Origin of the sequence: uncultured Thiohalocapsa sp. (assembly GCF_913063425.1) — a bacterium.
In the GTDB taxonomy this organism is placed as follows: domain Bacteria; phylum Pseudomonadota; class Gammaproteobacteria; order Chromatiales; family Chromatiaceae; genus Thiohalocapsa.
The window spans coordinates 55,938-113,608 of the sequence record NZ_CAJXYK010000008.1; the positions used below are offsets into that span (position 1 = coordinate 55,938).

General features: G+C 66.9%; 52 protein-coding genes and 1 pseudogene (1 of these 53 only partly in view). 35 read left to right on the plus strand and 18 right to left on the minus strand.

Annotation, left to right across the window (positions count from 1 at the left end; genetic code table 11):
- Window positions 1-22: 22 nt before the first annotated feature.
- The 4 genes from QZ607_RS06110 to QZ607_RS06125 form a co-directional block, all read right to left on the minus strand.
- The gene (locus tag QZ607_RS06110) at window positions 23-1,114 is read right to left on the minus strand and encodes a Re/Si-specific NAD(P)(+) transhydrogenase subunit alpha (protein WP_295880822.1); all 1,092 of its coding nucleotides are present in this window, start codon (window positions 1,112-1,114) and stop codon (window positions 23-25) included.
- A 134-nt stretch (window positions 1,115-1,248) separates the two neighbouring features.
- Window positions 1,249-1,824 (minus strand): alpha/beta fold hydrolase, encoded by a 576-nt coding sequence (locus QZ607_RS06115; protein ID WP_295880823.1) that lies wholly within the window; start codon window positions 1,822-1,824, stop codon window positions 1,249-1,251.
- Between the two features lie 237 nt (window positions 1,825-2,061).
- Window positions 2,062-2,928 carry an arsenite methyltransferase gene (locus tag QZ607_RS06120; RefSeq protein WP_295880827.1) on the minus strand — a complete coding sequence of 289 codons (867 nt, stop codon included), beginning with the start codon at window positions 2,926-2,928 and terminating at the stop codon, window positions 2,062-2,064.
- Between the two features lie 187 nt (window positions 2,929-3,115).
- Window positions 3,116-3,937, minus strand: a complete 822-nt coding sequence (locus QZ607_RS06125) for a pyruvate, water dikinase regulatory protein (RefSeq protein WP_295880829.1) — start codon at window positions 3,935-3,937, stop codon at window positions 3,116-3,118.
- A gap of 358 nt (window positions 3,938-4,295) precedes the next feature.
- On the opposite strand from QZ607_RS06125, the gene QZ607_RS06130 reads away from it, so the two are divergent.
- A complete protein-coding gene (locus QZ607_RS06130) occupies window positions 4,296-4,760 on the plus strand; it encodes a hypothetical protein (RefSeq protein WP_295880832.1) in 465 nt (154 codons plus the stop codon).
- Window positions 4,761-4,974: 214 nt separating this feature from the next.
- Here QZ607_RS06130 and QZ607_RS06135 read toward each other — a convergent pair whose 3' ends face one another.
- The gene (locus tag QZ607_RS06135; RefSeq protein WP_295880835.1) at window positions 4,975-5,226 is read right to left on the minus strand and encodes a HypC/HybG/HupF family hydrogenase formation chaperone; all 252 of its coding nucleotides are present in this window, start codon (window positions 5,224-5,226) and stop codon (window positions 4,975-4,977) included.
- A 389-nt stretch (window positions 5,227-5,615) separates the two neighbouring features.
- On the opposite strand from QZ607_RS06135, the gene QZ607_RS06140 reads away from it, so the two are divergent.
- The 11 genes from QZ607_RS06140 (at window position 5,616) to hflD (ending at window position 18,557) form a co-directional block, all read left to right on the plus strand.
- The gene (locus QZ607_RS06140; protein WP_295880837.1) at window positions 5,616-6,137 is read left to right on the plus strand and encodes a hydrogenase maturation protease; all 522 of its coding nucleotides are present in this window, start codon (window positions 5,616-5,618) and stop codon (window positions 6,135-6,137) included.
- Between the two features lie 353 nt (window positions 6,138-6,490).
- Entirely contained in the window at window positions 6,491-6,919 is a 429-nt protein-coding gene (locus QZ607_RS06145) for a hydrogenase expression/formation C-terminal domain-containing protein (RefSeq protein ID WP_295880838.1), read from the plus strand.
- Between the two features lie 198 nt (window positions 6,920-7,117).
- The gene (locus QZ607_RS06150; RefSeq protein ID WP_295880840.1) at window positions 7,118-8,218 is read left to right on the plus strand and encodes a hydrogenase small subunit; all 1,101 of its coding nucleotides are present in this window, start codon (window positions 7,118-7,120) and stop codon (window positions 8,216-8,218) included.
- The gene (locus QZ607_RS06155; RefSeq protein WP_295880842.1) at window positions 8,215-8,874 is read left to right on the plus strand and encodes a hypothetical protein; all 660 of its coding nucleotides are present in this window, start codon (window positions 8,215-8,217) and stop codon (window positions 8,872-8,874) included. The genes QZ607_RS06150 and QZ607_RS06155 overlap by 4 nt, the downstream gene beginning before the upstream one ends.
- A gap of 104 nt (window positions 8,875-8,978) precedes the next feature.
- Window positions 8,979-10,238 carry a (Fe-S)-binding protein gene (locus QZ607_RS06160; protein ID WP_295881016.1) on the plus strand — a complete coding sequence of 420 codons (1,260 nt, stop codon included), beginning with the start codon at window positions 8,979-8,981 and terminating at the stop codon, window positions 10,236-10,238.
- 184 nt (window positions 10,239-10,422) lie between these two features.
- The gene (locus QZ607_RS06165) at window positions 10,423-12,171 is read left to right on the plus strand and encodes a nickel-dependent hydrogenase large subunit (RefSeq protein ID WP_295880845.1); all 1,749 of its coding nucleotides are present in this window, start codon (window positions 10,423-10,425) and stop codon (window positions 12,169-12,171) included.
- 263 nt (window positions 12,172-12,434) lie between these two features.
- A complete protein-coding gene (locus QZ607_RS06170; RefSeq protein ID WP_295880848.1) occupies window positions 12,435-13,511 on the plus strand; it encodes a spermidine/putrescine ABC transporter substrate-binding protein in 1,077 nt (358 codons plus the stop codon).
- 3 nt (window positions 13,512-13,514) lie between these two features.
- A complete protein-coding gene (locus tag QZ607_RS06175; RefSeq protein WP_295880850.1) occupies window positions 13,515-16,031 on the plus strand; it encodes an EAL domain-containing protein in 2,517 nt (838 codons plus the stop codon).
- Between the two features lie 104 nt (window positions 16,032-16,135).
- Window positions 16,136-16,636, plus strand: a complete 501-nt coding sequence (locus QZ607_RS06180; protein ID WP_295880854.1) for a hypothetical protein — start codon at window positions 16,136-16,138, stop codon at window positions 16,634-16,636.
- Window positions 16,637-16,680: 44 nt separating this feature from the next.
- Window positions 16,681-17,787 (plus strand): tRNA 2-thiouridine(34) synthase MnmA, encoded by a 1,107-nt coding sequence (gene mnmA / locus QZ607_RS06185; RefSeq protein WP_295880856.1) that lies wholly within the window; start codon window positions 16,681-16,683, stop codon window positions 17,785-17,787.
- 140 nt (window positions 17,788-17,927) lie between these two features.
- Window positions 17,928-18,557: a high frequency lysogenization protein HflD gene (hflD, locus tag QZ607_RS06190; protein WP_295880859.1), complete on the plus strand. Its 630-nt coding sequence runs from the start codon at window positions 17,928-17,930 to the stop codon at window positions 18,555-18,557.
- 127 nt (window positions 18,558-18,684) lie between these two features.
- On the opposite strand, the gene QZ607_RS06195 is transcribed toward hflD, so the two are convergent.
- Window positions 18,685-19,119: a type II toxin-antitoxin system VapC family toxin gene (locus tag QZ607_RS06195; protein ID WP_295880862.1), complete on the minus strand. Its 435-nt coding sequence runs from the start codon at window positions 19,117-19,119 to the stop codon at window positions 18,685-18,687.
- A complete protein-coding gene (locus QZ607_RS06200; RefSeq protein WP_295880865.1) occupies window positions 19,116-19,349 on the minus strand; it encodes a hypothetical protein in 234 nt (77 codons plus the stop codon). Before QZ607_RS06200 ends, QZ607_RS06195 begins: the two co-directional genes overlap by 4 nt.
- A 262-nt stretch (window positions 19,350-19,611) precedes the next feature.
- Here QZ607_RS06200 and QZ607_RS06205 point away from each other — a divergent pair, with 262 nt between their 5' ends.
- The 12 genes and pseudogenes from QZ607_RS06205 to QZ607_RS25820 form a co-directional block, all read left to right on the plus strand.
- The gene (locus QZ607_RS06205) at window positions 19,612-20,781 is read left to right on the plus strand and encodes a cysteine desulfurase family protein (RefSeq protein WP_295880867.1); all 1,170 of its coding nucleotides are present in this window, start codon (window positions 19,612-19,614) and stop codon (window positions 20,779-20,781) included.
- Window positions 20,782-21,702 (plus strand): DUF4007 family protein, encoded by a 921-nt coding sequence (locus QZ607_RS06210; protein ID WP_295880869.1) that lies wholly within the window; start codon window positions 20,782-20,784, stop codon window positions 21,700-21,702.
- Window positions 21,699-24,932: a hypothetical protein gene (locus QZ607_RS06215; protein ID WP_295880871.1), complete on the plus strand. Its 3,234-nt coding sequence runs from the start codon at window positions 21,699-21,701 to the stop codon at window positions 24,930-24,932. The genes QZ607_RS06210 and QZ607_RS06215 overlap by 4 nt, the downstream gene beginning before the upstream one ends.
- A gap of 172 nt (window positions 24,933-25,104) precedes the next feature.
- Window positions 25,105-25,368, plus strand: coding sequence for a hypothetical protein (locus QZ607_RS06220; RefSeq protein WP_295880874.1), 264 nt, complete (start codon window positions 25,105-25,107; stop codon window positions 25,366-25,368).
- A 30-nt stretch (window positions 25,369-25,398) separates the two neighbouring features.
- The gene (locus QZ607_RS06225) at window positions 25,399-25,818 is read left to right on the plus strand and encodes a hypothetical protein (protein WP_295880875.1); all 420 of its coding nucleotides are present in this window, start codon (window positions 25,399-25,401) and stop codon (window positions 25,816-25,818) included.
- A gap of 51 nt (window positions 25,819-25,869) precedes the next feature.
- Window positions 25,870-26,715, plus strand: a complete 846-nt coding sequence (locus QZ607_RS06230; RefSeq protein ID WP_295880877.1) for a DUF1837 domain-containing protein — start codon at window positions 25,870-25,872, stop codon at window positions 26,713-26,715.
- Entirely contained in the window at window positions 26,712-28,829 is a 2,118-nt protein-coding gene (locus QZ607_RS06235; RefSeq protein WP_295880880.1) for a DEAD/DEAH box helicase, read from the plus strand. Before QZ607_RS06230 ends, QZ607_RS06235 begins: the two co-directional genes overlap by 4 nt.
- Window positions 28,830-29,213: 384 nt before the next feature.
- Window positions 29,214-29,807, plus strand: coding sequence for a bifunctional 2-polyprenyl-6-hydroxyphenol methylase/3-demethylubiquinol 3-O-methyltransferase UbiG (locus tag QZ607_RS06240; RefSeq protein ID WP_295880882.1), 594 nt, complete (start codon window positions 29,214-29,216; stop codon window positions 29,805-29,807).
- Window positions 29,804-32,728: a DEAD/DEAH box helicase family protein gene (locus QZ607_RS06245; protein WP_295880884.1), complete on the plus strand. Its 2,925-nt coding sequence runs from the start codon at window positions 29,804-29,806 to the stop codon at window positions 32,726-32,728. Before QZ607_RS06240 ends, QZ607_RS06245 begins: the two co-directional genes overlap by 4 nt.
- Window positions 32,729-32,733: 5 nt before the next feature.
- Window positions 32,734-33,648, plus strand: a complete 915-nt coding sequence (locus QZ607_RS06250) for a helix-hairpin-helix domain-containing protein (protein ID WP_295880887.1) — start codon at window positions 32,734-32,736, stop codon at window positions 33,646-33,648.
- 249 nt (window positions 33,649-33,897) lie between these two features.
- On the plus strand, window positions 33,898-34,332 hold the full coding sequence (locus QZ607_RS06255) for a hypothetical protein (protein ID WP_295880891.1): 435 nt from the start codon (window positions 33,898-33,900) through the stop codon (window positions 34,330-34,332).
- A gap of 15 nt (window positions 34,333-34,347) precedes the next feature.
- Window positions 34,348-34,707 (plus strand): annotated as a pseudogene (locus QZ607_RS25820) (Druantia anti-phage system protein DruA); the annotation flags it as partial.
- 716 nt (window positions 34,708-35,423) lie between these two features.
- Here QZ607_RS25820 and QZ607_RS06260 read toward each other — a convergent pair.
- Together QZ607_RS06260 and QZ607_RS06265 are read right to left on the minus strand one after the other, a co-directional pair.
- Window positions 35,424-35,813, minus strand: a complete 390-nt coding sequence (locus QZ607_RS06260) for a DUF5615 family PIN-like protein (protein WP_295880893.1) — start codon at window positions 35,811-35,813, stop codon at window positions 35,424-35,426.
- The gene (locus tag QZ607_RS06265; RefSeq protein WP_295880895.1) at window positions 35,813-36,040 is read right to left on the minus strand and encodes a DUF433 domain-containing protein; all 228 of its coding nucleotides are present in this window, start codon (window positions 36,038-36,040) and stop codon (window positions 35,813-35,815) included. The genes QZ607_RS06260 and QZ607_RS06265 overlap by 1 nt, the downstream gene beginning before the upstream one ends.
- Before the next feature lie 224 nt (window positions 36,041-36,264).
- Between QZ607_RS06265 and QZ607_RS06270 the strand changes: the two genes are divergently transcribed.
- A complete protein-coding gene (locus tag QZ607_RS06270) occupies window positions 36,265-38,973 on the plus strand; it encodes a DNA phosphorothioation-associated putative methyltransferase (RefSeq protein ID WP_295880899.1) in 2,709 nt (902 codons plus the stop codon).
- A gap of 282 nt (window positions 38,974-39,255) precedes the next feature.
- On the opposite strand, the gene QZ607_RS06275 is transcribed toward QZ607_RS06270, so the two are convergent.
- The 5 genes from QZ607_RS06275 to QZ607_RS06295 all read right to left on the minus strand — a co-directional run bounded on the left by QZ607_RS06275 (window position 39,256) and on the right by QZ607_RS06295 (window position 41,992).
- Window positions 39,256-39,600, minus strand: coding sequence for a MarR family transcriptional regulator (locus QZ607_RS06275; protein ID WP_295880901.1), 345 nt, complete (start codon window positions 39,598-39,600; stop codon window positions 39,256-39,258).
- 64 nt (window positions 39,601-39,664) lie between these two features.
- Window positions 39,665-39,928: a DUF2442 domain-containing protein gene (locus QZ607_RS06280; protein WP_295880903.1), complete on the minus strand. Its 264-nt coding sequence runs from the start codon at window positions 39,926-39,928 to the stop codon at window positions 39,665-39,667.
- Between the two features lie 100 nt (window positions 39,929-40,028).
- Window positions 40,029-40,319: a type II toxin-antitoxin system RelE/ParE family toxin gene (locus tag QZ607_RS06285; RefSeq protein WP_295880904.1), complete on the minus strand. Its 291-nt coding sequence runs from the start codon at window positions 40,317-40,319 to the stop codon at window positions 40,029-40,031.
- Complete coding sequence (locus QZ607_RS06290) at window positions 40,312-40,563, minus strand: type II toxin-antitoxin system ParD family antitoxin (protein ID WP_295880906.1); 252 nt, start codon at window positions 40,561-40,563, stop codon at window positions 40,312-40,314. Before QZ607_RS06290 ends, QZ607_RS06285 begins: the two co-directional genes overlap by 8 nt.
- A gap of 55 nt (window positions 40,564-40,618) precedes the next feature.
- Entirely contained in the window at window positions 40,619-41,992 is a 1,374-nt protein-coding gene (locus QZ607_RS06295; RefSeq protein ID WP_295880907.1) for a DEAD/DEAH box helicase, read from the minus strand.
- Window positions 41,993-42,575: 583 nt separating this feature from the next.
- On the opposite strand from QZ607_RS06295, the gene QZ607_RS06300 reads away from it, so the two are divergent.
- The 7 genes from QZ607_RS06300 to QZ607_RS06325 all read left to right on the plus strand — a co-directional run bounded on the left by QZ607_RS06300 (window position 42,576) and on the right by QZ607_RS06325 (window position 50,348).
- Window positions 42,576-42,764: a hypothetical protein gene (locus tag QZ607_RS06300; RefSeq protein WP_295880909.1), complete on the plus strand. Its 189-nt coding sequence runs from the start codon at window positions 42,576-42,578 to the stop codon at window positions 42,762-42,764.
- A gap of 691 nt (window positions 42,765-43,455) precedes the next feature.
- Entirely contained in the window at window positions 43,456-44,889 is a 1,434-nt protein-coding gene (locus QZ607_RS06305) for a dynamin family protein (RefSeq protein WP_295881019.1), read from the plus strand.
- 199 nt (window positions 44,890-45,088) lie between these two features.
- Window positions 45,089-47,752 carry an aconitate hydratase AcnA gene (gene acnA, locus QZ607_RS06310; protein ID WP_295880911.1) on the plus strand — a complete coding sequence of 888 codons (2,664 nt, stop codon included), beginning with the start codon at window positions 45,089-45,091 and terminating at the stop codon, window positions 47,750-47,752.
- Window positions 47,753-47,916: 164 nt separating this feature from the next.
- Window positions 47,917-48,159 carry a hypothetical protein gene (locus tag QZ607_RS06315; RefSeq protein ID WP_295880913.1) on the plus strand — a complete coding sequence of 81 codons (243 nt, stop codon included), beginning with the start codon at window positions 47,917-47,919 and terminating at the stop codon, window positions 48,157-48,159.
- An 11-nt stretch (window positions 48,160-48,170) separates the two neighbouring features.
- Window positions 48,171-49,538 (plus strand): adenylosuccinate lyase, encoded by a 1,368-nt coding sequence (gene purB, locus QZ607_RS06320; protein ID WP_295880915.1) that lies wholly within the window; start codon window positions 48,171-48,173, stop codon window positions 49,536-49,538.
- A gap of 113 nt (window positions 49,539-49,651) precedes the next feature.
- Window positions 49,652-49,942 (plus strand): AAA family ATPase, encoded by a 291-nt coding sequence (locus QZ607_RS25825; RefSeq protein WP_367268161.1) that lies wholly within the window; start codon window positions 49,652-49,654, stop codon window positions 49,940-49,942.
- The gene (locus QZ607_RS06325) at window positions 49,866-50,348 is read left to right on the plus strand and encodes an ATP-binding protein (protein ID WP_367268162.1); all 483 of its coding nucleotides are present in this window, start codon (window positions 49,866-49,868) and stop codon (window positions 50,346-50,348) included. Before QZ607_RS25825 ends, QZ607_RS06325 begins: the two co-directional genes overlap by 77 nt.
- A 230-nt stretch (window positions 50,349-50,578) precedes the next feature.
- On the opposite strand, the gene QZ607_RS06330 is transcribed toward QZ607_RS06325, so the two are convergent.
- Entirely contained in the window at window positions 50,579-51,178 is a 600-nt protein-coding gene (locus tag QZ607_RS06330) for an OmpA family protein (protein ID WP_295880917.1), read from the minus strand.
- 315 nt (window positions 51,179-51,493) lie between these two features.
- Here QZ607_RS06330 and QZ607_RS06335 point away from each other — a divergent pair, with 315 nt between their 5' ends.
- The 3 genes from QZ607_RS06335 (at window position 51,494) to QZ607_RS06345 (ending at window position 54,721) form a co-directional block, all read left to right on the plus strand.
- Window positions 51,494-52,432, plus strand: coding sequence for a DMT family transporter (locus tag QZ607_RS06335; RefSeq protein ID WP_295880918.1), 939 nt, complete (start codon window positions 51,494-51,496; stop codon window positions 52,430-52,432).
- On the plus strand, window positions 52,429-53,640 hold the full coding sequence (locus QZ607_RS06340) for a cupin domain-containing protein (protein WP_295880919.1): 1,212 nt from the start codon (window positions 52,429-52,431) through the stop codon (window positions 53,638-53,640). The genes QZ607_RS06335 and QZ607_RS06340 overlap by 4 nt, the downstream gene beginning before the upstream one ends.
- 112 nt (window positions 53,641-53,752) lie before the next feature.
- Entirely contained in the window at window positions 53,753-54,721 is a 969-nt protein-coding gene (locus tag QZ607_RS06345; protein ID WP_295880921.1) for a GNAT family N-acetyltransferase, read from the plus strand.
- A gap of 60 nt (window positions 54,722-54,781) precedes the next feature.
- On the opposite strand, the gene QZ607_RS06350 is transcribed toward QZ607_RS06345, so the two are convergent.
- The 3 genes from QZ607_RS06350 to QZ607_RS06360 all read right to left on the minus strand — a co-directional run.
- Window positions 54,782-55,654: a hypothetical protein gene (locus tag QZ607_RS06350; RefSeq protein ID WP_295880924.1), complete on the minus strand. Its 873-nt coding sequence runs from the start codon at window positions 55,652-55,654 to the stop codon at window positions 54,782-54,784.
- A gap of 53 nt (window positions 55,655-55,707) precedes the next feature.
- Entirely contained in the window at window positions 55,708-57,333 is a 1,626-nt protein-coding gene (gene hisF, locus QZ607_RS06355; RefSeq protein WP_295880925.1) for an imidazole glycerol phosphate synthase subunit HisF, read from the minus strand.
- A gap of 192 nt (window positions 57,334-57,525) precedes the next feature.
- Window positions 57,526-57,671: the final stretch of a MerR family transcriptional regulator gene (locus QZ607_RS06360; RefSeq protein ID WP_295880927.1), read on the minus strand. Its footprint extends 838 nt past the window's final position; only the last 146 of its 984 coding nucleotides appear in the window; its start codon lies off the right edge, out of view; it ends in the stop codon at window positions 57,526-57,528.

The window sequence follows — 57,671 nt, forward strand, 5'->3', positions numbered from 1 at the left end:
GATGCGCTCCTGCCGCATGCGCTCAAGCCCCCACCTGCATGGCCTTGGTGATCTCGTCTTCGCTCAAATCCTTGAGCGCCAGGCCCGAGTCGGTCTTGTCCACCATGATCTCCAGCAGGTTGGCGAGGTTCTTCGCGTAGAAGGCGCTCGCGTCCGCCGGCACCATGGCCGGGTAGTTGGTGTGGCCGATGAGGTTCACGCCGTGGCGCTGGACGATTTCATCGGCCTCGGTGAGCTTGCAGTTGCCGCCGTTGGCCGCGGCGAGGTCGACGATGACCGAGCCCTCCCGCATGCGCCGGACCACGTCCTCGGTGATCAGCTCCGGCGCCGGCCGGCAGGGGATCAGCGCCGTGGTGACGATCACATGCGCCTTGGCCAGCTCGTCCGCCAGCAGTTGCTGCTGCTTGGCCTTGGCCTCCTCCGACAGCTCTTTGGCATAGCCGCCCTCCCCCGCGCCGCTTTCGCCCAAGTCCAGCTCGATGGCCTTGGCGCCGAGGGACTCGATCTGCTCCTTGGTTTCGGGACGGACGTCATAGGCATGGACATCGGCACCAAGCCGCCGCGCCGTGGCGATGGCCTGGAGCCCGGCCACACCGGCGCCGAGAACCACCAGCCGCGCCGGCTTTGCGGAGCCCGCCGAGGTCATCATCATCGGGAAGAAGCGCCCGTAGCGGGCGGCGGCCTCGATGACAGCGCGGTAGCCCGCGATGTTGCTCTGTGACGAGAGCGCGTCCATCGACTGCGCCCGGGAGATGCGCGGCATCCGCTCCATGCCGAGCACCGTCACGCCGTTCTCCACCATGCGGGCGACGGTCGGGTCCTCGCCGCAGCTCTCCAGCAGGCTGATGTAGACGGCGCCCGAGCGCACCGCGGCGGCCTCGTCGTCGGTGGGCCGGCGCACCTTGAGGACGATGTCGGCGCCGAAACAGGCGTCACGCTGGACCACCTGAGCACCGGCGGCCTCGTAAGCGGCATCGGTGTAGTGCGCGGCGGCACCGGCGCCGGCCTCCAGCAGCACCTCGAAGCCCTGCTTGATGAGCTTCTGGGCGACCTCCGGCGTGGTGGCGACGCGGGTCTCGCCGGCGAGCGATTCTTTGGGGATTCCGAGCTTCATGGGCAGGTGGGCTCGTGCTGATTGTTGTCACTGCGGCCGTTTGGCATGGCCGATGCGCGGGCGGCGCATTATCGACCCTGCCCCGGGCGATCTCAAGGAAGGCCCGCCGCGGTCAGCGCCCCGCCTGCGCCCGGTCAATCCGCAGCGAGCTGCTCGGCGAGGTCCGCCATCAGGTCCGGGTGCCAGAGCATACAGGGGTGGCACAGGGCCGGGATGCGCCTGCTGTCCGCCAGCTGCCAGTCGGCGCTGTCCTGCGGGATGATCACCGCATCGAAGGGCGTCCAGTAGGCGAAGAGCTCCATGCGGTCCAGCTTGTGCGCGCTCCCACCGAGCCGCGCCAGAAAGTCGCTGTGCGGCCGCATCTGCCTGGCGCCCTCGCCTGGATAGCCATAGGCCCAGATGGTGCCCTGCATGGGCGAGGCGATGGCGGCGAACCGGTCCACCCGCGCGTGCCCGCCCAGCTCCTGAAGGTACCAGCGCGACACCAGCCCGCCCATGCTGAAGCCCACCAGCGCGAAGGGCGCCTGCGGCCCGAAGGCCGCGCGGATCTCGCCCTTCAGCTGCTGCGCCAGCGCCGGCAGCCCATCGCGGCCGTCGTTCGGCGTCAGCGACGGCGCCAGGCAGACATGCCCGCGCGCTTCAAGGTACGGCTTGAGCGTCTTGAACTTGCTGCCGGTGTCGAAAATGCCGTGGACCAGGACGACGCGCATGCTTCACCTCCAGGGCGGCGCCTCACGCAGCGGCGCAACGGGAAACCGGCGCAACGGAGCAAGCGCCCCTGGGGGCGCCGAGTTTCACTCGGCCGCACCCGGCCCGCGCCCGATGCCCGCGCCGGCTGCTCGAAGGAAGCCAATGGCGGAGCCAATGGCGGGCCAGGCTGACGCCAAGCCGCACAGACACGCCGAACGGACCGTCGAGCCAGCTGCGCTGCCGCTCAGCCCAACCCGTCACCGCGCCGGTTTCCGCCCCTCGATGGTGGCCGACACCACATAGTCCTCCACGCCACGCCCCGGCACCCAGTCCCGGATAAACTCGCGCGACGCATCCTTCGGCGCGATCACCACGTCCACGAACCCCGCCGCCGCCAGCATCGCCTCCAGCACATCCACCCGCGACGCGCCCGCGACACAGGCCGCATGCAGATAGGGATCATCGCGCATCGCCGCCGGCAGCTCCGCCGTGGCCACCACGTCAGAGATGGCAAGCCGCCCACCCGGCTTCAGCACCCGGAACGCCTCGCGAAACACCTGCGGCTTGTCAGGCGACAGATTGATGACGCAGTTGGAGATGATCGCGTCAACCGTCCCGTCCGCCACCGGCAGGTGCTCGATCTCGCCGAGCCGAAACTCGACATTGCCGAAGCCGCCCCGCACCGCATTGCCCCGCGCCTTGCTCAGCATGTCCGGCGTCATGTCCACGCCGATGACCCGGCCCTGCGCGCCCACCTCGGCAGCCGCCAGAAAGCAGTCGAAGCCGCCGCCGGCCCCCAGGTCCAGCACGGTCTCGCCCGGCTGCAACGACGCAATGGCCCGCGGATTGCCGCAGCCGAGACCCATGTCGGCCCCCGCGGGCACCGCGGCCAGATCCGCATCCGAGTAGCCGAGGCGCAGCGACAGCAGCCGGTTGATCTGCTCGTCCTCCGACACGCCGCAGCAGCTCGACGCCTCGCCACAGCAGTCGCCCGCGTCGCTGGCCTGGGCCACCTGGGCATAGGCGCTGCGGACTCGATTGCGGGTGGCGTCGTCGCCCTGCCCATCGGACTCGGCGCTTGTCGTGCTCCCGGCGGCTACGGGCAGTTCGGGGAAGTTTGCCATGCTTCGGCTCCAACTCGGCTCAGGAAGAGCGCCGATGCTAAGCCGTCCGCGCGGCGCTGCAAAGCCGTTGACCGGCGCCGAGACGCCTTGGGCATCGGCTGCGCGTCCGACGGTCGGTCCGCGCAGCGGAGGCGCGAACGATGCCGGGCACGCCGTGCTGTCGGCACAAGCCGGCTCCCCCGGCCGCTCAGGCCGTCGTCCCGTTCGGCGACTTCACCGCCCGCAGGATCTGCGAGGCGATCTCCTCGATGGACTGGCTGGTGGTGTTGAGCACCGGGATGGCGTGGCGCTTGAACATGGTCTGCGCCTCGCGGATGTCACGGCGGCAGCGCTCCGGGGAGGCATACTCGCTGCCGCGGCGGCGCTCTTCGCGGATCGCCTGAAGGCGCTGGGCGTCGATGGTGAGGCCGAAGGCGTGCTGCTTGGCCCCGATGAGCTCGGGCGGCAGGTCGCCGCGCTCGAAGTCCTCTTCGGTGATGGGGTGATTGGCGGCGCGCAGGCCGTAGTGCATGGCGAGATACAGGCAGGTGGGGGTCTTGCCGCTGCGCGAGACGCCCACCAGCACCACGTCGGCGTAGCGGAAGTTGTCCGGGCGCATGCCGTCATCGTTGGCCATGGCGAAATTGATGGCCTCGATGCGCTTGGTGTACATGCTGGGCTTGGTGATGGCGTGGCTGCGGCCGGACTTGCGGCTGGGCGCCACGCCGAGCTCCATGCTGAGCGGCTCCACGAACTGCTCGAAGAGCTCCAGGTAAAAGCAGTTGCCGCGCCGCAGGATGTCGCCGATCTCCTGGTCCAGCATGGTGGCGAAAACGATGGGCCGCACGCCGTCGCGACCGTACGCCTCGTCCATGCGCTGACACAGCGCCCGCGCCCGGGCTTCGGTGTTGATGTAGGGCATGTAGACCTGCTCGAAATCCACGGTGTCGAACTGCGACAGCAGGCTGTGGCCCATGGTCTCGGCGGTGATGCCGGTGCTCTCGGAGACGAAGTAGACGGTGCGTTTCATGGGCTTGAGGGCTGCGTCGTGGTGGTCTGCCTGGGGCCGGTGGGTCGGTCCTCGCGCCTCGCGGCCAGGATCGCAGGCGCCGCCGTGGGACGGGCTGGCCGCGGTGCCGGGGACACTCGGCGCAGCGCGCCCCGGCCTGTGACTCATATCAATGCGACCCGGATGCCCTTAGGAGCATATTAGCGAATGGTGACAGAGGGTCGCAGTCCGTACTCCGCACCTGCGTTATCGGCGCAGTCGCGTGGTACCGGCAGCTGTCCGACCCCTGTGGCCCTCGCCGCCTGCGGCCATTGCCCAAAGACAATAACCGCAAGCCGGCGACAGTCAAACAAAGCACTCCGCGACCGAGGCCCGAGCCATGCCCACCATCAGCAACGACCAAGACCTGCGCAGCCTGCTGCACAAGCTCCCGGCGGCACAGCAGCGCGTCATCGGCGTGCGCTTCGCCAAGAGCGTACAGCACCTGAGCCGGGACGAGCGCGTGAACCGCGCCATCGACACTGGTCTGCGCGCGGATGCCGCCCCGGACGAGCTGGAAGACGCCTACCGCGCCGCCAAGGCGTATGCCACCAAGACCTACACCGACTGCGGCAAGGACACGGACTGGCTGGCCCAGGCGGATCACTTCGTGGCCGCGGCGGTGGCCGCCGCGCTGACGCCGGACAATCTGCTGCCGGAGAAGACCAACCGCGCCTGGAAGGCCGCCATGCAGGCGCGTATGGCGAACAACTGCGAGCTGGTGGAGAGCGACGACGACACCCACGGCGACGAGGTGCAGCGCCAGTACGCCATTGCGGACGAGTTTCTGGACGCTGCGGGCTGAGCTGGGCGCAGGCCGGGCGCCGGCTGGGCGCAGGCCGGGCGCTGGCTGGGTCAGGCGCCCGCTCGGCAGCTGCCCAGGCGGGCGCCGCTGAAGTCGATGAGGCGGCGTGACGCCCCATGCTGCTCGCCTCTCGAGGCGACCATCCACAGCCGAGGTGGCGGATGCGCTCCGCTTATCCGCCCTACGCTGCTCGCAGCCTCTGTGATCTGAACCCCTATTGGGGCTGCGGAACGCTCTCCGCCGCCGGCACCGCCAGCATCTCGTCGTAGATGGCCCAGGCCTCGGCGGCGCGCTCGGCGTCGATGCGTTCGATGACGTGGCCTAAGTGCACGACCACATAGTCGCCGATGCTGACCTCGTCCGGGCCCACCATCAGCAATGTCGCCTCGCGCACGGCCCCCTTGGCCTCACAGCGGGCGACAAGCCCGTCGATGGCGGTGATCTGCATCGGAATGCCCAAGCACATGGTCGCGACCCGTTCAACTGGAAACTCCGGGCAGGCTAAGGCGCGCCGGCCGCCGTCGGCAAGCCGCAAGCGGCCTCTTCCTGTGCCGGATCAATCCGCCACGGACGGATCTGCGCGATCATCGCAGCGCTGTCCACCGCGTACCCGCCAGCGCGCACTTGGTCGCAGGCTGCGGAACGCCTGGGGCGGGGCCAGCACGTTGCTCCCGCGCCGGCTGGTGCGCTGTCCCCGGGCGGCCTCCCGACCTCGGCGGTGACGGCCCGGCGCGACCTGTCCGGCCCACCCGGCCACCGGCCGCCGCCCACGACTCCAGCACCGCCGGCAGCGCACGGCGCCATCGCCTTCCAACACCACCCGAGTCACATCGAGCCAAGCCCGACTGCAGACCCATGACCGACCAAACCGATCAGGTATCCACCCCAGCCGCACCGACCACACTGATCCTCGGCCTCGGCAATGTGCTGCTGACGGACGAGGCCCTGGGCGCCGCCGTGCTTCAGGCGCTCGCGCCCCTGGCCCAGGCCGACCCGGACATGCTGCTGTTGGACGGCGGCACGCTCAGCTTCACCCTCGCCGGGCCCATCGGCGAGGCGGCGCAGCTCGTCGTCGTGGACGCCGCGCGCATGGGCCAGACGCCCGGCACGGTGCGGGTGCTGGAGGGGGATGCCATGGACGCGCAGCTCTCCAAGCACGCCAACAATGTGCACGAGGTGAGCCTCGCGGACCTCTTCGACATCGCCCGACTCACCGACAGCCTGCCGGCGCGCCGCGCCCTGGTGGGTGTGGAGCCCGCGGTGGTGGACTGGGGGCGGGAGCTGAGCCCGCCGGTGGCGGCGGCGGTGCCCGAGGCGGTGGCAGCCATCGAGGCCCTGCTCGCGCGCTGGCGCAGCGAGGGCGCACCGGCATCCTGACCGGTTGCCGCATGCCCCATGCCGGCAGCAGCATCGACGGCGCAGGGACACCCCAGGGTGGATGACGCCAGTCCAGGCGCGTAAGCAGAAGCTGGCGGGGTGGGTGACGCGGCGGGCAACCGAAGGCCGGGCCAGCGACAGCCTGACCCGACCATCAAGGGCTTATTCACAGCGTTGGGCCATGCTGGGCTGGCCCGGCCTTCGCGCGCTTGCCACCGGATTCCCAGCCGGCGGCTCGACCTGACCATGGGGTCATTGCGCAAACGCAAGAGTCCACACAAGACGTGCCTCACGTCAAACCACTGTCCATAAGACCCAGCTAACATTATCAACAAGCGATACGGGAGCGAGCGATGGCGTCGATCGGTGACATTCCGGTCAAGGTGGAAGGCGAGCCGGCGGCACCGGCGGAGTACGGCAACGCCCTGCCGGTGCTGAGCCAGGTCCGCCACGCATTGGCACAGCTGACCCAGGGGGGCGAGCCGACGCAGATCGACCTCGGCGCCATGCCCTTCGGCCCCGGCGACGAGGACCGGCTCATGGCCCTGCTCGGCCAGGGCGAGGTGACGGCGAGCGTCGATGCCCTCGGGCGCACACGCATCCAGGAGACCGCCTACAGCGGTGTCTGGGTGGTGGAGTACCTGAACACCGACGACCAGCGCGTCGCCCTGCATCTGGAGATCGACACGGTGCCGCGCCTGCTGCGCAGCCAGCCGGAGGACCTGAGCGACGCCCTCGCCGCCCTGAATACGCTGCTTGCGGCGTCGCTGGACCAGGCCTGACGGGCCCGCCCGGCGGCGCCGGCGCGCTGCTCAGGCGCGGCGGCCGCCGCGGATACGTCTCAGGTCTCAGGCGCGCAGATTGCCATGCGCCGCAACGCACAGGCACAGCTTTCGACATCCGGCAACGGACTGTCCGTCACTCAAGCAGTAGGAGGAACGATGGCCACAGCAACTCCGCAACGGCCCCAAGGGCAGTCCATGCCGACGCCGCAACCGACGCTCGGCGAGAGTCTGCGCCGCAACGGCGTGTCACGCCGCGGTTTTCTGAAACTCTGCGCCGCCACGGCGAGCCTGATGGCGCTGCCGCCGAGCATGGCGCCGGCCATTGCGGCGGCGCTGGAGAGCGCCCGGCGGCCATCGGTGATCTGGCTGTCGTTCCAGGAGTGCACCGGCTGCACCGAGTCCCTGACGCGCAGCTTCTCGCCAACGGTGGAGAACCTGATCCTGGACACCATCAGCCTGGACTATCACCACACCCTCCAGGCGGCCGCCGGCGATGCCGCGGAGCATGCGCGTGAAGAGGCCATGCACGCCAACGCCGGCCAATACCTGGTGGTGGTGGACGGCTCCCTGCCCGGCCCCAGGGCCAACCCCGGCTACAGCACCATCGCCGGCATCAGCAACTACGACATGCTGATGGAGACCGTCGCCGACGCCGCCGCGGTCATTGCGGTGGGCAGCTGCGCGGCCTTCGGCGGCCTGCCCAAGGCGGACCCGAACCCCTCCGGCGCCGTCGCCGTGCAGGACCTGGTGAAGGACAAGCCCGTCATCAACGTCTCCGGCTGCCCGCCCCTGCCCATGGTCATCACCGGCGTGCTGGCACAGTACCTCACCTTCGGCAAGCTGCCGGAGCTGGATGAGTACAACCGCCCGCTGGCCTTCTTCGGCCAGTCCATCCACGACCGCTGCTATCGCCGGCCGTTCTACGACAAGGGCCTGTTCGCCGAGACCTTCGACGACGAGGGCGCCAAGAAGGGCTGGTGCCTGTACCGCCTCGGCTGCAAGGGCCCCATGACCTACAACGCCTGCGCCACCATGAAGTGGAACGGCGGCGTGAGCTGGCCGGTGGAGGCCGGCGCGCCCTGCCTGGGCTGCTCCGAGCCCGACTTCTGGGATGCCGGCGGCTTCTACGACGCCCTGTCGGTGCCACCCGGCAACTCCGGCGACATGCTGCTCGCGGCCGGTGCGGCGGGCGTCGCCGTTGGTGCCGGCGCCGGCCTGCTGGCCCGCAGCAAGACCAAGTCCGCCGCGAAGCAACACCAGACCGTCACCGCCGCAGAACTGGAGCAGAAGCTATGACCGCCATGGAATTCCTGATGCTGACCAAGGGTCCGCTGTTCCAGGCGGCCCTGGCCGTGTTCGCGCTGGGTCTGCTGGCGCGGCTGGTGGAGATCTTCGCCCTCGGCCGTGCGCACAATTACGCGGCGCCGCGCGGCAACGCCGCGCTCGGCGGCCTGCGCACCATGTACAAGCGCTTCGAGCCGGACCCCGGCACCTTCAAGGCCGCCCCCTTCGACGTGGTGGTGGGCATGATCTGGCACGTCGGCTTCATCGTCGCGCTGCTGCTCTTCATCCCGCACGTGGAGCTGATCAAGTCCACCTTCGGGATCGCCTGGCCGGCGCTGCCCAACCCGGTGGTGGACGCGGTGACCGCCATCACCCTGCTCGGCCTGCTGGCGGCGCTGGTGCATCGGCTGGCGCATCCGGTGAAGCGCTTCCTGTCCACCACCGAGGACTATCTCATCTGGAGCGTCACCTTCCTGGTGATGCTGACGGGCTGGCTCGCCTACCACCGGATGATCAACCCGTATCCGCTGGCGCTCGGCCTGCACATCCTGGCGGCGGAGATCTTCCTGGTGGTCCTGCCCTTCACCAAGCTCACACACATCTTCACGGCCTTTGTCGCGCGCTATTACAACGGCGCCATCTACGGCCGTAAGGGGGTCCAGTCATGACCGAAGCCGTGCTCACACCCGGGGCCGACCTGCCCGAGAGCGGCGCCGATGAATCCGCCGGCAGCTTCTCGCTGGCACGCGGTCTGAACGCACTGCGCGAGGAAATGGACGCCCCGGTCGCGTCGTTTTTCTCCAGCTGCATCCATTGCGGGCTCTGCGCCACCGCCTGCCCGTTCTACGTGGAAACCGGGGACCCGAAATACACCCCCATCCACAAGCTGGAGCCCATGCGCATCCTCTGGGAGCAGGAATTCACCTTCTGGGGCAAGCTCAAGGGCACACTCCGGGAGAAGCTGCCGCTGGAAAAGTGGGGCCTGGATAAGCTTCTTGCCGGCAAGCAGGTCACCGACGCGATGCTCGCCGAATGGGAGCCGCTGCTGTACGACTCCTGCACCATGTGCGGGCGCTGCTCCATGGTGTGCCCCGTGGGCAATGACATCCAGTACATGATCCGCAAGGCCCGCGAGGGTCAGGTGGCGAGCGGGCATTCGCCGGAGGGGCTCATCGCCGCCTCCGTGCGCGCCGTCAACACCGGCAGCCCCATGGGCCTCAAGTGGAAGACGCTGGAGGTGCAGATCAAGCACGTGGAGCAGTCCACGGGGCTTCCGGTGCCCATCGACACGCAGGGCGCCGACTATCTGGTGCTGCTCTCCTCTATGGAGATCATCAACTTCCCGGAATACCTGGAAGCGCTCACCAAGATCTTCGATCACGCCGGCGTGAGCTGGACGCTGAGTACCCAGTGCTTTGAAGCCACCAACGCCGGCATTCAGATCGGCTCCAAGGACATCGCCGCGACCCTGGTGCAGCGGGTGGTGGATGCCGCGGAGCAGCTCGGCGTGAAGAACGTCATCAGCCCGGAATGCGGCCACGCCTACACGGCCATCCGCTGGGAGGGGCCGAACGCCATCAAGCGGGCCTATCCCTTCAAGGTGTTCCACATCATCGAGGTGCTGGACCAGCTGCGCGCCGAGGGCCGCATCAAGACCGAGGGCAAGGAGGACGACCGGCTGTCCATGCACGACCCCTGCAATCTCGCCCGCAAGAGCGGCGTGATCCAGCAGCAGCGCAACCTGATGGACCTGGTCGCTGAGGAATTCGTGGACCTGAAGGAGCACGGCAAGATGCAGTGGTGCTGCGGTGCCGGCGGCGGCGTGTCCTCCAACGAGCGCGCCGAGGACCTGAAGCTCGCGGCCTTCAAGAAGAAGAAGGCGCAGATCGAAGAGGTGGAGCCGGACCGCATGGTAACCATGTGCGCCACCTGCCGCACCCAGCTGGAAGAAGGGCTGGAGGAGCACACCATGGACATCCCGGTGGTGGGGCTGACCGAGCTCATCGCGGATCACTTGGTTGATAAGGAGTGAGTGACGAGTAACGAGCCGCGAGTAACGAGTGGCGAGGATCGGGGACCGCGCCGCAGGCGCCTGTTGGAGGCCGCACTGTGGATTTGCTGGACCCCCGACAAGCGGCACTCGAAGCTCGCTCCCCAAACCTCGAACCCCGAAACTCGAAACTCGAACCTCTCCCCCAGCACCTCGGTATTGAACAATGAACGAACGTGTCGTCGTCGACCCTATCACCCGCATCGAGGGCCATCTGCGCATCGAGGCGGAAATGGATGGGCCGAACATCGCCCAAGCCTATTCCTCCGGCACCATGGTGCGCGGCATCGAGACCATCCTGCGCGGCCGCGACCCGCGGGATGCCTGGGCCTACGCCCAGCGCATCTGCGGCGTCTGCACGCTGGTGCACGGTATGGCCTCGGTGCGCTCCGTGGAAGACGCCCTCAACGTGGATGTGCCGCCCAACGCGCAGCTGGTGCGCAACATGATGATCGGCGCCCAGTACATCCACGACCACGTGATGCACTTCTATCACCTGCATGCGCTGGACTGGGTGGACGTGGTCTCCGCACTGAGCGCGGACCCGGCGGCCACCTCGCAGCTGGCGCAGAGCATCAGCGGCTGGCCCAAGTCCTCGCCCGGCTATTTCGCCGACGTGCAAAAGCGCATCAAGGGCTTCGTGGAGTCCGGCCAGCTCGGCATCTTCGCCAACGGCTACTGGGGCCACCCGGCCTACAAGCTGCCGGCGGAGGCCAACCTGATGGCCGTGGCGCATTACCTGGAGGCGCTCGGCTGGCAGCGCGAAGTGGCCAAGCTGCACGCCATCTTCGGCGGCAAGAACCCGCATCCGAACTTCGTCGTCGGCGGGCTCACCTCCCCCATCGACCTCAATTCGGACTCCGCCATCAACTCCAAGAAGCTGGCCCAGGTGCAGGACCTGATCAAGCTGATGCAGCAGTTCGTGGCCCAGGTCTATGTGCCGGACACCATTGCCATCGCCGGCTTCTACAAGGACTGGGCCGAGCGCGGCGAGGGCCTCGGCAATTTCCTCTGCTACGGCGACCTGCCCATGTCCGGCGGGCCCCTGAGCGACACGGCTGACTTCCTGTTCCCGCGCGGGGCCATCCTGAACCGGGATCTCAGCAACATCCAGCCGGTGGACCTGCACGCCGACGGCGAGATCCAGGAGTTCATCGCCCACTCGTGGTACGAGTACGACGCGGGCAAGGAGGCCGGCCTGCACCCTTATGCCGGCGAAACCAACCTGGAGTACGACAAGCGCGGCGGCGTGAAGCCGCCCTACAAGCAGCTCGACGTGGCGGACGGCTACTCCTGGCTCAAATCGCCGCGCTGGAACAGCGCATCCGTCGAGGTCGGCCCGCTCGCACGCATGCTGCTGCTCTACGCCGACACCAGCGCCCAGGCCCATCCACAGGCCAAGGAGCTGGTGGACTCCACCCTGGCGCAGCTCGGCCTGCCGGTGGATGCCCTGTTCTCCACGCTCGGGCGTACCGCCGCACGGACGCTGGAGTCGCAGATCGTCGCCGACGCCATGCAGGGCTGGTACGACCAGCTCATCGCCAACGTCAAGGGCGGCGACACCAAGACCTTCGCCGAGGCCCTGTGGCAGCCGTCCAGCTGGCCGAAACAGGCCCAGGGCGCCGGCTTCATGGAGGCCCCGCGCGGCGCGCTGGGGCATTGGATCGTCATCGAGGACGAGAAGATCGCCAACTACCAGGCCGTGGTGCCCTCCACCTGGAACGCCGGCCCCCGCGACCCACAGGGCATCCCCGGCGCCTACGAGGCCGCGCTCCAGGACAACACCCAGCTGCATGACGCCAAGCAGCCCATCGAGATCCTGCGCACCATCCACTCCTTCGACCCCTGCATCGCCTGCGCCGTGCACCTGGCCGACCCGGAGACGGGTGAGTCCATCGAGATCAAGGTGAGCTGAGGCCGCCACCCGACAGGGCCGCCGCGCGGCGGCCCTGCCTCTGAGTGCTGCCTGGAGCGGGCCGTCGCGCGAGCCGTGTCGTCGGCATGGCGGCGGACTGCGCGGTCGCTCCAGAGACCGTCGGATCAGTGCCCGGTGTCCTGTCCGCCGGTGCTCGCCGTGTTTGCGCCGCCCGCCGCACAGGCGACGCGCCAGGCGAGACGCAAGCCGCCGGCTTTGCGATCATTCGGGGCGTTCACTGACAACGGCCTCGGGTGGTCACCTTGTTCCGGCATATCCATCCCCTGCTGCTGCTCTGCGCTGCCCTGATCGCGCTCGCTCCACCCGCCTTTGCCGGGGAAGACGCGGCCGCCGCGCGCCCGCAGGAGCTCGTCTTTCTGACGTGGGCAGACTATATCGATCCCGCGGTGGTCGCCGGCTTCGAGCGCGAGTACGGCGTGCGCGTGCGCGAGGTGCACTTCGAGAACGACGAGGTGCGCGACGAGGTCATGGCCCAGACCGGCGGCGCGGGCTTCGATGTGCTGCTGGTGGACGGCACGGGCATCGATGCCTACCTGAGCCGCGGCTGGATCAGCGCCCTGGAGCCGGGCGCGGTCCCCAACAGCGTCCACCTGGACCCGCGCTGGCTGCCGCGCGGCGCAGCGGCCGGGCGCGCCGCGGTGCCCTATGTCTGGGGCACGCTCGGCATCGCCTATCGGCGCGACCTGATTGATCGGGACCTGCGCGCCTGGATGGACCTGCTGCGCCCGCACCCGGACCTGGACGGGCGCATGCTCATGGCCGCCGACAGCCTGGATCTGCTCGGCATCGCGCTCAAGGCCCTCGGCCACTCCATGAACAGCGAGGACCCGGCGGCGCTGAAGGCCGCGGGCGAGCTGCTGCTGGCCCAGGCGCCGGCGGTGCGCCGTTACGGCGCGCTCGGCCTGGGCAAGGAGTCGGAGCTGCTCACCGGCACAGTGGCCGCGGCCATGACCTACAACGGCGACGCCGCCGCGCTCATGGAGCACAACCCCGCGGTGGCCTATGTCGTGCCGCAGGAGGGCAGTGCCCTGTGGGTGGACTATCTGGCCGTCGCCGCCGCCAGCCAGCGCAAGTCCCTGGCCAGCGCCTTCATCGACTACCTGCACCGCCCGGAGGTCGCCGCCCGCAATGCCCGGGCCATCCATTACGCGACGCCCAACCGGGCCGCGGAGGCGCTGCTGCCGGCGTCCTTCCGCGCCGATCCGCTGGTGTACCCCGACGCGAAGACCCTGGAGCGCTGCGAGCCCTATCGGCCGCTCTCGCCCGCGTCCCTGCGCTCGCGGGTGCAGATCTACTCCCAGGTGGTCCACGGGGGCTGAGCCGTGCGCCTTCAGGCCAAGCTGGCCCTGGCGCTGGTGCCGCTGGTGGCGGGGCCGGTGCTGCTGCTCGGCTGGCTCGCCTACAGCACCCTGGGTGCGGATATCGAGCGCGACGCCGCTGCCGACCTGCATGGCGTGGTGCACGTCGCCGCCGGCGCGGTGGAGCGGCTGGTGTCGCGCTCCCGGGCCAACCTGGAGGTGTTCGCCCGGCTGCCGGAAGTGGAGCAGTACGCCCGCTCCGCTGACGACCCGGACCGGTACTACCTGCTGCAGCCCGGGCTGCTGCGCCTGCTGCATGGCTTCCGTGAGGCCTATCCCGAGTACCTGGACATCCGCTTCCTGCTGCCGGACGGCACCGTGGATGCGCGCGCCACGGCCCGCGGCTGGGACGCAGGCCCCGCCGTCGGGAGCCGCGATGCCGAGGCAGCGGCGCGCACCGGCGCAGGCGAGCCGCTCAGCATGGTGCTGCATGCGCACGACGGCGAGCCGGTCATCGACCTGCTGCGCCGCATCGAGCTGCCGGACGACTACCGCATGGCGCCGGCGGGCGATGCCCGCACCCGGGGATTCCTTGGAATGACGGTCTCCCTGGAGCCGGTGTACCGGGAGCTGCTGAGCCTCCCCTTCTGCACACGCGGCCATCTGCTGCTGGCTCTGCCCGACGGCACGGTGCTCTTCGACACCCGCGCGGGACAGCCCGCGGCGAGGCTCGCAGACGTTCCGAGGCAGCTCCCCGCGGCGCCCGCCGCCGCTGGCCGGCACCGGCTGATGGAGGGCCCGGAGCGCCTCGTCGCGAGCCACACCCTGAGCCCCGGCCTGGATCTCTTCGCAGTGCTGCCCCGCAGCGAGCTGCAGGCCCCGCTGTGGACGCTGAAGCTGCAGACGCTCGGGCTCACGCTGGCGGCGGTGATGCTGCTGGGGGCGGTGCTGCTGGCCTGGCTGCGCGGCCTGGTGCTGGCGCCGCTTGCGGCCCTGCGCGGTGCCGCCGAGCGCATCGGCGCCGGCGAGCTGCGCCCCAGCATCCGCGTGCGCTCGGACGACGAGCTGGGGCAGCTCGCAGGTGCGGTGCGCGACATGGGCGAGCGCCTGGCCGCAGCGCACAGCCAGATGGAGCACCAGGCCTTTCACGACCACCTCACCGATTTGCCGAACCGGCGGCTGATCCGTGAGCTGTTGTCGGAGGAGCTGGAGCGCGCCGAGCGCGCCGGGGGCGCCGGGGGCGCCGGGGGCGCCGTGGCGATTTTGTTCATCGACATCGACGACTTCAAGCGCATCAACGATGCCCTCGGCCACGCTGCCGGGGATGCGCTGCTGCGGGCGGTGGCGGAGCGACTGGGCGCACTCTCGCGCACACTGGAGCGACCACAGCGCACCCATCTGGCGCGCCTGGGCGGCGATGAGCTGCTGCTGGTGCTGGCAGATGCCGTCGAGCCCGATGTGGCAGCGGACATCGGGGCGCGGGCGCTTGCGGCGGTGGCCAGGCCGGTCACGCTCGGCGAGCTGCGGCAGGTGGTCACCGCGAGCATCGGCGTCGCGCTCTTCCCACGCGACGCAACGGACGCGGACGGTCTGATCCGCGCCGCTGACCTCGCCATGTACGCCGCCAAATCCCAGGGCCGCAACACCATCTGCTTCTACTCCGCGGAGCTCAACGCCCGGGTGGCGGCCCGCCTGCGCCTGGAGAACGGTCTGCGCCAGGCCCTCGCCCGCCAGGCGCTGCGCCTGCACTACCAGCCCATTGTGGACCTCGCCAGCGGGCGGGTGGTGGCCTTCGAGGCCCTGCTGCGGTGGCGGGACCCGGACCTGGGTGACGTGTCCCCGGCCGAGCTCATCCCCATTGCCGAGGACACGGGCCTGATCCTGCCCATCGGCCGCTGGGTGCTCGGCGAGGTGTGTCGGCAAATCGTCGCCTGGCGCGCCCGGGGCTGCGCCACGGTGCCCGTGGCGGTCAACGTGTCCGCCGCACAGCTCAACCGCGAGGACCTGGCCCCGATCATCCGTCAGGTGTTGGCGGACTACGATCTGACACCGGCCGACCTGGTGCTGGAAGTCACGGAGTCCGTGCTCATGACGCTCGACACCCAGAGCGAAGCGCGCTTCGCCGCCCTCCGGCAGCTCGGCGTGCCGATCCATATCGACGACTTCGGCACCGGCTGTTCGTCCCTGTCCTACCTGCACCGGTTCCAGTTCGACTGCATCAAGATCGATGCGGGCTTCATCGGCGGCGTGACAGAGCCGGGCGATGCGCGCATCCTCGTGACCGCCATCATCGCCCTGGCGCATGCGCTGGACACGAAGGTCATCGCCGAGGGCGTGGAGACCCCGGCTCAGGCAGCCGCGCTGACGGCGCTCGGCTGCAAGCTGGGGCAAGGCTACGGCTATGCGCGGCCGCTGGCAGAGGATGCCGCAGGGGCGCTCGCGGGGCGGCGGCTGGCGGTCGCCGACTCCGCGCAGACAAGCGGCCCGATCGAGTACCGGGCAGCCGGTCCAGCGCAGGTCTCCGGCACGGTCGTCGGCTGATCCGCGAGGGGGACGGCATACCCGCACAGCACACCCAGGTTTGCCTCGGCCCGGACCCCGCCGATAAGCTTCGAGCATCCGCAACGCCTGCTTCAGGACCACACATGAACCTTATCCGCTCCCGGATCGGCGCCCTCGGCGTCGCCACGCTGGCCCTGGCGCTTCAGGGCTGTCTGTCCGTGCCCGTCAACCTGCGCTCCGAGCCCGCCGGCGCCACCGTGCGCGCAAACGGCAAGGCCATTGGGACCACGCCCATGCAGATCACCGCGGATCGCGTGTTTCCGGCCAAGCGCCGCGGCATCGGCTGGGAGCGGGAAGGCACGCTCACGCTGGAGCGCCCGGGCTGCACGCCCAAGACGCTCGAAGTGGACAACGACACGCTCAAGCGCAGCCTCACCGTGGACCTGGAGTGCCGCCCTGACGCACCTGCCGTGGTCAGCACCGGTGCCACGCCCGCGCCGACACCCGCCGCGGCACCCGCGGCGCCCTCGCCCACCGGCGCGACGGCCCAGCGCCTGCGGGAGCTGGAAGGCCTGCGCAGCCAGGGCCTGATCACCGAGGCCGAGTACCAGTCGATCCGCAGGCGGATACTGGACCGGCTGTAGGCGGCTGTTGCCCATCTTCGTCCCGACTGCCCGCAAGCCCATCCTTGTCCGACAGACACTCCCCGCGCGTCATCGTCGGCCTCTCCGGCGGCGTCGACTCCGCCGTGGCGGCGCATCTGCTCGCCGAGCAGGGCTTCGCCGTGGAAGGCCTGTTCATGAAGAACTGGGAGGAGGACGACGCCCCCGGCTACTGCTCCGCCGCCGCGGACCTGGCCGATGCGCAGGCGGCGGCGGACCGGCTCGGCATCCCGCTGCGCACCGTCAACTTCGCCACCGAGTACTGGGACCGGGTGTTCGCGGCCTTCCTCGCCGAGTACCGCGCGCTGCGCACCCCGAATCCGGACGTGCTCTGCAACAGCGAGATCAAGTTCCGCGCCTTCCTGGACCACGCCCTGGACCTGGGGGCCGCGCGGATCGGCACCGGCCACTATGCGCGGGTGACGCATGCGGCGGACGGCAGCCGCCTCAGACTCGCCCGGGATGCGGGCAAGGACCAGACCTACTTCCTGCATCGGCTCACACAGCGACAGCTGAGGCACGCCCTGTTCCCGCTGGCGGACCTCACCAAGGCGGATGTCCGCGGCATCGCCCGCGGGCTCGGGCTTGCGAACGCGCAGAAGAAGGACAGCACCGGCATCTGCTTCATCGGCGAGCGGCGCTTCGCGGACTTCCTGGCGCGCTGGCTGCCGGATGCGCCAGGCCCCATCGAGACGCCCGAGGGCCGGATCCTGGGCGAGCACCGCGGGCTTGCCTGGTACACCATCGGCCAGCGCTCCGGGCTCGGCATCGGCGGCGTGCGCGAGGCCGGCGAAGCACCCTGGTTCGTCGCCGCCAAGGACGCCGCGCGCAACGCGCTCATCGTCGCGCAGGGGGCCGGACATCCCCTGCTCTACGCCCGGGGCCTGCGCGGCGAGCAACTGCACTGGATCGCCGGCGCAGCGCCGGTGCCCGCAGATCGGCTGCCGTTCACCTGCCTGTGTCGGCTGCGCCATCGTCAGCCGCTGCAGCGCTGCACCCTGGTCGAGTACGATACGGCCCGTTGCCGCGTCCGCTTCGCCGAGCCGCAGCGCGCCGTCACGCCGGGGCAGTCCGTGGTGTTCTATCTGCGGGATGAATGCCTCGGCGGCGCCGTGATCACAGCCGCAGATTAGGCGTCGCCGACGGCGCAGGGCACCCTGGGTGATCGCCGTTGCGGATTGTCCCGGCCCTGCCCCCATATCAGCCGGACCGGCGGCTGCGCCAGACACCCGCAACGCCCTCGACACTCGCCCCTCGCAACTCGCCACTCACGATGGAACACACCGACCAAGACCGCCTCATTGCGCTCGCCGGCCTGCACCAGGCGGCCTACTGCGTCCAGCGCATCGCCAACCGCGGCAGCGTCGACACGGCGCAGATGGAGCCCTGCATCTACAGCCTGTTCCAGATCGACGCCGACGACGTGCCCGCGGTCTACGGCGAGCCCGGGGCAGTGGCGACGGGCGCGCGCCAGGTGGTGGCCCAGCTCACCGGGGAACCGGCGCGGGAGATGGAGCTGACCCGCTACGTCATCGCGCTCATGCGCCACGAGCGCAACCTCGCCGGCCGCGGCCGGATGCTGCAGGAGATCGCCCGCCGCATCCAGGGCGCAGCCGCCGCCCGCGGCGACCTGCCGCTGCTGGACCGGGAGGTGCTCGCGGGCCTCGCCGGCATCTACCAGGACACCATCAGCAAGCTCACCCCGCGCATCATCGTTCGCGGCAACCCGCTGTACCTGCAGAACCCGGACAACCAGGACCGCATCCGCGCCCTGCTGCTGGCCGGCATCCGTGCCGCCCTGCTCTGGCGCCAATGCGGCGGCAGCCGCTGGCAGGTGCTGCTGGGCCGGCGCAAGATGCTCGACGCCGCACGCGCCTATCTGCGGGATACCGAAAGCGTCTGAAAGTATTTTCCTCCTCGCGAAGCGCCTGCTTCGCGACCAGGGACCAGAGAGCGCAGCGAGTAGTCCAACCTCCACGATGCGCAGGCCAGCCGCATCCTGCGTGGCCCCCCCGAGGGAGTTGCAGTGCTCAATCGCTCCGGGACGCCAGGACGAAGTCCCCAAGGAATGCGAGCCGCCCCAGGGGGCTGGCCTTACGCGCATAGCGCTCGTCGGCGGTAATGAGCGTGGCCTCACGCTCCAGCGCAACGGCGTGATAGAGCGTGTCGAAGAGGTGTTGGTCCAGGTCCACGGCGAGCCGCGCCGCGCGCAGCAGCACCGAATGCTCATCGCAGACCTGAAGCTCCAGCGCATCGAGTAGGCCGGACGCTCGCTCCAGGATATCCGGGTTCAGTCGCACCACGACAGCCGTGGTCTCCAGCAGCCAATGTACTGGCTGGATCACGTCGATGCGGCCCCGGCGAACCGCGTCCAGGACCTCCAGGGCCCGGTCCGCGTGCGGCTCGACCAGCGGGTCCGGAAAGACCCACTTGACTGCCACACTGGCATCGATCACGGCCCTCACGGGCGCCCATCCTCCCGCGCACTGCGGATCTCCTGATCCGACCTTGGTTGCTGCTCCGCGCGCAGCGCCAGCAAGGCATCGATCGCGGCTGCACGCCGCTGCTGGCGCCGTCTGTCCTCGATCGCCTGCCGCATCAGAGCGGTCAGCACAGCGCTCTTGTTCTCACCCGCAAACAGGGCGTTGAATTCCGCTTTGACCTCGTCGGGCACGCTGAAGTTGACTGTGGCCATCGATCTTTGCCGTAAAGTTGTTGATGATTTCAACACACACTAGCCGGACCGACCGGCGGCCGCAAGCGCAATAACATCCGGTTTGGCGGCGACGCGCATCGCCAGATGTCTTGCCTCGGGCGTCCTGTCCGCCGCCCGGTTACATCCAGATTCAAACAGGCCGCCGTCGAAGACCCTGCGCCACCGGCTCACTTCCTGAGCCTGTGTTGCTGGTAAAGTCCGCAGCACGCGATGCAGTCGTCTTATCGTGCACGAATCAGCCATGCCCACAGGGAACAGCGCGCTCTACTTCGACAGCGCGGCCACGACCCGCGTCGCGCCGGAGGTCTGCGCGGCCATGCTGAAACATCTGGAAGGGACCGGCGCCTTCGCCAACCCGTCCTCGGCGCAGCATGAGGCCGGGCGGCTCGCCGCCGACGGCGTCGAGCAGGCTCGTGCAGACGTCGCGGGCGAGCTGTGCTGTGCCACCGACGAGATCCTCTTCACTTCCGGCGCGACAGAGAGCATCAACCTGGCCCTCCGCGGCGTGATGCTGGCCAATGCGCGGCACGGGCGGCACCTCGTCACCACCCAGATCGAGCACAAGGCGGCACTGGCCTGTTGCCAAGCCTTGGCGGACGAAGGTTTCGAGATCACCAGGGTCCCGCCCGGCCGGGACGGTCGCGTCGATCCGGCCGCGATTGCAGATGCCGTGCGTCCCGACACGCTGCTCGTCTCCGTCATGCACACCAACAACGAAACCGGTGTCATGCAACCGATGCAGGAGATCGCCGCGATTGCCGAGGACCGCGGCGTGCTGCTGCACGTCGATGCCGCGCAGGCGGCCGGGAAGCTGCGTATCGACCTCACGCAGACCCCCATCGACCTGCTGTCGCTGTCGGCCCACAAGTTCCACGGGCCCAAGGGGATCGGCTGCCTGTTCGTGCGGGATCGCGGGCGGCTGCCGCTGCGACCGCTCACCTTCGGCGGCGGCCAGGAGTTCGGCCTGCGGCCCGGGACCCTGCCGACACACCAGATCGCCGGCCTCGCCGCCGCACTGAGGCTCGTCTCCGAGCATCGCGACCGGGACCACCAACAGGTGAGCCGGCTGCGCGCACGCTTCATCGAAACGCTTTCCGCACAGGTGCCGCTGAGCGTCCACGGCGCCGCGGACGCCACATCGCCTTATATCGTTAACCTCTCGATCCCCGGCATCCGCAGCGATGCCCTGATCAACCAATGCGCCTCGGAGATCGCGATCGCGTCCGGGTCGGCATGTTCTTCCGGCACCGTCGAGCCGTCCCACGTGCTGCGCGCCATGGGCGTTGAGGGCGATCTGCTGTACGGAGCGGTACGCGTCAGCTTCGATCGTTACCATACCGCGGCGGACATCGAGGCGGCTGCCGGCGCCATCGCCCAATCTGTCAAACGCATCAGAGAGTTAGACGCCTGAGTGAACATCGACCCCAAGCACACCGCGTTCGGTCGGCACGAGACCTTCCCGCTGCGCTACGCCTGGCTGACCAAAGGCTACAGGGCCGTCACCGAGCGCCCGGACATCTTTGCGCAGCCGGACCGAGCCATGGTCAAGCTCGGTGTCGGACGCAACATGGTCAGTGCCATCCTGTACTGGCTCCAGGCGGCACGCCTGCTCGACTACGCGGACGGGGAGGCAACCCCCACCACCCTTGGACAGGTCATCCTTGGCGATGAGGGCGATCGTTTCCTGGAGGACGAGGCCACACTCTGGGTGCTGCATTGGCTCATCGCCTCCAACAGCCGGCTGGCGACCGGCTTCTACTGGTTCTTCAACCGCTTCGCCCTGCCCCGTTTCCGCGAGGACGAGCTGCGCGCCGGCCTGACCGATTTCGTCGCGCGCGAGCTGCGCATCGAGCGCTCCGCCAGCACCCTGAAATCCGACACCTCGACCCTGCTCAGAATGTACGCACCCGGCGACCCGACCGAGCCAGGCCGCGGCGAAGATCATCTCGACACGCCGATGAGCCAGCTGCGGCTGGTGGAGCAGACCGGCCAGGGCCGGGAATTCCTCAGCCTCCGGAGCCCGCGCCCCTTCCTGCCGCCGCTGGCGCTGCATGTCGCCCTCGCCGAGTGCTTCGCGGACGATCGCCAAGGTCGGCCGGCGATACCCGTCCGCGACCTCCTCTACGGCCGTGACGACGGCGCCGCCCCGGGCGCGGTCTTTCGCCTCAGCGAAGACGGCCTGATGACGGCGCTCAATCGCGTCATGCGCACCTGGCCCGGCTGCTACGAGCTGCGCGACACCGCTGGCGTCCACCAGCTCTATCGCGTCCGCGACGTCGCAAGCCCGGAAGCCATCCTTGAGGACTACTACCGGCAGGATGCAGCAGCGTGAGTACATCAGCCGCCCAGGTGCGTAACCTCGATGCGCCGGCCGTCCTGCCCGCCGACGGACGGCTCTCGGAGCACATCGGCATCGGTGCTGGATTCCGCCGCTCCATCAACCTGGAGCGCGATCAAGACGCCGCCGATCTGCTGCAAGGCTATGTGCCCACGTCGCGCGCCCTGGCCGCGCTGGAACAGCTCGCCGATGGCCTGGACGGCCACGCCGCCGGGCGTGCGCTGGCGCTCATCGGCCCATATGGCGCCGGCAAGTCCGCGTTCGGATTGTTCGCAGCCGCGCTGCTCGGTCCACCGGACGCCACCGGCAAGACCATCGCCGACGCCAAGCTCCGCCATGCGGCGCCAGACCTGGCTAAACGCCTGCGTGCCACAGGCCACAGCGCACACGGCTTGCTGCGGGTTCAGGTCAACGGCATACCGGACTCCCTGATCCGCCAATTGCTGCTCGCCCTGGCCCGCGCCGCGGAGCAGGCGGCGCTGCCCGCAACGCTGATCAAGCGCATCCGGGCCGCGGCGCGGCCTGGCACCCGCATGGACCATGTGATCGACCTCATCTCCCAAACCCGGAGCGCCTGGGCAAGCGCCGGCGGAAGCGGCGTGCTGATCCAGATCGACGAGCTGGGAAAGCTGTTGGAGTTCGAGGCCCAAGGCGGCGACCGCAGCGAGATCCATCTGCTCCAGCTGTTGGCAGAAAAGGCGGCCGAGCCCAGCGACGCACCGCTTTGCATCCTGGTCATGTTGCACCAGGCCTTCGAGCACTACGGCGCGCGCCTCGGCAAGACGCTCCGCGACGAGTGGAAGAAGGTCCAAGGCCGCTTCAGCGCAGTCGCCTTCCTGGAGCCCGCAGAACAGTCGCTGCGGGTCACCGCCGCCGCGTTCAACCGCGATGCGGACCTCGGCGAGGGCCTGAAATCCGAAATCTTCGACATCACCAGCCGATTGGCTGAATGCTCCGCCCTGCCACTCGGCCTGGACCTCGCCGGCGCCACAGAGCTGTTCGAGCACTGCTACCCGCTGCACCCCACCACGCTGCTGATCCTGCCCGTGCTCTGCCAGCGCGTGGCCCAGAACGAGCGCACACTGTTCTCCTATCTGGCCAGCACCGAGCATTTCGGCCTGAGCCGGCGGTTGCAGGAACTGCGGCCAGGCGACTGGATCGGCCCCTGGGAGCTCTACGACTACTTCATTCTCAACCAGGCCGGCGGCTTCTCCGATCCCCTCACTTACCACCGCTGGGTGGAAGTCATCACCGCCCTGGAGCGCTGGGACGGCCATACCGAAGGGGACGGGGACGACGCCGCGGTGCGGCTGCTCAAGACCATCGGGCTTCTGAACCTCGTCGGCGCGCAACGGGGCCTGAGGGCCTCGGAGGCCGTGCTGCGGCTGCTGTTCGACGACGCCCTCGACGGGCTGCTGGAGGCACTGCAAGCCGCATCGATCATCCACTTCCGCGGCTTCGCGCAGGAGTTCCGTGTCTGGCAGGGCAGCGACTTCGACCTCCATGGTGCCCTGGAGCAGGCCGCCGCCGAACAGAATGAGCGTTCGCTGGCCGACACCCTCAACGCCCTTGCCCCCCTGCCCCCGGTGGTCGCGCGCCGGGCCAGCATCGAGACCGGTACGCTGCGCAGTTTCCAGGTCCGGTTCACATCCGCCGAACGCTGGCCACCGGCCCGCACCGACGCCGAGCTTGACCTCTTTCTGTACCTGGCCGAGCCCGGCGAACAGCCCGAGCTGCACGACGCCCCCGAACGCGCCGTGGTCGCCGTCTGCCAATCCACCGAGCGCCTGCGCGAGCTGGTGGCCGAGTGGCAGGCCCTCACAGAGCTGCCCCGGCAGCACGCCCAACTGCAGCAGGACCCAGTCGCCAAGCGCGAGCACCGGGCCTGGCTGGAGCACGCCGAGGCCGATGCCATCGGCGCCATCCGCGCCCTGCTGGAGTCCCCGGAGCACCTGCGCTGGCACTTCGACGGCGAGCATCAGCCCATCGCGTACCGGCGCATGCTGCAAACCGCGCTCTCGGACTGGGTGATGCAGCATTGCTTTCCGCTCACCCCGCGTATCAGCAACGAGCTGATCAATCGCGAGCGCCTCTCCAGCGCCGCCAGCACCGCGCGCAAGAAGCTGCTCGCCGCCATGCTGTCGGCAGCGGACCAAGACGGCCTGGGCATCGCCAAGACGCCGGCGGAAAAGAGCCTCTACCTGTCGCTGCTGCGCGAGAGCCGCCTGCATCGCCCCGGTACCGACGGCCGCTGGGACTTCCACCCACCGGACCCGAACCACGACCCCTGCCGACTAGGCCCGGCTTGGCGCACTATGCATCGCATCCTGGGCGAGGCCGGGCAACGCCAGGTGCCGCTGCCGGAGATCTACGCCAAGCTCCAGGCACCGCCCTACGGGATCAGGCTGGGCGTGCTGCCCATCCTGCTGGTCACCTACCTCATCGCCCACCGCCGCGAGACCGCGCTCTATCAGGAGGGCGCCTTCAGCGAGCAGCTCAGCATTGCCCAGGCCGAGCTCCTGTGCCGCCGGCCGGCGCTGTTCGCCATCGAGCGATTTGAGCTCAAGGGCCTGCGCGCCGAGCTGTTCCAACGCTACCTCGGCTCCATTGTCGGCAACCTCGCCGGCGATGCCACCCTGCTCGATATCGTCCGCCCGCTGATGCGTTTCGCCCAGCAATTGCCCGAGTACAGCCAGCACTGCGACGGCCTCAGCGCCGAGGCCGAGCGGGTGCGCGCCGTCTTCCGCCAGGCCAAGAGCCCGGGGCAGATGCTGTTCACCGAGTTGCCCCGCGCGTGCGGCTTCGACCCCGACAGCTTGCGGCTCGCCGCAACCGACGTGACAGCGCCGGCGACGGCAGCTCACCGTCGGCACCGACCAACCCCACACCCTCGACCACATAACCGGACAGGTGGAGATCGACTCGGTTTGTATCGGCGTCCGCCATGGCCGCAACCACGTCATCGTCACCGAGGCCAAGCGCGGCCCCTTCGACAGCATCGCCAGGCACAAGCTCGCATACGCCGTCTGGTCGGTCCGCAGCAACATCCCCGACGACATCCCGATCATCGCCATCTGCTGCTGCGCGTCACCGACACGGATCAGGGACTGGAATTCAACGTCGCCGAGTGCGCCATCGACGACGGACGCGACGGCGTGCCAAGCCTGCACTCCGTCGAGCCGATCGGGCATCGGCGGCTGCGGTTGCGGAGTCTGGTCGGGTGAAGCGGCGCCGCGCACGTCCCACCCGTTCCCTTCGAGCGGCATCGCAAGCCGCGGCCACAGCCCGGCCGCGCCGACTGCGCCAAGTCCTTGCCTCGCACGGAAGCCTTGGCTAGGCTCCGCAATCAAAGGGGTACACGGCATCTCCCCGACCGTTTCACAAGGACAAGCACCGATGGCAAAGTTCCTGAACACCAGCGCGACCAACGACTATCTCGAAGAACTCGTCAAGGCCGCGCGCGAGCGGCTGATCATCATCAGCCCCTTCCTCAAGTTCAACGACCGCATCCGCGAGCTGCCGGAAGACAAGGACCGCATGAAGATCGACGTGCGCATCGTCTACGGCAAGAGCGAGCTGTCGCCCAGCGAGATCAACTGGCTGCGCTCCCTCGACTTCGTGCGCACCAGCTTCTGCCAGCACCTCCACGCCCAGTGCTGACTCGCAGACCGCTACGCCATCATCACGTCGATGAACCTCTACGACTTCAGCCACATCAACAACAACGAGATGGGCGTGCTGATCTCCCGCAAGGAAGAAGAACAGCTATACGGTGACACCTACGAGGAGGCCCAGGGCCTAATCCGAATCAGCGACGAAGTGCGAATGTCCGCCGAGACCATCGCCAAGGGCGACGACGGCACCCCGGCGCCCTCCGCCGCAAACAAGGTCGAAGAGAAGCCCTACGACAAGCTCACCACCTCCAAGCTAGCCAAGGCCCTCGGCATGCGTACCGGAGAACTCAACGACAAACTCATCACCGCCCGACTGCTGACCAAGGACGGCGATCAGTTCAAGTTGACAGATCAGGGCAAGGCCGCGGGCGGGGAGTTCCGGTTTTCGAAGAAGTTTGGGCCGTTCTTTATTTGGCCGAGTGATTTGGCGGTGTAGCGAGGTATTCGTGATCGGTCCCCCATTTTCGCTCCACGGGTACACGCAAGGATGAGAAAACCTTCACCCTTCATAAAGGCACGCACCCATGACCTCTCGATTTCTCCATCGCTTACCGGCTTATGCATCGGGTATGAGCTAAAAAAATGGAGAGCGCCGCAATTCGCGGATCATGTGATGGAGTGGTTGCCCGAGTTTTCCCTTTCATACACGGAACTGCAACAGGTAGACGCCTCGAACATGGTTGCCCTCATGCGCGCAGCCGCTCGCTCGATATACAAGTCCGAGAAGTTTCAACTTCGTGGTGAGTTTGGCGAACTTTTTCTGCATGCCGCCATACGCCAAATATTCGATTCGGTACCTGCCATATCGAAAATCTATTACAAGACCGCTCGCAACGATACGGTGAAGGGATTCGACGCGGTACACGTTGTTGCAGCCGAGCGAGGATTAGAGCTTTGGCTTGGGGAAACCAAATTCTACAAGAGTATTGATCGAGCCATCCGAGACGTCGCTACTGAACTGCGAGACCATACCGAAAGAGATTATTTGCGAGATGAATTTATAGCTATAACAAACAAAATCCCACCGGAATGGCCCCACGCTCACGAGTTGAAGCAACTACTCGATCCTAACCAGAGCCTCGACACCATATTCAATCGTGTTTGCATTCCCGTCCTTCTCGCCTACGACAGTCCTTGCATATCGAGTCATACTGCCGACTGCAAACAGTACAGAGAGGATTTCGACAAAGAGGTTCGCGCAAACTACCAGAAATTCTGTAGCCAGCCTATCCCAGAGAATGTATTCATACATCTTTTCCTGCTTCCGCTCGAAACGAAGAAGGAACTGATCGCGCTGCTCGACGCCAAACTCAAGGTATGGCAACAACTATGAAACCAGCAACGTTGCGCAAGATCCTGAGCGACGCCCAGGAAATCCAGAAGAACTCGTTCGCCATTTTGAAGTCCATCGGCTTCTACCTGAACGATCCTAAGCAGCAAACGATTGGGCGTGAGTTGGTTCTGCGTGCGCTTGAGCACCGTGACGCCTTTTCGCCCTATACTCCAATACTGGACACTTTTGTCCGTCAAGTCGGTTTATTCCCGTACTTGGACGAAGATGCACTGTCATTTCGCGACGCTGTCGCTTACGAATTCCATCGCCCGGATGGCATGAAGAATGAACTCGTCTTTCATCGCGCCCAGGCAGAAATATATCGGCGCCTCCTTCGAGGGGAAAACGTTATCGTCAGCGCTCCGACTAGTTTCGGAAAAAGCAAAATAATTGATGCCGTCATCGCTCTAGAAAGATACAAGAATATAGCAGTGATTGTACCCACAATTGCGCTTATCGACGAGACCCGCAGGAGACTTTCCACCTTTGGAGCGAGCTACAAGTTGGTCACTCATGTATCACAAGAACCGGGAGAGCGAAATGTCTTTATCTTTACCGCAGAGCGAATGGTTGCGTATCAGCACCTGCCCGACGTACATTTCTTTGCTATCGATGAGTTCTACAAAATTGGAGCGATCGAAGAAGACGAGACAAGAACCATCGCACTCAATCAAGCTTTTTACACTCTTTACCGGACTGGCGCACAGTATTACATGCTTGGACCAAACATCCGCAGGATTCCAGACGGATTGCAAGAGGCATTTGGTTGCTATTTTTATCACACCGAGTTTGCGACTGTGGTAACGGAGATCCAAAGAATAAGGAAGACGCGAAAAGATGTGGAAGGCCTTGTGTCGCTGACCAAGACGTTGACAGAGCCCACCTTGATTTTTTGCCGATCACCGAGTCGAGTTAATGCAGTGGCGCGCGCCATGCTTGATGCGCGAGGGCAAACAAGAGAAAAGGAATTCCGAGACGCCGCGGAGTGGGTCGCGGCTCACTTTCATCCCGATTGGGTATTCCAGGCCGCTCTGAAAGCAGGCATCGGGATTCATCATGGAAAACTGCCCAGATCCCTGTCTCAGTACGTTATCCGCGCATTTAATCAGGGCGAACTACAATTTCTCATTTGCACCAGCACCATTATCGAGGGCGTTAACACAAGAGCTAAGAATGTTGTGATTTTTGATAATCGTATCGGTAGAAATAGGCGGTTAGATTTTTTTACATTCAACAATATCCGAGGCAGGTCTGGACGTATGTTCCATCATTTCATAGGGAAGGTGTTTGTTTTTGACGAACCACCAGACGAGGATTTCTTTGATGTAGATTTTCCTCTGTTCACTCAGGACTCCGACACGCCCGCAAGTCTACTTATCCAGCTCGACGAGGCGGATCTAACCGAGAAGTCTAAAGCGCGTGTTTCTGATTTCGTTGAGCAGAAGCTTCTTCCCTTGGAGATACTTCGACAGAACAGTGGCGTATCTCCAGACGCACAAATTCGGCTGGCGGAGAAACTAGGCGCGCTCCCAGGGCATGAGCGGACTAGACTTCTCTGGACAGGCATCCCTTCCAGTGATGAGCTGTACTATGTATGTGAGTATCTCTGGGATTTCCTTCTAGTGGGCAAGTCGGGCAGCGGAGTCGCTTCGGCAAGACAGTTAGCATATAAGGTGAGCTCGCTTATGGAGAGAAGGCCAATTCGTGAGCGAATTGAAAGAGAGCTGACGCCTGGACCATACGCGGCGAAATCGGCAGATGCGGCGGTTGAGCGAGTATTGGAGTTTGACCGAAATTGGGCGGGTTTCGAGTTTCCGCGTGCGCTGATGGCTATGGACCGCATACAACAGCACGTTTTTAATCGTCTTTTTGGGCGCAGTGGAGATTACGGTTTTTTTGCGACAATGGTCGAGGCGTTATTTCGTAATCCAGCGGCTGCTGCACTTGAGGAATATGGCTTGCCATTGCAGGTGTTCGACAAGATAGAACGCCGGGTTCGGTTGTCCGACGAGCTAGACGCGGCAATTGCGGAGATCAAACTCGTTCGGCCGGAGGAGGTGGGCCTTTCCCCTTTTGAAGCCGAGTTGTTTAATGATACGAGAGCTCACTTATGAAGCGCCGGCATGAAAGATTAATGGTCGCTGGGAGAGTATACTGCTCTCCTCGAAACACACGCGAGAACCTTGGGGAGAGGGTGGGGACTCGGGGTCAAGTGTTGTGGCGACTTGAGCAGAGAGCGTCACAGAGCAGAAGGGGTCACAGAGCAGGACGGGTCTCGCGTTGCACACCCCGGCATGACGCGAAACGCGCGGTGGCCGAGGCTTACCACTCCGGCGCGTAAAGTATGCAGGGCACTACCGACGACTTTTGGAACGAATCAGCGACAGACCACGAATACTCGAGCTAGGTAAAGAAGGGCAAACAGGGACACGAACCACGCAGCGGTCGGGTGCGCGGACGAACGGAACCCGGCTGGGGTGCATGACACAGACTTCGCCGTGACGTACCGAACGCAGGATTATTACAACCAGAATGCGGACGTCTTCTTCGACGACACCGTCGAAGTCGACATGAAGCCGCTCTACGCGCGCTTTCTCAAGCTGCTGGCCGACCACGTAGCGATTCTCGACGCCGGCTGCGGCTCCGGCCGAGACGCGCTCGCCTTCGCCAAGCTCGGCTACTCAGTGACCGCCTTCGACGCCTCCCCTGCCCTCGTCGCGCTGGCGGAGCGACACACCGGCCAGCCGGTGCATTGCCTACGCTTCCAGGACATGACCTGGCAGCAGCAGTTCGACGGCATCTGGGCCTGCGCCAGCCTGTTGCACGTGCCGGGGGAGGAGCTGCCGGACGTGATGGGCCGGCTTCGGGCTGCGCTCAAACCCGGCGGCATCCTCTACGCCTCCTTCAAGTACGGCAGCGGGGAGCGCGAGCATCAGGGCCGGCGCTTCACCGATCTGGATGAGCCGGGTCTGGCGGGCCTGTTGGCCCAGGTGCCCGGTCTGGTGCCGGTGGAGACCTGGACGACGGGTGATCTCCGGCCGGGCCGCGAGTCGGAGCGCTGGCTGAATACACTCCTGCGCAGGACGGCTTGAGCTTGGAGCGGTTCCTGACCACCGGCGGGGCGGTCGATCCGTTTCTGCCGCACCTGTTGGACGCGATCCGCGGGGCCGACCAGGTCGATCTGGCCGTGGCCTTCATCAAGTCCAGCGGCCTGTCGTTGATCTACGGGGCACTGGAGGACGCGGTGGTGCGCCGCGGCGCGCGGCTACGCGTGCTGACCAGCGACTACCTAGACGTGACCGATCCGCGGGCGCTGCGCAGCCTGCTGCTGTTGGCGGAGCGTGGCGCCGAGCTGCGCGTGTTTCAGGCGGAGCGGCAGAGCTTTCATCTGAAGGCGTACATCTGCACCCGCAGTGAAGACGGCCTGGCGGTGTGGGGCGCGGCCTTCGTCGGCTCCAGCAACCTGAGCCGCACCGCGCTGACCGACGGGCTGGAGTGGAACCTGCGGGTGGCGCCGACGGACGACGCCGAGTCGCTGGAGAGCAAGCGTTTCCGCGAGATTCGGGCGCAGTATGAGGCGCTGTTCGCGCATCCGCAGATCCAGCCGCTGGATTACGACTGGATCGAGCGCTACGAAGCACGCCGCCGGCTGGTGCAGCACCTACCCGTCGCGGCCGGCTGCGAGGAGCCCGAGGAAGCGGATCAGGAGACGCCGCCGCAACCGTCCGAGGTGCAGCAGGAGGCGTTGAGCGCACTCGCGGCGAGCCGCGCCGAGGGCTTCCGACGGGGCCTGGTGGTGATGGCCACCGGCCTCGGCAAGACCTACCTGGCGGCCTTCGACAGCCAGGCGATGGGCGCCGGGCGGGTGCTGTTCGTCGCCCACCGCGAGGAGATCCTGTTGCAGGCGGAGGCGAGCTTCCAGCGTGTGCACCCGCAGGCGCGCGTCGGCCAATACACCGGCGCCCGCAAGCAGACCGGCGTGGAACTATTGTTTGCCTCGGTGCAGACGCTGGGCCAGGCCGAGCACCTGGAGCGCTTCGCGCCGGACCATTTCGACTATGTGGTGGTTGACGAATTCCACCACGCCGCGGCGCCCACCTACCGCCGGCTGCTGCAACACCTGCGCCCGCGCTTCCTGCTGGGGCTCACCGCCACGCCGGAGCGCACGGACCAGTCGGACATCCTCAGCCTGTGCGACGACAACCTGGTCTACAGCCGACACCTGTTCGACGGCATCGAGCTCGGACTGCTCTGCCCCTTCCGCTACTTCGGCATCTTCGACGAAACGGTGGACTACCGGGAGATCCCCTGGCGCAACGGGCGCTTCGACCCCCAGGCCCTGGAGCACAAGCTCGCCACCCAGGCCCGCGCCCGCCATGCGCTGCGGTACTGGCGCGATCAGGGGCGCGAGCGCACCCTGGCCTTCTGCGTTTCGCGCAGCCATGCGGACTTCATGGCCGAGCGCTTCCGGCGCGAAGGCATCCGCGCCGCCGCCGTCTATCGCGGCTCGACCCTGGAGCGCAGCCAAGCCCTGGAACAACTGGAGCATGGCCGGCTCCAGGTGATCTTCTCGGTGGACCTGTTCAACGAGGGCGTCGACCTGCCGGCCATCGACACCGTGCTGATGCTGCGCCCGACGGAGTCCAAGGTGCTGTTCCTGCAACAACTGGGCCGCGGACTGCGCCAGCATCCAGGCAAGGAACACCTGGTCGTGCTGGACTTCATCGGCAACCACCAGGGCTTTCTGAACAAACCCCAGGCGTTGTTCGATGTGGGCAGCAGCTATGCTCAGCTCGCCGAGTTCGGCCGCCGCGCCCGCGACGGTGCGCTGAAGCTGCCGCCCGGCTGCTTCGCCAACTACGACCTGGCCATTATCGACTTCTTGATCCGGCTCCAGGGCAAGGGACCGGCGACCGACTACCAGGCCCTGCGCGACTCCCTGAACCGGCGGCCCACGCTGGCGGAGCTCTACCGCAGCGGGTCGAGCATGCCAGCGCTGCGCAAACAGCACGGCCACTGGTGGGCGCTGGTGGCCGACCAGGGCGATCTGACACCGGACGAGGCGGCCTGCCTGGAGCGCCACGCGGACTTCTTCCGGGAGGTGGAGACCACGAGCATGACCAAGTGCTTCAAAGCTGTGCTGCTGGAGTCCCTGCTGGACCTGGACGGCTTTCGCGAGCCGCCGACGGTCGAGGCCCTGGCCGCCCAGGCGCTGGAGGTCTTCCGCCGTCGGCGTGGCTTCATCGCCGACATCCACAAGGATCTGCGGCAGGTGGACGCCGTGGATGAGCGCAAGTGGCTGACCTACTGGAAGGGCAACCCCATCAACGCCTGGACCGGCGGCAACCGCAAGGACGACGCCAAGCGCTGGTTCGAGATGACCGACGGCCGATTCCGACCGACCTTCGCGGTGGACGACGGCGAGCACGACACCTTCCAGACCATGGTGCAGGAACTGGTGGACTACCGGCTCGCCGCCTATGAGCCGCGCCTGCCGCAAAGGCCTCAGGACGAGCCCGAGCAGCCTGCCGACGAGGGCGCGAAGATCCTGCCCTTTCCGCAGCCCGCAGCCGCCGATGAGGCCGAGGGCACCGAGGTGCCTTACTTCCCCGATCTGCGCATCGCCTGCGGCCACTTCCGTACCGGACGCACGGAGGTGGAAGAGACCTGTCTCGTACCGCCGGGCCACGGCAGCGTCGACCCCAGCCGCCACTTCGTCGCCCGCGCCACGGGCAACTCCATGGACGGCGGCAAGAACCCGGTACGCGACGGCGACTATCTGCTGCTGGAATTGATCGACCCGACCAAGGCCGGCGCCATCACCGGCAGCGTGATGGCCATCGAGCGACAGGACGCCACCGGCGACGACCAGTACGTGTTGCGCCGCGTCGCCAAGTCGCCGGACGGCAGCTATGTGCTCAAGGCCGCAAACCCCGACTATCCGGACTTCGAGGCGAACGACGCCATGCGCCCCCTGGCCCGTTTGATCGCAAGCTGGGGCGAGGAGGACTGAGCGTCATGTCTGTTCGGTTCGGCAACCGGGTGCCTGTTGCTGGCTTGTCGAGCCATGCGTTCTCGACCGGCCTGCTGCTGCTGGTCCTATTGCTTCCCTTTGGAGTGCTGCCAGCCTCGACACTCCAAACCTTCGACAACGCCCGCCTGATTCCGACGGAGTGGGCGGACGGCGACAGTTTCCTCGTCGCCTTTCCCAACGGCGACGAGCATACGGTTCGGCTCTACGGCGCCGATTGCATTGAGTACCACGTCACCGACGCGACCGATGCAAGGAGGCTGCGCGCCCAGCGGCGCTATTTCGGCATCAAGGGGTACGGTGGCGAGCTGGTGAAGTCGGTCGAGCTCGCCAAGTCGCTCGGAAAATCGGCCACCGATCTGGTTCGTGAGGTGCTCGCGAGACCCTTCTCCGTGCATACGTCCTTTGCCGATGGCGGCGGGGATGGCCGCTACAAACGGATCTACGCCTTCATCACGACGGCCGATGGTCAGGACCTGGGAACGCTGCTGGTCAGCAGGGGGCTTGCACGGGCCTTCGGTGTCTATCGTGGCCACCCCGATGGCCGCAACCGGGACGAGTATCGCGAGTCACTCAAAGACACGGAGCTGATCGCGGCCAGCGAGCGCCGCGGCGCATGGGCCTATACGGACTGGAACGCCTTGGCGGCCGAGCGCAGCGAGGAACGACAGGAGGAGGCAGAGATCGACGCCACCCTCGGTCGCGCTCCGCCGCCGGACAAGATTGACATCAACACAGCCGCCAGGGATGTGCTGATGCAGATTCCCCAGATCGGCGAGGTGCGTGCAAACCGCATCATCGAAGGTCGCCCCTACCGCCGCGTTGACGAGTTGTTGAAGGTCAAGGGCATCGGCGAGAAGCGGCTGGAGATGATTCGGGAGTGGGTTGTGGTCTCGCCCTAGGCGGCTGTGCGCACGCAGGGCGGTTTGCTTGGCCGCTACCGAGAAGCTTTGGGGCACCTTGATGACACGGAGTTGTCCGCGCAATCCTGTTTGCTGGCGAAATCGATATGTGTCTTGTAGTCGAGCGACAACTAGCCTGACACAGGGGGAACCGTCGGTTTTCGCACCTACGCGGACTCGCTGAACCCTCCGATCCTGCATCGTAAGGAGCTGTTGCTGGCGGCGGATGATCCCCGACGGGAGGCCTGGGTGGCGCTGACGGCTGCCTGCGAGTCCGTCAGGCTGTTCGATGATCCGAGGCGCATCGGCTATCGGCGCCAGTGGGAGCAGCTGGTGCGCGAGCGCGGCTATCGGCTGGTGGATCACGCACTGTTGCCCATCGGCAACGACGAGGCCATCGACGACGACGCCGACATGGGGGCCGGCGCCGATCCCGATGCCGAGCAGGCGCCGTCGGCGGGTCCGGCGGGCTGGTCCGCCGCGCGGCATCGCACGGCGCTGAGCCGCCACGGCTTCTCCGCGCCGATCCAGAGCCTGGCGCGCAATGGGTTGCTGAACGGTACGCACTCGCTGTTCGACTATGGCTGCGGTCGCGGCGACGATCTGCGGGGCTTAACGGACAACGGCATCGAGGCGCAGGGGTGGGACCCCTTGGCCTGTCTGTTGTTCGGCGCGGCGGAGTAGAAATGCGCTGCGCGCGATGCCTGGATCGGCTGGCAGCCGTCGGCGCGCGAGCGCAACCTGCCTTACCTGGCGAACAACACGCGTTTTCTGGTGCTGCCTTGGGTGCGCGTTCCGCACTTGGCCGGCCATCTGCTCGCGCGCATCGTGCGGCGTATCCAAGGCGATTGGCAGGTGCGGACAATTTTTATCATCGTCTGCACTGAGAATTTTCCGGCCGGCTTGAAGATGGAGGCGATCAGCGTCAAAGCTCAGCCGCAGTTGTCAGCGGCACTCCCCGGCCGTGGGCGCGGCCTCTGGCCGCGATCTGCGCCGGAGAGACCCGCGCGTGCGCATCGCGGCCAGAGGCCGCTCCCACGGGCCTGCCGAGCGAGCTGAGGCATGGCGCTGATCGCCTCGCGCGAGAATAGACTGGACCCGTTCTGTTCCTTGCCGATGAGGGAGATCTTACGCGCTGACAGCTCGCCGACGGTACCGTCGTTGTGATTCCTGGCATTTGATGCTGTCCTTTTTCCGTCGCGCGGCGTAGCCTCCGACCCCAGACTATTGCCATCGTGCCCGCGGGACGCAGTGGCCGCTGTCGGTCTCATGGGAGCTGAGAAATACAACCGGCGCAGAGCGTCATGCCCAACCGCGTCGTTCACCTATCCACCGTTCTTGAGCGCACCGGCTACAGCCGCGCCCGGCTGACCCGCCCCAACCAATTGGCCGCGAGCGGGCTCCCGCCGCGGGGAGCTGAGACCGTGCTGGACGTTCGGGCAGCGCTGAGCATGAATCTATAACACCCCTGAGGCTCGCCCCGAAAGGCCGCCTTTTAAGCTCGCCTTAACGGAATCCAGGTCTGCAACAGCGATGATCCGTGTGGTCAAATCCCGTTCTGCAAAAGGCCTAGGCTTTTTCGAAAACACGGACGAGATCGACGCCGAGTTGTACGCATATGCCAAGCTCAGGGGCCGGCTCAGCCATCGAGCAAATCGGCCCTGCTCAGGGTCTTGCGGCGACGGATGCTGTTGCGGCTCGCCTCCTCGGACGCATCCCTTGCCTTCAATAATTCCAGGTAGGTGCCGATGTGTTTGCGGGCCGTCCGTAGCTGACTAGGGGTTAACTTCGGGCGGCCTCGGCCATACCTGAGGGAATCGAACGATGCCGTCGCGGGATAGCTCGATATAGCAGCGCTCGTTCCCCGCGATTTGGGTGATGGTTGGCCAATGCGCTTCGATCTGAGTGGTCAGTTCGGCGTTGGAGAGGTTGCCAAGGGTGATGCGCAGGAGTCGGGCGGGCGTACCGTTCAAGAAGTGCGTGTCTCGAAAGTCGCCGTCCTTTGTGATGAGGAGCATGCCATTGGCATCGACGAAGGCCGAAATCGCCGCGTCAGTCGTCGCTGATCCATCGAGGATTCGGTTCACATGTGTCGCATCGACGCCCATTTCCCTCAGTCGTTTGATGAGACCGTATGGGATATGCACATCACAGAGTACTCGCATCAGGCGACTCGACGAGTGGGCTCACCGGATACGAGTAGACGCGCATACTCCAGGCACGCGGTGACGTCGTCGCGCTCCAACTCTGGGTGGTCGGCGAGAATCTCATCGACAGACATGCCCGATGCAATCATGTCCAAAACCACTTCCACGGGCCAGCGCATGTGGCGTACGCAGGGTTTGCCGTGGCAGATGCCGGGGTCGAGGGTGATGCGCTGTAGGTGCGACATAGTGGCTCTAACGCTGAGGAAGTCAGGGAAGAGAATAGGCTTGGCGTCGTGCTGGCGCAACCGCATTCCAGAGGTGGAGCAGTCGCTGGCTCGGACCTTGTCTAAGGGGCGGAAGGCGCGCCGAGCCCGGCGAACCCAGAGAGTGATGGTGGCTACGCATCAGAACCCACCTTTGCCACTCCTGAGACGATCCCGCACGGATGGCTGTTTGCGGAGGCGACCGATTGCAGTTTGAGAGCTCGCGCTCTGACAATTCTGGCAAACTCGTCGGCAACAAGCGCTATCTCCACGTCGACGCGCTGCCGCGGGCGGCGGACGGCCAGGAGGCGCAAGCGCTGCTCGCTGCGGTCGCCAGGGCCGAGGCCCTGGCCGGTGTGCGCCGGGGAGAGCACTTCAACCTGGTCCGGATCGATGCGGATGGCGCGGAGCTGGCGCTGGTGCATTATCCAGGTTTCGTCGGGGAGCCCTTCCCGGCGCTCGCGCAGAGCTGGCGGGTGGACCTGGCCGCCGGCACTCTCAGCCATCGCACCTATGCCGACTCGCTGAACCCGCCCATCCTGCACCGCAAGGAGCTGCTGCTGGCGGCGGATGACCCGCGTCGGGCCGCTTGGGCCGAGCTGACGGCGGCCTGCGAGTCGGTGGGACTGTTCGATGATCCGCGGCGCATCGGTTACAAGCGCCAGTGGGAACAGCTGGTGCGCGAGCGCGGCTATCGGCTGATGGATCATGCACTGGTGCCCATCGGCAACGACGAGGCCACCGACGAGGCCGCGGATGGGGCGCCAGGGACTTCGACCGGTCCGGCTGGCAGGTCCGCGGCTCGGCATCGCACGGCGCTCAGCCGCTACGGCTTCTCCGCGCCGATTCAGAGCCTGGCGCGGAATGGGTTGCTGGACGGTACGCACTCGCTGTTCGACTACGGCTGCGGTCGCGGCGACGATCTGCGAGGCTTGCGGGAGAACGGCGTCGACGCGCAGGGGTGGGACCCCTACTTCGCGCCGGACGAGCCGGTGGTGGGGGCGGACATCGTCAATCTGGGCTTCGTCATCAACGTCATCGAGGACTTCGACGAGCGGCTGGAGGCTCTGACCCGGGCCTGGTCGCTGGCCCGAAAGCTGCTGGTGGTCTCGGTGATGCTCGCCAATCACAACGATCCTCGCGGCGAGCGCTTCCGCGATGGCGTAATGACCCGGCGCGGCACCTTTCAGAAGTACTACACCCAGGCGGAAATCAAGGCGTTTTTGGAGGAGGTGCTGGACGAGGAGGCGATCCCGGTCGGCCCGGGTGTGCACTACATCTTCCGCGACAAGGATGCCGAGCAGCGGCTGCTGGTGAACCGCTACCGAAGCCGGCGCAACCTGCTGCGACTCCCGCCGAGAAGTCCAGCAGAACACCGTGAGCGCCCGCGCCGCGACCGTGCCGCCGAAAAATACCGGGCACACCAGCAGGAGCTGGAGCGGCTGTGGGCACTGCGCCTCGACTCAGGCCGCGACCCCGACAAGACGGAGACGCCGGACCAGCTGGCGTTGACCGAGGCGTTCGGGTCGGTCCCTAAGGCGCTGCGCTTCATTGTCGCCCAGAAGATCGCCGACCTGGGGGAAGAAGCGGTAAGGGCCATGCTGGAGCGGTCCGTCAAGGCGCGGCTGGACGATCTGCTGGTCTACTTCGCACTGGACCAGTTCGGCCGACGCAAGCCCTATAAACACCTCGAATCCGGCCTGAAGCGGGACATCAAGGCCTTCTTCGGCGACTACGCCCAGGCCCGCGCGCAAGGGCTGGCCATGCTGATGCAGATTGCGGATGTGGACGCCATCGAACAGGCGTGTCTGACAGCGGCGGAGCACGGCTTGGGCTGGCTTGCTCAACGCGATCAAGACGCAGACGAGCCGGGGGGCGACGCGGAGCGCGGACAGGAGGATGGGAGCACTTCGCGTCCGCGTGCAAAATCACTCACACTGGGCTCCGGGTTAGTCGACCGCTTGCCCGCGCTGCTGCGGACCTACATCGGCGCCGCATCCGCGGCCTACGGCGACTACCAGAACGCCGACCTGCTGAAGATCCATATCGGCAGCGGCAAGCTCACGCTGATGCGCTTCGATGACTTCCATGGCCAGGCGCTGCCGCGCATGTTGGAGCGCGTGAAGATCAAGCTCCGCGAGCAGGACGTCGAGCTCTACTCCTACGGTGGTGACTATCCGCCGCCCTACCTCTACTGGAAGTCACGCTACCTCAATGAGGAAGACCCCAGCTACCCCGACCAAATCGCTTTTGATGAATCCCTCGATGGGCTCGGCCTGTTCGATCTCTCTGGGTTCGGGCCGCCGCCAGCCGCACTGGAGGCGACACTGCGACGACATCGTTGGCAGATCGACCGCTTCACCCTCAGGCGCGGGCACTGGAAACCGGACCTTGATGATCCCTGCGGCCGCTTCCTGACCTATCGCGACCTGATCGAGTGCGGAGAGACGCAGCACGCCACCGAAATACCAAACCTGCCGGAGCAGATCGAGAGCTACGACGCACTACTGGCGCTCGCGGAGAACGTGCTCGATCCGGTCATCGACTGGTTCGGCATGATCCGGCTGACCTTCGGCTTCTGCTCACCAGCCCTTGCGCGCAAAATCCCCGGCCGCATCGACCCGAAGCGGGATCAGCACGCGGCCCACGAGTGCAATCGCCTCGGCAAACTCGTTTGTGATCGCCTGGGCGCTGCGGCGGATTTTCTTGTCACTGACGAAGACATGCTCGATGTCGCGCGTTGGGTGGTTGAGAATACGCGCTTTGATCGGCTGTATTTTTACGGCAAGAACCTGCCCATCCATGTGAGCTTCCACCCAGCGCCTAAGGGACAGGTGGTGCTGATGAAGCAAACGAAGGCCGGCAGTCTTGTTCCACGCGTCATAACCAAGGAGGCTTTCAAATCCTCAGCGTGAACCTGTCTGCAAGACCTCCGTGTCGGAAAGGTCAGCCGACGCGCTTACGACAAGGGCACCGGGGCGCAGAGCGTCCGCCTTTGTTCCCGCGCCGAAGCGCGGGGATCTACGAAATTTTGACCGAGTTGCCTTGGCTTGCAACCCACCTGCGCGCCGAGGGGAAGCTCATGGTCTGTCCCGGTCTTCTGCGAGATCAAAACACTGTCACCGCAACGTTTTTCAAGTACGGCAGCGGCGAGCGGGAGCATCACCGGGAACCGGGGCCAGACCACGAATACTCGACTATGCCGCAGCTTGGCACACGAGACTGACGCGCACCTCGTCATAGGGTAGATGCAGCTTTCCGTCGTCGCTCCGGTCGATGAGCCCGCATTTCACCATGGTCTCTGCATCAGCATGGACGCTGTCAACGTCCCGTCCGACGCGCCGCGCAATCTCGCCCATCCCCAGAGGCCCTGCACCGGTGAGCGCCTTGAGGATGCCCCAGCGGTCCGGATTCAACGTCGTCAGCAGCGCTTCCTCGCTGTGGAACGTGTATCGACAACCTTGAGGCTCGCCGCGAAACGCGGCCCGCAAGCTCGCCTTGACTGTGTCCAGATCGGCAACGTCGATGATCAGTGTGGTCATAGGCGCTTCTCTACGATCCGCCGGCCTCGGGTCCGGATATCCGCCATGATGCGTGCCAGAGCGGTCACCCAGCGACGAGTGGGTAATCTTGTGGCGACCTGATCGTCGCGATGCCGAGATCAACGTCCAAATCCGGCCAGTAGAGGTGACCTGGATGCGGCTGCTCGACGTTGAAGATCGAGCCGATCGGGGCTTCGCGAAACCACGGAAAGTCATCGAAGGGCAGAAAGTGCTCTTCGCCGTTGTAGAGCAGCCAGAGTCCGTGGATGCTGACGTTAGTGACTTCAGGCTCCGAAATGTCGGCGCCAAGCAGCGCAGAGCTCGTCATAGCGTGCCTTAATGGTGAATATGCGGTTTGCGATGCACGGGTAGCGATGTACGGAGTGCAGACGCTGAGCACCGTTGCGGCCGACACTGCATCGCGCTGCTCACAGGTATCGCCCTGGGTCCATGCGCGCATGAAGCACCCGGACGATTCGGATGACCGGCGGCACGACCTGATAATAGACGATGTGTGCTTTGATACGAAGGGATCGGTAGCCGGATCGGACATCTTCCCGCGGACGTCCGAGTGACGGGTTGGTCCTGCGCTTCGCGATGCCGGTGTCAAGCGCGCTGAGGTATTCGTCGGCCTGCGCTTCGTTCCATTGCTTGCAGCTGTAAAGCCAGATGTCTTTCAGGTCTTGCCGAGCCTTGGGACGTGTAACGACGTCAAGCATTCAGTTTTGCTTCCCTGCGTGCTTCGTCGCGAATCTGATCGATGTCGAGAGGCGCGTCATTGCCACTTTCTTCGCCTTCGATCAGTGCGTTGCGCAGCGCTTCGAGGGCTTGCTCTTGCGCCTCCAGCAGCTTCAGACTGGCGCGCACGACGTCGTCTGCACAACTGTACCGTCCGCTGTGAACCTGCTGTGCCACGAAGCGATGGCAGGTTTCATCGAGAGAGATGCGCGTGTTGTCGGTCATCTAGGGCTCCACGGAAAAACCTTCGGCAATGAAATAGAGGGCAAGGTGAAGGGCGTCAGCTCGCTTCCCGACCGCGGCGGACTGCTGCGCCCGGCTGCCCAAGTCGTTGATAGTAGGCGCTCAGTGCGGTCTCGGACAAGGCCCGAACTTGCTGGCGGGTGGTGGTGTCCTGGATGCGTTCCCACAGGGCCGGCGCAAACCGCAGCCTCGATGCATCTCGATCATAGGACAGGAACCCCCGCTGCGCGAACTTCTTGAACGGCATGGTCAGGATGAGCTGGCGGATGTCGGTCTCGGTCAACTCGTGGACGCGGGCCATGCGGGCCTTGGGCTTCTCGACGGGCAGGCCAGCAGCCTTGCGGGCCAGGTAGAAGTCCCGGAAGGCCAGCGTCAGTCGGTTGATGGGCACGCTGCCGTCGTCGTCGATGGTATCGAGCAGGCAACGGAGCAGTACCGGCTTGTAACTGGCGGCCATGTCCATCTCCTCGCAGAAGACGAGGAAGCGCTGGCGAACGTTGGCGGCGGTGACGGGCTGGAGGTTGTAGCGCTCGGCGATCTCGCGCTTGCGGTCCTTGCGGAAGTAGAGGTAGCGACGGCTGCCGATGGTCAGGTCGTGGTCCGGGGTGAGGTCGCCGGCGAGGACCTTGCCGCGGAGGTAGCCTTCGGAGGCGGCCAGCTCCAGCTCGGCGACGGTGAGCATGTCTTTGACTATATTTTGCCAGTCGAAGATGTCGATCTCTTCCAGGCGCTCGGGCCAGATGCCGACGTCAATGACCAGCGGGTCGCTCGGGCCATGGGCCTCTTCGTCGGCGATGCGGTCTTCGGGAGCCAGCACCAGGCGGCCGGGGCGGTAGATGCGGGTGCCGGTGAGACGGTGCAGGTCCCAGCTCTGGTTGTAGCGCCCGGCGTTATCGACGAAGTCGAAGACGAGCAGGGATTCCTTGCCGGGGGCCTTGCGGGTGCCGCGTCCGAGCTGCTGCATGTAGATGATCTTCGACAGGGTCGGGCGGGCCATCAACAGGACCTCGATGTCCGGGCAATCCCAGCCCTCGTTGAGGAGGTCGCAGGCGCAGAGCATCAGCACCTCACCGCGGGCGAAGGCGGCGAGGGCCTCGTCGCGCTCGCGGGCCGGCATGCCGCCGGAGACGGAGCGAGCCGGCACGCCCTGCTCGCGGTACAGCTCCGCCAGGGTCTCGCCGTGACGGACGTTGACGCAGAAGGTGACGCCCTTGCGACCGCGGACATGGTCCAGATAGGTCTGAACGATCAGCTCGTTGCGGGCCGGGACGGTGATGGTGGTTTCCAGGTCTTGTCGGTTGTACTGGACCTCGTGTGGGCCTCGTCGATGATCAGGTAGCGGAAGCGCTCGGGCGCGATCTCGCTGAAGCGATTGCCAAGCGCCTGGACCGAGGCACAGACGACGTGGCACTCGGGCTGCCAGCGCCCGCCCTCGATGCGACCGTCTCGGGAGAAGAAGTGAAAGCGAAAACGCTCCAGCTGGGCCTTGACGCGATCAGCCTTGCGGGCCAGCTCGTGGTCGGTCCAGCTATTTACGGTGACAGTATATGTAACTCCTATTTATGGTGACAGGATACGTAACTCCGCGCTTCACAAAGCAGACCGCGATTTGGGGCACTTTGCGGCGGAGCGGAACCGTATCTCCGAACCTGGTGAACTCAATGGGGGACGCACCACCAAGAACCGCGTTCTCGAGTTCCACTAAGCGTTGCAGAGTTTTCCTGTGACACCATGCAGCGCAGGCGACACGCAGAGTTGTCGGCAGTCGGGTCTGGCGGCCCTGTGGAGCAGGTGCCGGGCCTTGTGCCGGTGGAGACCTGGACCACCGGTGATCTGCGGCCGGGCGGCGGGTCGGAGCGCTGGCTGAACACACTGCTGGGAAGGACGGAAGCGGCTTGGGCCGGTTCCTGACCACCGGCGGGACGGCGGATCCGTTTTTGCCGCACCTGAGAGCTGCGATACGCTGAGCCGATCAGATCGATCTGGCGGTTGCCTTGATCAGGTACGGCGCCACGCTGGGGCAGTTCGTCATCGCCGCGCTGGCTGACAAGCTGTCGGCACTCCCAACTGAGGGCCTGATTGAGGATCGCGCCAGCCGCGCGGACCTTGATCGCTATCGCGCGATCCCCGCGAAGGTTCTGAACGTACCCGCTGTAGCCCAAGACGCGTTGCCGCAGGGCTGATGCCAGCGGCTGCTGCCTTGGCTGGCCACCCACGTGCGCGCCGAAGCGGTGCTTGTGGTCTGTCTCGGGCTTCTGCGAGATCAATACACCGTCCCCGTAACTGAATCGTACATCCCCAAATGCCCATCTGCCTCACAAACTCGCGCTGAAACAGTGAAGTAGCGAAAACATACAGCGGTCCTTCAAATCACCTGACAGGTGGCCCGTTGCGCCGTGTTGTCATCGCGGAATCCGACCGGCCGTCGCCTCTCGCAGGAGACGGCGCCGCCTCACGCGTCTCGCGGCGGCGCTCTGCGCCGTCGATGCTCGCCCCGGCACCCGGCATGCGGGCGCCTGCACAGCGCCCGACGCCCGTCAGCCGCGCAGTTGCGCGTTGACGGCGCACCCCACCCCCCACTAACCTCCTGTCCCGAGTCAACCTTTGCGGATAGAAGCAGATCGACTCCGGCGAGCGACCTCTTGAGCGACAACCCGCCAACTGATTGTCTCGACGCGATACGAGCATCGGGCCTGGCGTGAGCGCGATGCACAACTTCCTGCGGCGCGTCGTCGAGCCGTGTCCGCGCCGGCGCGAGCCCGACTTCGAGCTCGATCCGCCCATCTCAGGGTAACCCTCAAGCACAGGGCCGCTTGGGCTCTCCAGCTCTAATCCGCCATCGAGTAGACGAAACGAGGACGTCCTTTGCAACACGTGATGGAAAAGTTCGCGAACCGGATCCGCGACTACTACCAGGACCCACTGGACCCGCTGGCAGAACAGTTCATGTTCCGGCGTCCACCCACTGTGGGCGAGCTGCGTCGGCCGCCGCAGGTCTTGCTCCTGGGCAATCACTCATCGGGGAAGTCCACATTTGTGAACCATCTCCTGGGCGACGATGTTCAGAGCACTGGGGTTGCTCCCACGGATGATGGATTCACGATCATCACTTATGGCGCGACCGCGACCGAGCGGGATGGACCTGCTGTGGTCAGCAATCCGGACCTGCCCTATGAGGGGCTCCGGCACTTTGGTGACCACTTGGTCTCGCATGTGCGGCTGAAGCTGCGCCCAGCTGAGCTCTTGAAAACGGTGACGCTGATCGACAGCCCGGGCATGATCGATGCGGCCAAAGCCGAGAATGGGCGTGGTTTCGACTTCCCCGGTGTGGTGCGTTGGTTCGCCGAGCGAGCCGACCTGGTGATGGTGTTCTTTGATCCGGACAAGCCCGGGACGACGGGCGAAACACTTCAAGTCTTCCGCGAGTCCTTGGTGGGCATCGACCATAAGATGCTGATCATCTTGAACAAGGTGGATCAGTTCCAGTGCCTGCACGACTTCGCACGGGCCTATGGGGCCCTCTGCTGGAACCTGGGCAAGGTGATCGCGCGCAAAGACTTGCCGATGATTTACAACACCTTTGTGCCGCTGACCGACAAGCCGAAGTCGCGCCTGCCGATGGAGGATTTCGAAAAGGCACGCACCGACCTGATCGGTGAGATACGCCGTACACCGACCCGGCGGATGGACAACCAGATCACACAGATCCAGGCCTATGCGGAGCGGCTCCGGCTGCACGCGATGGTCATCGACAAGGCTGCCGACAAGTTCAAATCGACGCGCGCGCGCTGGCGGGGCCTCTTGCTCCTGCTCTTCGGCGGGCTGGGCGCTGCCGCCTTCGGCACTGGTATGGTTGTGGCGGTGCCTGGAATTGCATTGGCCGCCGTCCTGGCTGTCAGTTTGACCGAGCTCGTCACGCTCCCGCGGAGCAAACGGCGCCTGATTTCTCGCTTCGACCAGATCTTCGAGAAGCTGCACGATCGGGAGCTGCTGTTGCGCGACCGCGCGGAGGACTTGCGCATGATGTGGGAAGAAGTCAGCCCGCGCGCCCGCGAGATTGCTGAGAAAAGCGGCCTGGAATCGTTCAAGAAGATGAGCTGGCATGATCGCGAGCTTCTTGAGGAGCTCACGGGCGAGCTGATCCCGCAGCTTCGGAGCGAGCTCTACGATGCCATGCGTGACAGCGACGCGCCCTCCCCCGCCTTGGCGGAGGATGAGCCGGCGATGTTCCCCGCAGCAAAGCCGCCCCGTCCGCGATTGGTCGAAGGCGACGGGTCCGGGACACCCAAGCGTAAGACGTTCTTCTGATCGCCCGTCGGCGCTCACCAGCCTGGCCTCAGATTCGAGCACCACAGCTTGCCGGCCACCCCGCCGCGGCCGGGCTCTGCGCACGCGCTGTCGGTCATCCAATGGCAACAATTGGGGCATCCTTGGTGCGCGGTGGCCCGTGCATCGCTAGAATCGGGACGATTCCGCACCGCAACCCAGCCCAGACCGGAGCCCCCAGATGCACGACAGCTTCAAGGCCAAGGCCCACCTCGACGTCGCCGGCAAGCGCTACGAGATCTTCCGCGTGGACGCGGTGGCGAACAGCGCGCGGCTGCCCTTCTCCATGAAGATCCTGCTGGAGAACCTGCTGCGCCACGAGGACGGCGTGACCGTGAAGCGCGCGGACATCGAGGCCGTCGCCAACTGGAACCCGCAGGCCGAGCCCGACACCGAGATCCAGTACCGCCCCGCCCGGGTGCTGATGCAGGACTTCACCGGCGTGCCCGCCGTGGTGGACCTGGCGGCCATGCGCGATGCCATGAGCGCGCTCGGCGGCGACCCGGACAAGATCAACCCGCTGCAGCCCGCGGAGCTGGTCATCGACCACTCGGTGCAGGTGGACAAGTACGGCTCCGACGCGGCGCTGGGCCTGAACGCCGAGCTGGAGTTCTCCCGCAACAAGGAGCGCTACCAGTTCCTGAAGTGGGGCCAGCAGGCCTTCGACAATTTCGCCGTCGTGCCGCCGGACACCGGCATCGTGCACCAGGTGAACGTGGAATACCTGGCCCGTGTGGTCTTCGGCCGCGAGCAGAACGGCGTGCTGCAGGCCTATCCGGATACGCTGGTGGGCACCGACAGCCACACCACCATGATCAACGGCGTCGGCGTGCTGGGCTGGGGCGTGGGCGGCATCGAGGCCGAGGCGTCCATGCTGGGCCAGCCGGTGTCCATGCTGATCCCGAAGGTGGTGGGCGTGAAGCTCACCGGCAAGCTGCCCGAGGGCGCCACGGCCACGGACCTGGTGCTGACCATCGTGGAAATGTTGCGCCAGCACGGCGTGGTCGGCAAGTTCGTAGAGTTCTACGGACCGGCCGTCAAGACCCTGCCCATGGGCGACCGCACCACCATCGCCAACATGGGTCCGGAATACGGCGCCACCTGCGGCCTCTTCCCAATCGACGACGAGACGCTGGACTTCCTGCGCCTGACGGGCCGCAGCGACGAGCAGGTCGCGCTGGTGGAGGCGTACGCCAAGGCCCAGGGCATGTTCGACGCCGACGGCAGCTTCGAGGCCGACTACAGCGAGACCTTGGAACTGGACATCGGCACCGTGGTGCCGAGCCTCGCCGGCCCCAAGCGCCCGCAGGACCGGGTGGCGCTGACGGACGTGAAGGCGGGCTTCGAGGCGGCGCTCAAGGTGGTGAACGCCGAGCGCGGTGTGGAGACCAACCCGGGCGTCAAGGCCACCATGGACGGCCAGGATGTCGAGCTCGGCGACGGTGCCGTGGTCATCGCGGCCATCACCAGCTGCACCAACACCTCCAACCCGAGCGTCATGCTCGGCGCCGGCCTGGTGGCCAAGAAGGCCGTCGAGCGGGGCCTGACGGTGCCGCCCTGGGTCAAGACCTCACTGGGTCCGGGCTCCATGGTGGTCACCAAGTATCTGGAGGACGCCGGGCTCATGGAGCCGCTGAAGGCGCTCGGCTTCCACGTGGTGGGCTACGGCTGCACCACCTGCATCGGCAACTCCGGCCCGCTGCGCCCGGAGGTCTCCAAGGCCATCGCCGACGGCGACCTGACGGTGGCGTCCGTGCTCTCCGGCAACCGCAACTTCGAGGGCCGGGTGCATGCCGAGGTGCGCATGAACTACCTGGCCTCGCCGCCCCTGGTGGTGGCCTACGCCATCGCCGGGCGCATGGACTTCGACCCCTACCAGGAGCCGCTCGCGAACGACAAAGACGGCAACCCGGTGTATCTGCGCGACATCTGGCCCACCCAGGGCGAGGTGGCGGACACGGTGTCGAGCTTCCTCGGCAAGGACGACTTCACCGACACCTATGCGACCGTCTTCGACGGCGACCAGCGCTGGCAGGGGCTGTCGGCGCCCGCCGGCAAGACCTTCGCCTGGGATGCGGGCAGCACCTATGTCCAGGAGCCGCCCTACTTCCAGGGCATCAGCATGGAGCCGGAGCCGGTGGCGGCCATCGAGAACGCCCGCTGCCTGGCCCTGCTCGGCGATTCGGTCACGACGGACCACATCTCCCCCGCCGGCAGCATCAAGGCGGACAGCCCCGCCGGGCGCTACCTCGTCGAGCACGGCGTGCAGCCCGCGGACTTCAACTCCTACGGCTCCCGTCGCGGCAACCACGAGGTGATGATGCGCGGCACCTTCGCCAACATCCGCCTGCGCAACAGGATGGCGCCCGGCACCGAGGGCGGCGTGACCCTGCACCAGCCCTCCGGCGAGGAGCTGTCCATCTATGACGCCGCCATGCGGTACCAGGCCGAGGGCGTGCCCGCCATCGTCATCGCCGGCAAGGAATACGGCTCCGGCTCCTCGCGCGACTGGGCCGCCAAGGGCCCGCGGCTGCTGGGCGTGCGGGCGGTGATTGCCGAGAGCTACGAGCGCATCCATCGCACCAACCTGGTGTGCATGGGCGTGCTGCCGCTGCAGTTCCAGCCGGGCGAGAGCGCCGGGTCCCTGGGCCTCACCGGCTACGAGTCATTCACCATCGAAGGGCTCGACGACGGCCGTGCCAAGGAGGTCAGGGTCACCGCGACGGCGGCGGACGGCGGCACCCGCCAGTTCCAGGCCCGCGTGCGCATCGACACCCCGAACGAGGTGGAGTACTACCAGCACGGTGGCATCCTGCATTACGTGCTGCGGAAGCTGGCGGCTTAGCGGCGGCCAAGGCGGAAAGACGGCTGATGGGCGGGCATTGCTTTGCCCGGCCCACCGCGCAGCCGCAAACCTCAGGGTCACTGCTCGGGATACGGGCGGTCGCAGGTGCGTTATGGTTGGGGCGTCGCGGCCTGCTGAGCTCATTTGCGAGGAGGATGCACGAAATGACGGCCGAAACCGAAAACTTGGTCCTGGAGATTCTACGACGGGTCCAGGGCGACCTGACCGAGCTGTGCAGCGGCCAGCAGGACATTCGGCATCGCCTGAGCCTCATCGAGACCCGCCTCGCGGGCATTGACCGCAACCTGGCCGATCAATATGCAAGCTGTGCGGGCCAGAGTGTACGAATCGACCGGCGCGAAGATCGCCTCGGGCGCATCGAGCGGCGGTTGGAGTTGACCGACTGAAGAGAGTTTCAATGGACCTCTCCACCCTCACCGCCATCTCCCCCATCGACGGCCGTTACGGGAATAAGACCGAAGCCCTCCGGCCGGTGGCCAGCGAATACGGCCTGATCCGCCACCGGGTGCTGGTGGAGGTGCGCTGGCTTCAGGCATTGGCGGCGCATCCGGGCATCGCCGAGGTGCCGGAGCTCTCGGACGCCGCGCTGGAACGACTGGATGCCATCGTCCAGGGCTTCACGCCCGACGATGCCGCCCGCGTCAAGGCCATCGAGCGCACCACCAACCACGACGTGAAGGCGGTGGAGTACTTCCTGAAGGAGAAGATCGCCGACAACGCCGAGCTGGCGGCGGTGTCGGAATTCATCCATTTCGCCTGCACCAGCGAGGACATCAACAACCTTGCCCATGCGCTGATGCTGCGCGCGGCCCGCGAGGACGTGCTGCTGCCGGCGATGGACGCGGTCATCGACGCGGTCCGCACCCTGGCGCACCGGTACGCGGAGCAGCCGATGCTCTCGCGCACCCACGGCCAGCCGGCCTCGCCCACGACCCTCGGCAAGGAGATGGCCAATGTGGTGCATCGCCTGCGCATCCAGCGCAATGCCATCGGCGACGTGCACCTGCTCGGCAAGATCAACGGCGCCGTCGGCAACTACAACGCCCACCTGGCCGCCTATCCGGAGGTGGACTGGCCTGCCCTGGCGCGGGACTTCGTGGAATCCCTCGGCCTCACCTGGAACCCCTACACCACGCAGATCGAGCCGCACGACTACCTCGCCGAGCTGTTCGATGCCCAGGCCCGGTTCAACACGGTGCTGCTGGACTTCTGCCGGGACGTCTGGGGCTATATCTCGCTCGGCTGTTTCAAGCAGAAGACCGTCGCGGGCGAGGTCGGCTCGTCCACCATGCCGCACAAGGTCAACCCCATCGATTTCGAGAACGCCGAGGGCAACCTCGGCATCGCCAACGCCATCCTGGGCCATCTGGGCGCCAAGCTGCCCGTCTCGCGCTGGCAGCGGGACCTGACGGACTCCACGGTGCTGCGTAACCTCGGCGTCGGCCTCGCGCACACGCTGATCGCCCTGCAATCCGCGCAGAAGGGCATCGGCAAGCTGGAGGCGGACCCGGCGCGGCTGGCCGCGGACCTGGATGCCAACTGGGAGGTCCTCGCCGAGCCCATCCAGACTGTGATGCGCCGCTACGGCGTCGAGCAGCCCTACGAGAAGCTGAAGGCGCTGACCCGCGGGCGGCGCATCGGCCCGGACGCCCTCGCCGCGTTCGTCGACACGCTGCACATCCCCGACCACGCCAAGGCCGAGCTCAAGGCGCTGACCCCTGCGCGCTACATCGGCAACGCCGCCGAGCAGGCGCGGGCCGTGTGATTCCTCCGCCCGCCTCGTGATCCGAATCCCGCCGTGATGGTGTGAGTTTGAACGGGCGTGCATCGATTGGCAATTGATCTGACAATCGATGCATCCGCGGCCGGACTGGGCAGATGATCCCTCGCACCCTGGAGCCCCATCTGCGCGCCACGGCCAGGCACTATCCCGTGGTGGCGGTCACGGGTCCGCGGCAGTCCGGCAAGACCACCCTCTGCCGGGCTGTGTTTCCAGAGCGGCCTTATGTGTCGCTGGAGGCATTGGATACTCGGGATTTCGCGACTGAAGACCCGCGCGGCTTCCTGGCTCTCGGTGCTGGAGACCGGCTATGTGCTGCACCGCTTGCCGGCTTGGCACGTCAACCTGCGCAAACAATTGGTCAAGGCACCCAAGCTGCACTTCTTTGACAGCGGTCTGCTTTGCCACCTGCTCGGCGTCCGCGACGCAGAGCAATTGCGCGTGCACCCGCTGCGCGGGGCGGTGTTCGAGAGCTGGGTCTTTGCGGAGCTGTTCAAGCTGCTGGTGCACCGGGGTGAGCCACCGTCCCTGTTCCACTACCGCGAGACCCGTGGCGCCGAAATCGACCTGCTGTTGGAGCGCGGTCTGGCGCTGACAGCGGTGGAAGTCAAATCCGCTGCCACGGTGGCAACAGACTTCTTCAACGCCCTTGAGCGCTTTTCGGATCGGATGGCCAGCGCCGAGCCGGCGCGCGAGGTCAGCTCCTACATCGTCTACGGCGGCGAGCAGTCGCAGCGTCGGAGCCGGGGCCAGGTACTCGGCTGGCGGGATGTCGGCGCACTGACCCAGCCATGAGCCCGCGTATGGTTTGCCGGCGCTGCGCGGACGCTCCGGGGCGCGTGAAGCTCGCGCAACCGCGCGGCGACGAAACGCCACAGGGCGCGCCCCTCTGTCCCGCCGGTCCATCGTGCTTTGCGGCGCCGGACGCGCCGACCCGCAAAGCAAAAAGCCCGCTGCGCGGCGCGCAGCGGGCTTTTGCAGAGAAGCGGCCCGGCGGCTTGGCGCGCGCGCCGGGCGTCGGGGGCTTACATGGCCTCCGGCACTTCCAGCACCACCACGCGGCGGCGCAGCGGGTTGTTCTCCAGCGGACCCAGGTCGCCGATCTGATACTCAGCGGGGACGTCCCAGGAGAAGCCGGTGACGCGGGCGATGTCGCCGGGCGGGATGCCCTGATCGATCATGTAGTTGCGAATGGTGTTGGCGCGGTTCTCGCTGAGGGTCAGGTTGTGCTCCCAGCTTCCGAGCTTGTCGGTGAAGCCGCCGATGACCAGCCGCTCGGCGCGCGGAGAATCCTTGACCTCCTGGATGTACTGATCCAGATCGGTGAGGGCACTGGGGTTCAGGACGTCATCGAGTCCATAGCGATCCAGCGCGAACTGGAGGCGCAGCACCAGCGGGTCGCGGACCTCGACCTGGCAGGGCGGCAGGTTGGTGGGGCCGTCCGGCGGCGCGGACTGCCAGCACTCGCCATAGCTGGTGGCCCAGAGCTGCCCGTCCGGCACGGTTGGGTCGCCGGAGGCATACCAGTAGGTCTCGTCCATGTCGTCCGCCACGGCGGTGAAGCTGAGGGCGTCGGCGGCCGGCAGTGCCAGCGCAAGGGTGCGCAGGTGGGTGAGGTGTCGCATCTTAGACTCCCGAAATGTAACGTGGTGACAAAATAGGCAGTGCTCAGTGCTGCTGCAAGGCCCTTGTTGCGTAACGTCGTGGCCTTTTCACACGGAATCTCAGCGGCGCACGCACCGGGCTTAGGTACAGGGATCGGCCCCATTAGTGTAGCGAATGTGAGCGGCATTTGCGCAACTTTTTCGAATTTTCGGTTTTCTTGCATCAACCGATTTGAAGCTCACATCTAAGCTGCTTACTTCACAGGGCTTTCTGGACGTTTCTCGTCATCTCAAGGTCATACAGCTGTCGCTTTTTTGCGACCACTCGCGAGACTCATGCCCCACCGCAAGCAATCCCTGGCTCTTGGCGCCCTTTACATCGTGCTGGGTGAGCTGTGCTTTGCGAGCATGGGCGTCGGCATTCGCATCGTCTCCGGCGAGCTCGACAACACGATGATCGTCTTCGCCCGCAACATCCTCGGGCTGGCGCTGCTGCTGCCCTGGCTGGCACACCGCGGCGTGGGCAGGCTGGCGACGACGGTGCCGGGCCTGCACCTGCTGCGCGCGGGCGCCGGGGTGGCCGCCATGTACTGCTTCTTCTACGCCATCGCCGCCATGCCGCTGGCGGAGGCCATGCTGCTCAAGCTGACCGCGCCCATTTTCATGCCCATCATCGCAGTGCTCTGGCTGCACGAGCGCGTCACGCCGGCCCTGGCGCTCGCGCTCGGCATCGGTTTTGCCGGCGTGGCGGTGATTTTGGACCCGAGCTTCACGGATGCAGGGCTCAGCGTGTCGCCGGTGGCGCTGATCGGGCTCCTCGGCGGCGTGCTCGCGGCGCTCGCGAAGGTGACCGTGCGCCGGCTCTCCCGCAGCGAGCCGCCGACGCGCATCGTCTTCTATTTCGCGCTCATCGCGGCGGCCATCTCCGCGGTCCCACTCGCCTGGAGCTGGCAGACGCCGTCGGCGGCCGCGGCCCTCGGTCTGGTGGCCATCGCCGGCGCGGCAACCCTGGGCCAGCTGGCCCTGACGCGGGGGCTGTCCCTGGCGCCGGCCTCGCGCATGGGCGTGTTCGGCTATTCCGCGGTGGTCTTCGGCGCCGCCTACGGCTGGCTGCTTTGGGACGAGCCGCTTACGCTTGCCACCATCACCGGCACCCTGCTCATCGCCGCGGCCGGCCTGCTGGCGACCCGGGCCACCCGGCGCCCCGCCCGGCTCGTCGGCAGCGGAGCCACTGCTGCCCGAGCGGCGGATGCCAAGGGGAGTGTCGCACCGTGATTCCGCAACGGCTCCGGTGGGGTGAAGGGCTGGACGCGGGCCGCTTCCTGGCGGAATTCTGGCAGCAGCGGCCCCTGCTGCTGCGCGGCGCCTGCGCCGGCATCGCCTCCCCCATCGACCCGGACGAGCTCGCCGGGCTCGCCTGCGCCCCGGAGGTGGAATCGCGTATCGTCCGCGAGCACGGCCCGCAGCGCCCCTGGCAGGTGAGCCACGGGCCGTTCGACGACGCGGACTTCGCGGCCCTGCCGCCGACACACTGGACGCTCCTGGTGCAGGACGTGGACAAGCATATGCCGGCGGTGGCGGCACTGCTCGCCTGCTTCGACTTCCTGCCCGAGTGGCGGCTCGACGACATCATGGTCAGCTGGGCCGAGGACGGCGGCTCCGTGGGGCCGCACCTGGACCAATACGACGTCTTTCTGGTGCAGGTGCAGGGGCAGCGGCGCTGGCGCATCGACACCCGCCCGGACCCGCCCGCCGGCTGCCTGCCGGATCTGGATCTAAGCATCCTCGCGCGCTTCGAGCCGGACCGGGACTGGCTGCTCGGCCCCGGCGACCTGCTCTACCTGCCGCCCGGCGTGCCGCACTGGGGCATTGCAGAGGGCCCCTGCATGACCTGGTCGGTGGGGCTGCGGGCGCCCGCCTGGCGGGAGCTGGCGGCGGATTGGCTCCAGTACGCGGTGGAGGGCCTCGCGGACGGGACCCGCTGGCGCGACCCGCCCGGGCTCGCCCCGCCGGTGGAGCCCGCTGCGCTGCCGGCGGACCTGGCAGGCGCCCTGCGCGGCGGCATCGAGCGGCTGCTCGCGGGCGCCGACGAGGCCCTGTTCCGCCGCTGGCTCGGCAGCTGGCTGACGGAGCCCAAGCCCAACATCCAGCTGCTGCCGCCGGACCCGCCCTGGCCTGCGGACGCTGTCATCGCGCTGCTGCGCGAGGCGGGTCGCCTGCCGAGGGACGGCGCCTCACGCCTGCTCTTTCTGCCCGCGGCGGCTGGCGACACCCAAGACCTGCTGTTCGCCAACGGCGACTGCCACGCCCTGCCCGCCGGCCGCACCGCCTTCCTGGCGGCGCTGTGCCGGCGGCCCGCGCTGCAGGCGGATGCCGTGCTGCCGCGGCTCGACGATGCCCCCTGTCTGGAGCTCTTGACCAGGCTGTTCAACGCCGGACATTTCCTGGTGCCGGATGACGATGACCAGGAGCCGGGCAGCTGACACACCCGGCGGGAACTTCCACCGGCCAGGCTGCGTCCCTACACTCCAGAGCAGATCGCGCCAGCGCCGATCGACGCTCCGCAGCCGCCTGTCAACCTGGGGCCCTCCCGCCATGCCGAACAACCACCACACCGACTTCCGCGTCCGCCGGGCCGACTGGGAACAGGACGGCGCCGCCCTGACGGTGGTACGCCGGCAGGTGTTCGTGCGCGAGCAGGGCGTGCCGGAAACGCTTGAATGGGACGGACTCGACACCGAAGCCGTGCACCTGCTCGCCGAGGCTGCCGACGGCACTGCCATCGGCACCGCACGCCTGTTGCCGTCCGGTCAGATCGGCCGCATGGCCGTGCTGGCAGCGCATCGCCGCCGCGGCGTCGGCCGTGCACTGCTGCTGGAGCTGCTGCGCATCGCCGAAGACGAGGGCGTGCGCCCGCTGTTCCTGCACGCCCAGGTGAGCGCCCTGCCCTTCTACGCCGGGCTCGGCTTCGCGCCGGAGGGCGAGGTCTTCGACGAGGCCGGCATCCCGCATCGGCGCATGCGCTTCGCCGATGCCGCCCGGAACATCGCCGCGGATCTCGACACCCGGCGGCTCGGCGACACCACCGGCGTGCTGCGGCTCGACTCGCCGGAGGCCCAGGGCGGCGCGGTGGCCAGCCTGGCGGCCCAGGCACGCACGGAGCTGCTCATTGCGAGCCCGGACCTGGAGCCCGGGCTATACGACCAGTCGCCGGTGCTGGACGCCATGCTGCGGCTCGCCGTGCACCGCCGCGGGCGGGTGCCGGTGCGGGTGCTGGTGGCGGATGCGGATGCACCGGTGAAGCGCGGTCACCGCCTCATCGAGCTCTCCCGGCGCTTCAGCTCCGGCATCCAGATCCGCACCCTGCCGGAGGAGCTGGCCGAGGGGACGGAGCCCTGCCTGCTCGCGGACGAGGTGGGCTATACCCTGAGGCCCACCGCGGCCCGGGACAGCCTGCTGGTGGATTTCTCGGACAGCGCTCACACGCGGCGGCTGCGCCGGCGCTTCGAGCTGTTCTGGCAGCAGAGCGGCGTTCACCCCGGCCTGCGGCGGCTCTATCTCTGAGGCCTCGCGGTCTCTGAGGCCGTGCGGTCTCTGAGGCCGTGCGTTCCCGGGCGGCGCGCCTCAGAGGCTGTCCACCAGCTTGGTGGCAAGCCCCGTCTCCAGGGCCTCGGCGACGGAGATCCAGTACATCTTGTCGTTGGGTACGGACGCCGCCGCCAGGGCCACGGTGTCGTCGATGCCCATCTCGCGCAGGTACAGGGCCGCGGCCACCACGGACAGCTGCCCGCCCTCGTGACTGCTCAGGTGCTTGGGCACCTTGCTCTGGTGGATGCCGAGCTTGGCGCCGCGGGTCACGAAGCGCTCGATGCCGCCGGCGAGCACATCCACGCAGGCCGATGTGCAGACGTCCTTGACGCCCACCCGCAGCCCGTTCTGGCGCAGGTAGCGCCCGAGCCGCCGTGCCTCGTACAAGGAGCCGCCGGGGCTGGTGATGAGCAGACCGACGGCCTTCTCGCGGCGCAGCTTGTCGATGACCTCGTCCGCGAAGCCGTCGTGGATCTCGCCGTTCACCACCACCCAGGTGTTGCCGATGTTGCCGGAGCGGTCGAAGCGCACCAGCCCGGACGACGCGCCCGTGAGTGCGGCCAGGCGCTCGCAGGCGGTGCCCGCCAGGCGCCGCAGCGAGGCGCGGGCCGCCGGATCATCCACGGCGGCGACGGTGAGCGCATTGGCGCGCTCCACCATGTCTTCCACCTCGAAGCCGTAGCGCTCCACGGCGGCGATGACCACGGCATCCGTGGCGCCCCGGTCCTCGTTCTGCACCACGCGGCGCAGGTGACAGGTGGCGATGGTCGTCAGCAGCTCGTCGCGGTTCATGCCCCCCGGCAGGGCGGCGTCGTCCGGCGCAGGCTTGCGGGCGATGCCGGCACACCCCGTTATCAGCAGCAGGGCCGACAACGCCAGCGCCACCGCCGGGCGGGTGACGGTCGTCACCGGCCTGTGCCGGCGCCGATGGTAAAGCCACTCAAGCATCCTCCGCACCTCCGTCAGGCCGCGCGCACGGGTACCCCGGCTTCCGCAAGGGCCGTCTTCACAGCGGAGATGGGGACCTCGCGACGGTGGAAAATGCCGGCGGCCAGGGCAGCGTCGGCGCCCGTCGCCGAGAAGACCTCGACGAAATGCGCGGGGCTGCCGGCGCCGCTGGAGGCGATCACCGGGATGCCCACGGCCGCGCGCACGGCGGCAATGAGCTCCAGGTCGAAGCCCAGCCCGGAGCCGTCGCGGTCGATGCTGTTGAGCAGGATCTCGCCGGCGCCGAGCGCCTCGCAGGTGCGGGCCAGCTCCACCGCATCCACGTCGCGGCCTTCGCGACCGCCGCGCACGGTGCACTGGAACCAGCACCAGCGCTCCCCGTTCGGCCCCGGCTGCGCGGTCTCGATGACGTGCCGCGCCGTCACCTCCGGGCCGCTCACGTAGACCCGCCGCGGGTCCACGGAGATGACCACCGCCTGGTTGCCGTAACGCGCCGCGATCTGCTCGATGGCGCTGCTGCCGTCGGCGCCCCGTGCGCGCACCTGCTCCACGGTGTGGACGGCATCGGAGCCGATGGAGATCTTGTCCGCGCCGGAGCGGAAATACTCGTCGGCCACGTCCAGCGCGGAGTAGCTGTGGCCGTCCGCATCCGTAAAGGCGCGGATGCCGCCGCCGATGGTGAGCGGCACGAACACCTGCTCGGACGTGCGCCGCAGCACCTCCAGCATGGGCTGATCGCGCAGCGGGAAGTCGCGGAACGCGGTGATGTTGAGGAAGGTGATCTCGTCGGCGCCCTCCTCGTAGTAGCGCGCCGCCAGCTCCACGGGCTTGCCCAGGTTGCGCACCTCGCCCTGCTCGCGCACGTCGTATTGATCCCCCTTGGTGACCACCAGGTCCCCGGCATCGTTGCTGCGCACGTCCAGGCAGGCGATGACACGCTTGGCGAGCCGTGTCGGGCGCTGTGTGGGCAGCGGCGATTTGGCCTCCGCGGGCGCCGACAGGATGCGCGGGGCAAACGCCGGCGCCACCGCGACCGTTCCCGTGAGGAAGCGCTGCAGCAGCGCCAAGCCCGCGGCACCGCTCTTCTCCGGGTGGAACTGGAGCGCGATCACCTGCCCCTGCTGCACCGCGGAGATGAAGGGCTCGCCGTAGTCGGTTTCCGCCAGCACCCAGTGCGCATTCTCGACGGTGGGCCGGGCGCAGTAAGAGTGGACGAAGTAGAAGCGGTCCGCCGTCAGGCCCGCCAGCAGCTCCGAGTCCCGCCCGACCCGCAGCCCGTTCCAGCCCATGTGCGGCACGGACAGCGCCCCGGCGGGGAAGCGCGCCACACGCCCCGGCAGCAGGCCGAGCCCGGGCACGCCGGGGGATTCTTCACTGCCCTCGAACAGGCATTGCAGCCCGATGCAGATGCCGAGGAAGGGCCGGTCGGCGCGCAGGTAGTCCAGCAGCGGCTCGACGAAGCCCAGCTCCTGAAGGCGCCCCATGGCGGCACCGAAGGCACCCACGCCGGGGAAGAGCAGCCGCTCGGCGCCGAGGATGTCGTCCGCCGTGCGGACATCGGTGACTTCGTAGCCGAGGCGGGAGACGGCGTTGCGCAGGCTGCGGACGTTGCCTGCGCCATAGTCGAGGAGAGAGATCATTGCGGCTGGTCTCGGATGGCGGCGCTCGGCAAGGATTCTAACAGCCATCGTTTCCGCCTTCGGCGCCGCTTGCAGCGCCCGCGAGCGGCGCCGTCGGCACGCCGCGGACGCCTCGGCCGTTGCGGCCGCGGCAGCGTCGGTTGCGCTCGACCCCGGCTGCGTGCCCGCTGGGCTGGGCCGACCAGGGCCGGGTCAGACCTCGATGCCTTCCGCCTCCACCACCCGGGCCAGCGCCGCCTCCAGGGTCGCGCGGGCCTGTGCCGTGGCGGCGTGCAGGTAGGCATGCAGCGCCGCGTCGTCGGCGTTGCGGTTCTCGCATTCCCGCGAGTAGGCCTCGA

Coding starts and splice junctions, on each gene's coding strand:
- QZ607_RS06110 (WP_295880822.1), bottom strand. CDS start 1,114: ATGAAGCTCGGAATCCCCAAAGAATCGCTCGCCGGCGAGACCCGCGTC.
- QZ607_RS06115 (WP_295880823.1), bottom strand. CDS start 1,824: ATGCGCGTCGTCCTGGTCCACGGCATTTTCGACACCGGCAGCAAGTTC.
- QZ607_RS06120 (WP_295880827.1), bottom strand. CDS start 2,928: ATGGCAAACTTCCCCGAACTGCCCGTAGCCGCCGGGAGCACGACAAGC.
- QZ607_RS06125 (WP_295880829.1), bottom strand. CDS start 3,937: ATGAAACGCACCGTCTACTTCGTCTCCGAGAGCACCGGCATCACCGCC.
- QZ607_RS06130 (WP_295880832.1), top strand. CDS start 4,296: ATGCCCACCATCAGCAACGACCAAGACCTGCGCAGCCTGCTGCACAAG.
- QZ607_RS06135 (WP_295880835.1), bottom strand. CDS start 5,226: ATGTGCTTGGGCATTCCGATGCAGATCACCGCCATCGACGGGCTTGTC.
- QZ607_RS06140 (WP_295880837.1), top strand. CDS start 5,616: ATGACCGACCAAACCGATCAGGTATCCACCCCAGCCGCACCGACCACA.
- QZ607_RS06145 (WP_295880838.1), top strand. CDS start 6,491: ATGGCGTCGATCGGTGACATTCCGGTCAAGGTGGAAGGCGAGCCGGCG.
- QZ607_RS06150 (WP_295880840.1), top strand. CDS start 7,118: ATGCCGACGCCGCAACCGACGCTCGGCGAGAGTCTGCGCCGCAACGGC.
- QZ607_RS06155 (WP_295880842.1), top strand. CDS start 8,215: ATGACCGCCATGGAATTCCTGATGCTGACCAAGGGTCCGCTGTTCCAG.
- QZ607_RS06160 (WP_295881016.1), top strand. CDS start 8,979: ATGGACGCCCCGGTCGCGTCGTTTTTCTCCAGCTGCATCCATTGCGGG.
- QZ607_RS06165 (WP_295880845.1), top strand. CDS start 10,423: ATGAACGAACGTGTCGTCGTCGACCCTATCACCCGCATCGAGGGCCAT.
- QZ607_RS06180 (WP_295880854.1), top strand. CDS start 16,136: ATGAACCTTATCCGCTCCCGGATCGGCGCCCTCGGCGTCGCCACGCTG.
- hflD (WP_295880859.1), top strand. CDS start 17,928: ATGGAACACACCGACCAAGACCGCCTCATTGCGCTCGCCGGCCTGCAC.
- QZ607_RS06200 (WP_295880865.1), bottom strand. CDS start 19,349: ATGGCCACAGTCAACTTCAGCGTGCCCGACGAGGTCAAAGCGGAATTC.
- QZ607_RS06205 (WP_295880867.1), top strand. CDS start 19,612: ATGCCCACAGGGAACAGCGCGCTCTACTTCGACAGCGCGGCCACGACC.
- QZ607_RS06220 (WP_295880874.1), top strand. CDS start 25,105: ATGGCAAAGTTCCTGAACACCAGCGCGACCAACGACTATCTCGAAGAA.
- QZ607_RS06225 (WP_295880875.1), top strand. CDS start 25,399: ATGAACCTCTACGACTTCAGCCACATCAACAACAACGAGATGGGCGTG.
- QZ607_RS06230 (WP_295880877.1), top strand. CDS start 25,870: ATGAGAAAACCTTCACCCTTCATAAAGGCACGCACCCATGACCTCTCG.
- QZ607_RS06235 (WP_295880880.1), top strand. CDS start 26,712: ATGAAACCAGCAACGTTGCGCAAGATCCTGAGCGACGCCCAGGAAATC.
- QZ607_RS06250 (WP_295880887.1), top strand. CDS start 32,734: ATGTCTGTTCGGTTCGGCAACCGGGTGCCTGTTGCTGGCTTGTCGAGC.
- QZ607_RS06260 (WP_295880893.1), bottom strand. CDS start 35,813: ATGCGAGTACTCTGTGATGTGCATATCCCATACGGTCTCATCAAACGA.
- QZ607_RS06265 (WP_295880895.1), bottom strand. CDS start 36,040: ATGTCGCACCTACAGCGCATCACCCTCGACCCCGGCATCTGCCACGGC.
- QZ607_RS06275 (WP_295880901.1), bottom strand. CDS start 39,600: ATGACCACACTGATCATCGACGTTGCCGATCTGGACACAGTCAAGGCG.
- QZ607_RS06280 (WP_295880903.1), bottom strand. CDS start 39,928: ATGACGAGCTCTGCGCTGCTTGGCGCCGACATTTCGGAGCCTGAAGTC.
- QZ607_RS06285 (WP_295880904.1), bottom strand. CDS start 40,319: ATGCTTGACGTCGTTACACGTCCCAAGGCTCGGCAAGACCTGAAAGAC.
- QZ607_RS06290 (WP_295880906.1), bottom strand. CDS start 40,563: ATGACCGACAACACGCGCATCTCTCTCGATGAAACCTGCCATCGCTTC.
- acnA (WP_295880911.1), top strand. CDS start 45,089: ATGCACGACAGCTTCAAGGCCAAGGCCCACCTCGACGTCGCCGGCAAG.
- QZ607_RS06315 (WP_295880913.1), top strand. CDS start 47,917: ATGACGGCCGAAACCGAAAACTTGGTCCTGGAGATTCTACGACGGGTC.
- purB (WP_295880915.1), top strand. CDS start 48,171: ATGGACCTCTCCACCCTCACCGCCATCTCCCCCATCGACGGCCGTTAC.
- QZ607_RS25825 (WP_367268161.1), top strand. CDS start 49,652: ATGATCCCTCGCACCCTGGAGCCCCATCTGCGCGCCACGGCCAGGCAC.
- QZ607_RS06330 (WP_295880917.1), bottom strand. CDS start 51,178: ATGCGACACCTCACCCACCTGCGCACCCTTGCGCTGGCACTGCCGGCC.
- QZ607_RS06335 (WP_295880918.1), top strand. CDS start 51,494: ATGCCCCACCGCAAGCAATCCCTGGCTCTTGGCGCCCTTTACATCGTG.
- QZ607_RS06345 (WP_295880921.1), top strand. CDS start 53,753: ATGCCGAACAACCACCACACCGACTTCCGCGTCCGCCGGGCCGACTGG.
- hisF (WP_295880925.1), bottom strand. CDS start 57,333: ATGATCTCTCTCCTCGACTATGGCGCAGGCAACGTCCGCAGCCTGCGC.